Source organism: Tranquillimonas rosea (assembly GCF_900111315.1).
GTDB lineage: Bacteria > Pseudomonadota > Alphaproteobacteria > Rhodobacterales > Rhodobacteraceae > Tranquillimonas > Tranquillimonas rosea.
In genome coordinates this window covers 1-53,820 of the sequence record NZ_FOGU01000014.1, presented here as the reverse complement: position 1 = coordinate 53,820, position 53,820 = coordinate 1, and the positions used below count along the sequence as shown (strand labels likewise).

The following is a 53,820-nucleotide window of genomic DNA, read 5'->3' as shown; positions in this document are numbered from 1 at the left end:
GGGTTCGACATCATCTTCTTCTGGGTCGCCCGGATGATGATGATGCAGCTGGCGGTCGTCGACGAGAAGCCGTTCCACACCGTCTATGTCCACGCTCTTGTCCGCGACGAGAAGGGCAAGAAGATGTCCAAGTCGCTGGGCAACGTGCTGGACCCGATCGAGCAGATCGACGAGTACGGCGCCGATGCCGTGCGCTTCACGCTGACGGCGATGGCGGCGATGGGCCGCGACCTGAAGCTGTCGACCAGCCGGATCGCGGGGTATCGGAACTTCGGCACGAAGCTGTGGAACGCCTTCCGGTTCGCCGAGATGAACGATGCATTTGTGCAGACGGATGGTGCACGCGCTGTGCACGTTCCGTGTACGCCCGGTGCCACCGTGAACAAGTGGATCATGGGCGAGACCGCGAAGGTCCGCGAAGAGGTCGACGCGGCGCTGAACGCATACCGGTTCAACGACGCGGCGAACGCGCTCTACGGTTTCGTCTGGGGCAAGGTCTGCGACTGGTATCTCGAACTGTCGAAGCCGCTTCTGAACAGCGACGACCCCGAGGTCGTTCAGGAAACCCGGACGACGCTCGCCTGGGTTCTGGACCAGTGCCTGATCCTGCTGCACCCGATCATGCCCTTCATCACCGAAGAGCTCTGGGGCGTTGCCGGCGACCGCGGCCTGCTGTGCCATGCCGACTGGCCCACCTACCAGGTCTCTGATCTCGTTGACGAAAATGCCGATGCCGAGATGTCGTGGGTGATTTCACTGATCGAGGCCGTCCGCTCGGTCCGCGGCGAGATGAACGTCCCCAATGGCCTCGAGGTCGAGCTGCTTCAGCTCGAGCTCGACGAGGCCGGCCGCACGGCGCTCGACCGGAACGCGTCGCTGATCAAGCGCCTCGCCCGGATCGAGACCATCACCGAGGCCGACACGGCACCCAAGGGCGCCGCGGCGATCCCGGTGAAGGGGGGCACGTTCGCCTTGCCGCTGGTCGGCATCATCGACGTCGGCGCCGAGAAGGCGCGGCTCGAGAAGTCGCTCCAGAAGCTCACCAAGGAGATCGGCGGCCTCAAGGGACGTCTCGACAACCCGAAATTCCTCGAAAGCGCCCCCGACGACGTGGTCGAGGAGACACGGGAACTGGCAGATGCGAAGGCGGCCGAAGAGGCCAAGCTGCGCGCCGCCCTGGATCGTCTCGCCGAGGTCGCATGACCGATCCGCGCCTCACCCGCCTCGCCGCGTCGCTGCCCGCCACCGTTCCTTTCGTCGGCCCCGAAACGATGGAGCGGGAGGCGGGCGAGGCGTTCCGCGCCCGCCTCGGCGCCAACGAATCCGTCTTCGGCCCGTCGCCGAAGGCGGTGGCCGCGATGGAAAAGGCGGCGGCGGAGTCCTGGAAATACGGCGACAGCTTGAGCCACGACCTGCGCCACGCCATCGCCGCGTATCACGATGTCGACCCTGCGCATGTGCTGGTGGGCGAGGGGATCGACGGCATCCTCGGCAACCTCGTCCGACTGACCGTGGCCGAGGGAGGCGCCGTTGTGACCTCGGCCGGCGCCTATCCGACCTTCAACTACCATGTCACCGGCTTTGGCGGGACCTTGCACAAGGTGCCGTTCCGGGGGGATCATGAGGATCCGGACGCGCTGGTCGACAAGGCCGTCGAAACCGGGGCGAAGCTGGTCTACATCTCGAACCCCGACAATCCGATGGGAAGTTGGCACGACGGCGCGACGGTCGCGGCGATGCTGGACCGTCTTCCCGACACATGCCTGCTGGTGCTGGACGAGGCCTATGCCGATTTCGCACCTGAAGAGGCGATTCCCGACATCGCTCCGACCGATACCCGCGTGATCCGGACCCGCACCTTTTCCAAGGCCTATGGCCTTGCCGGCGCGCGGGTGGGATATGCGATCGGCCCGGTAGACCTGATCGCGGCCTTTGACCGTGTGCGCAATCACTTCGGCATGACCCGCGTCAGCCAGGACGGCGCCGTCGCTGCGTTGGCCGACCGCGACTGGCTTGAAAAGGTGTGCCGCGACGTCGAGCGCTCAAAGGCGCGCATGAGCGAGATCGCGGCCGGGAACGGGCTGCGGGCGCTGCCGTCGGCCACCAACTTCGTCGCCATCGACTGCGGCCGCGACGGGGGCTTCGCCCGCGAGGTCATGCTTGCGCTGATCGCGCGCGGCGTGTTCGTGCGCATGCCCGGCGTCAGCCCGCTGGACAGGTGCATACGCATCACCTGCGGGACGGATGGCGATATGGACGTGCTGGCAGAGACGCTGCCGCTGGCGCTCGAGGATGCCGCCCGAAACGTGAGGTGACACCGGCCTCCCGGGTGCTACCATCGCGCGTATGAGTGACCGGTCACAACCTCCGGGACGTGTGCCCGATTTCACCGGGGCGTTCCTGGTGTCCTTCGGCGTGCTGCTGTTCGTCCTGCTCTTCGCGATCTGGGCGGTTTGGGGATTGCTCGCCGCCCTCGGCGTCGGTTGGGCGGGGGAGCGGCTGATCGGCCGCTCGCGCTAGCGGCCTGCGCAGACCTCGGCCGCGGCCTCCAGCGCGCCTCTCCCGTGCGGAATCTCGAGCGCCTTGAGGCCGGCATCTATGGCCCCCAGCGCGCCGAGGATCATGTGCGCGTTCACGTGGCCCATGTGGCCCAGCCGGAAGAACCCGTGCCAATCGGGAGAGGCGGGGTCGGCCATGCCCAGCCCGATCCCCAGCGTCAGCCCCGTCTCGGACGACAGCCAGTCCCGCAGCCGCGTGCCGTGCGGCGCGCCGATCCTGAGCGCCGTCACCGCATGGCTGCGCATCGCCGGGTCTGCCACGTTCATCTCTAGGGGGCCGTCCGCGCCCCAGCGCTCGAACGCGGCCCAGACCGCGCGGGCGATCTGGGCGTGCCGGTCCCAGACATGCTCCAGCCCTTCCTCCGCGATCATGTCGAGCGCCGCACGCAGGCCGTAGACATGGTGCGTCGCGGCGGTGCCGCCGAAGAACTGATAGAAGTGCTCGGGCCAGGCGCGGGGGCGCCAGTCCCAGTAGCGCGTCACCAGATCGGCCGTCTCCCGCGCGGCATCGGCGCGTTCGTTGAAGAAGACGAAGCTCAGCCCCGGCGGCGTCATCAGGCCCTTCTGGCAGGCGGTGACCATGACGTCGGCGCCCCATGCGTCCATCTCGAACCGGTCGCAGGCAAGGCACGCGATGCAATCGACCATCAGCAGCGCGGGATGATCCGCCCCATCAAGAGCATCGCGCAGTGGTTTGATTTCGTTACGGATACTGGTCGACGTATCCGTCTGAACGGTCAGCACGGCCTTGATTTCGTGCTTAGTGTCGGCGGCCAGCCGGTCGGCCACGCGGGCGGCGTCAACCGGCGCGCGCTTGCCGAAGGAGATCACCTCGACATCGAGATGCATGGCCTGCGCGATCTCGGCCCAGCCGTGGCCGAACCGCCCGGTCGCGAGGATCAGCACCTTGTCCCCGCGAGAGGCGACGTTCGACAGCGCGGCCTCCCACGCGCCGTGGCCGTTGGCGATGTAGATCGCGCACTGGCCATCGGTCCGGGCGATGGATTTCAGATCGGCGCAGATGCCCGGCATCATGTCCGGCAGCTCGCCCGCATAGATGTTGGGCGCCGGCCGCTGCATCGCCTGAAGCACCCGGTCCGGAATGACCGAAGGTCCGGGAATTGCGAGATAATGGCGACCCTGAGCAAGAGACATCCGGTACGGCTCCGAAACTGTGTGGCGGCCATTGGTATGTCCGCCCCGGTGGGCGGTCAATCGCCGCGCGCTGCGCTTGTGGCAGGCGTGTGAGCAGGGTATGGCCCCGCCCATGAGCACGCCCTTGCGCCAGCGCTGGAAGGATTACCGTCACCGCTTCACGCGGCAGCTTGCCGGCGACATCAGCCAGCCCGAGGCGCGACGCCGGGCGCAGCGGCATTTCGACATTGCCGATCACGCCCTGCTGCGCCGCGTCTGGACGAACCTGTTCCGCCTCGCGCCGGGCGTGTACCGGTCGAACCAGCCCGATCCGCGGCGCATCGCACGCCACGCGGCACAGGGTCTGCGGTCGATCATCACGCTGCGGGGCGAGACGCGCTATTCCTACCTGCTGTTCGAGCAAGAGGCCTGCGCGGCGCACGGCATCACGCTGCACATCCTCAAGACCCACGCCAGCAAGCCCGACACGCCCGAGACCTACCTGGAGCTCCTGTCGCTGTTCGATACCGTCGAGCGGCCGTTCCTGATCCACTGCAAGTCCGGCGCGGACCGTACCGGCGTGGCGTCGGCGCTGTACCTCATCGATCAGGAGGGCGTGGCGCCCGAGGTGGCCAAGCGGCAGCTTGCGCTGCGCTATGCCCACCGCAAGGGCAGCAAGGCGGGCGTGCTGGGCCTGTTCCTGGATACCTACGCCGCCGCGCGGGCACGCTCGGGCATCGGGCTGCGCGACTGGCTGGCGACCGAGTACGACCCCGAGGCGGTGCGGGCCCGGTTCAAGGCGGAGCGCGGAAGGTGACAGGGATGTTCCGGCAAATCCTCGGCGAGGACGTGCGCGTCATGGTGGCGTGGCTGTGGCGCGACTACCTGCGTTTCCATCGCGTGACGCTGTTCCTGGCGCTGATCCTGATGGCGATCGAAGGCTCGATGCTGGGCCTGCTCAGCTGGATGGTCAAACCGATGTTCGACGAGGTGCTCGTCTCGGGCCAGCGCGGCGACGTCTTCTGGGTCGCCGCTGCCGTCGCGGGGGTCTTTGCCGTCCGCGCGGTGTCGAGCTTCGGTCACCGCATCCTGATGGCCACGGCAGGTCAGAAGATCTCCGCGCGGCTTCAGTCGAACCTCGCGAAGCATCTTCTGACGCTGGACTGGACGTTCTTCCAGGATCACTCGCCCGGCACGCTGATCGAGCGTGTGCGTGGCGACAGCCAGGTGGTCTCGCAGGTCTGGAACTCGGTCTTCGGGGCGTTCGGGCGGGACCTGATCTCGCTCCTGTCGCTGATGGCGGTGGCGGTTTCCGTCGATTGGGTCTGGGCCCTGATCGCGGTGGCCGGGGCGCCGCTTCTGATGGGGCCGATCACGCTGTTGCAGCGCGCCGTGCGCCACACCAGCCGCCGGGCCCGCGAGACTGCCGCACGGCTGTCGAACCGGCTCGACGAGATGTTCCACGGGGTCAACACGATCAAGCTGAACGGCACCGAGGCACGCGATGCCGAGCGGTTCTCGGGTGAGATCGACAATTTCGTCTCGGCCCAGTTGCGTAGCGTGGCGGGGCAGGCGGGCATCCCCGCGCTGACCGACATCGTCGCGGCAATCGGGTTCTTCGGCGTGCTCAGCTATGGCGGCCTGCAGATCATCGACGGGGAAAAGACCGTCGGCCAGTTCATGTCCTTCTTCACCGCGATGGCGCTGGTGTTCGAGCCGTTGCGGCGGCTCGGCAACGTCACCGGCGTCTGGAACGCGGCGCTGGCGAGCTTCGAGCGGCTTTATGCCCTGTTCGGCCTGCGACCCACGATCCTGACCCCCGGCGACCCGGTCGCCGGGCCCGCGGACGCCACCGCGGCGGACGTGGTGATGGAGGATGTGCATTTCGCCTATGGCGACACCCCCGTCCTCAGCGGTCTGACCCTGACGGCGAAGGCGGGCGAGACGACGGCCCTGGTCGGGCCGTCCGGCGCGGGGAAATCCACCATATTCAATGTCCTGACGCGTCTAGTTGAACCGCAGAGCGGGCAGGTCTCGATCGGTGGAACGCCCATCGACCAGATGGACCTGACCGAGCTGAGGGGGCTGTTTTCGGTGGTCAGCCAGGACGCCCAGATGTTCGACGAAACGCTGCGGGACAACATCGTGATGGGTCGCGGCACGGTGCCGGACGCCGAGCTGGAGCCGGTTCTGACCGCGGCGCATGTCGACGACTTCCTGCCCAAGCTGTCCCACGGGCTCGACACGCTGGCGGGGCCGCGCGGCTCGTCGCTGTCGGGCGGGCAGCGGCAGCGGGTGGCCATCGCGCGGGCGCTGCTGCGCGACACGCCGATCCTGCTGCTGGACGAGGCGACGTCCGCGCTCGACGCGCAATCCGAGGCCATCATCCAGGCGGCGCTGCAATCGCTGAGCCGGGGGCGCACCACGCTGGTGATCGCGCACCGGCTTGCCACGGTACGCGACGCCGACCGGATCGTGGTGATGGACAAGGGGCGCGTCGTCGATGAGGGCAGCCACGACGAGCTGCTGGCGCGCGGCGGCCTTTACGCCGACCTCTACCGCCTTCAGTTCGACGAGGGCTGAGCGTCCAGCCGCAGCGGCACCGGCAGCACCTCCATCCTGTGGCGCAACTGGCGCCTGAGGGCGGCCCAAGCCTGCTGTGCGCCGCCCGCGTCGTCCAGCTGATTCCGCCGCACCAGAAGCCCGTGACGCGGGTCAGGGCGCCCCAGGGCGGCGCGCAGGTTCAGGGCGGCGGCCAGGGCGCCGCCGGCCAGGCGGAACCGCGCGGCCCGGTCCGGGTGGGTCGCCATGTGCGCGCCCACGGCATCGGGCCAGCGCGGATCGGGCCGGGCGTCCGAGCGCAGCAGGAGGATCCACTCCGCCTTTGCGGCGGCGGCCCCGGCGGCGAATTGCTGCGGCAGGTGCGGTGCGCAGTCGTGCCATTCCGCCCCCAGCGCGTCTGCCACGCGCGGGGTCGCGTCGGTCGAGCCGCCGTCGCAGACGATCAGCTCGCGCACCAGCCCGGCCGACAGCCCCGGCAACAGCGCGTCCGCGGTTGCGGGCAAGTGCTCGGCGGCGTTCAACGTCGGAAGGACAATCGAGATCTGGGCAGTCATTTCGTTCCTTTCGTTCGACGCCTATATATCGGCGCAAACGACAAGGGGCGAGCGATGACCACCGAGAGACGCATGCTGGCCGTGGGCGGCCAGGACCGGTCCGAGTTCCTGCAGGGGCTGATCACGAACGATGTGCTGCATCTGAAGGACGGCCTGGTTTACGCCGCGTTGCTGACCGCGCAGGGCAAGTACCTGGCCGATTTCTTCCTGTTGGACCGCGGGGACGACATCCTGCTGGATGCCCCGGCCGCGGTCTGGGACGCGCTGGTGAAGAAGCTGAAGATGTACAAGCTGCGCAGCAAGGTGACGCTCGACGAGGTCGACGTGTCCCTGGCCCGTGGCCTCGGAGAGGCACCCGAGGGCGCGCTGCGCGATCCGCGGCATCCCGCGATGGGGTGGCGAGCCTACGGCACCGACCTGACCGACGAGGATGTCGACTGGGACGCGCTGCGGGTCGCCAACTGCATCCCCGAGGCGGGGGTTGAGCTGGTGCCGGACGAGAGCTTCATTCTGGAATGTGGCTTCACGCGGCTGAACGGCGTGGATTTCCGCAAGGGCTGCTATGTCGGGCAGGAGGTCACGGCCCGCATGCACCACAAGACCGAGCTGAAGAAGGGCCTCGCCACGGTGTCTGTGGAAGGAGAGGCGCCGGTCGGCACGCCGATCACGTCCGAGGGCAAGCCCGCCGGCACGCTCTATACACAAGCGGGTGGGCAGGGGATCGCGTATCTCAGGCTGAACCGCGCGCAGGGCGCGATGGAGGCCGGAGAGGCCCGGCTGATGCTGGCGGCCTGAGCCGCCAGCGCCCGTGGGGCGCCGTCAGGCGCGCTCGGCGTATTCCATCGTCTCGGTGTTTATGACGATGTCCTCTTCGGGGCCGACGAAGGGCGGCACCATGACCTTGACGCCGTTGTCGAGCACCGCGGGCTTGAAGCTGTTCGCCGCCGTCTGCCCCTTCACGACCGGTTCGGTCTCGGCGACCTTGCAGGTAACCTTCTGGGGCAGGCGGGCGTTCAGCGCCTCGGATTCGTAGTACTCGATCTCAATGGTCATCCCGTCCTGCAGGAAGGGACGGCGCTCTCCGAGAATATCGGCCGGCAGTTCGATCTGCTCGAACGTGTCCTGGTCCATGAAGACGAGCATCCCGTCGTTTTCATACAGGAATTGCTGGTCGCGCTGTTCGAGGCGAACGCGCTCGATCTTGTCGGCCGAGCGGAAGCGTTCGTTGAGTTTCGAGCCGTTGCGCAGGTTGCGCATTTCGACCTGGGCGAAGGCACCGCCCTTGCCGGGCTTAACGTGATCGGCCTTCACCGCAACCCAAAGGCCGCCGTTATGCTCGAGCACGTTGCCGGGGCGGATCTCGTTTCCGTTGATTTTGGGCATGAGGCAGAACCGTGACGAAAGGTTGATGCAGTTACGACGGACCCTATATCTGGCGTTCGGGAGGCTGACAAGACGACCCTCTCCGCTCGCGTCCGGTCGTCCCGACATGCACTAGGTGCATGGCAGCCATTCCGAAACAGAGAACCAGAATCACCCGGCGATAGTCCAGAAGGGGCGGACGCCGAAAATGCAAGAGCAATAACGAAGGACGAAACATGGCCGATCTCGTCGATGGTACCGCGTTCAACCACGAGCAAGGCAATCGTGCGCGCAAGCTCTTTGCTGCTGTCGTGCTCGCTGCTCTGGACGATGCCATCTCCGATGACAAGAAGTACGGCAACGGGCCGGACCAGATCGCGCGTTGGGCGCGGTCGCGCGACGGTCGCGAAGTCCTGTCCTGTGCCGGCATCGATCCGAACGAACGCGTCGTCGCCGGTCTGATGGAGTTCGTGTCGAAGGGTGTCCGCACGTCGGTCGCGCTGTCGCGCGAGGAATCCGAGCGCCGCAACGCCGCCCAGGCCGAAGCCGCCTGACGTCGCCAGACCCGTGACACTGACGCGCCCCGCTCACCGGGGCGCGTTTTTTGTTGTCGCTCACATCGCCCGGTCGATGCGGGTCGAGAGATGGATCATGCTCTCGAACGCGCCGACATCCTCGATTTCCTCGATCCGGTCGAGGACCTCGTCGAGATCCTGCGTGGTGGCGGCGGCGACCTGAACGATCAGGTCCCAGCGGCCTGTCGTCGTATGCGCGATCTCGACTTCGGGCATGGCCCGTAGCCGTTGGAGGATGGCGGCCGTCGCCTTGGCCGCGATCTCCAGCAGCACGGTCGCGCGAATGCGGCGGACCGATACGTCGTCGCCCAGCTTGACCGTGTAGCCGCCGATTACGCCGGTGCGCTCCATCCGTTCGATCCGTGCCTGAACGGTGGACCGGGCGACCTTGAACCGCCGCGCCAGCCGCGAGGTCGAGGTGGAGGAGTCCGCCGCCAGAGCCGCGAGGATGCGTTGATCCAGTTCGTCCATTTCCGCCCCTTGTCCGGCCTGCGGCGTTGCGCATTTGCCGGCATTGTCAGTCTGCCGGCAAAGACTGTCAAACTGCCGGGGCGATCGGACGATTTGCCCCTTTTCAACGGTAAAAGTCGCGCGCATATCCGGCGCACACAATGGCCGGGCAAAGCGCACCGGCCGCGAGGAGGCAGACCGCGCAAGCGTCTCCCGACCCGTCGAACCGGGGCAAGAGGTGGCTGCGTCTCATGGCACCAAGGATGACGCCGATGGGACTTTCCAAAACGATCTGGGCATCGCCCGCCGAATACCTGGTCCGGCACCAGCCCGAGACCCCCGTGCTTTTCTTCGCGCCGGCGATCCTGCAGGCGACGGCCCGCCGTTTTCTCAAGGGGTTCCCGGGCCTCGTGACCTACGCGGTGAAGTCGAACCCGGACGAGGCGGTCATCCAGAACCTGTCGGCCGCCGGCGTGCGCGGCTTCGACGTGGCCTCGGTGTACGAGATCGAGCTGGTGGGTCGCGCGGCCCCGGGCGCCGCGATGCACTACAACAACCCGGTCCGCGCGCGGTCCGAGATCGCCCGCGCCGTCGAGCTGGGCGTGCGCTCGTTCTCGGTCGACAGCCGGTCCGAACTGCACAAGCTGGCCGCGCTCGTTCCCGCGGGCGCCGAGGTCTCAGTGCGCTTCAAGCTGCCGGTGACGGGCGGCGCCTATGATTTCGGTGCCAAGTTCGGCGCCACCGCGGACCTTGCCACGGGCCTTCTGGCCGAGGCGGCGGAGCTGGGCTTCACCCCGTCGCTGACCTTCCACCCCGGCACCCAGTGCACCGACCCGATGGCGTGGGCGGCCTATATCCGCAAGGCAGCCGAGATCACTTCGCAGGCCGGTGTGCGCCTGTCGCGCCTGAATGTCGGCGGCGGCTTCCCCGCGCATCGCCTGCACGAGCATGCCCCCGCGCTCGAGACGATCTTCGACATGATCGGTCAGGTCACGGCAGAGGTGTTCGGGGACGACGCGCCGGCGCTTGTCTGCGAGCCGGGCCGGGGCCTGGTGGCCGAAAGCTTTTCGCTCGCGACCCAGGTGCGCGCGGTGCGTGACGACACCCATGTCTTTCTGAACGACGGGGTCTATGGCGGGCTGGCCGAGCTGCCGCTGATCGGGATCATCGACCGCACCGAAGTGCGCGGGCCCGAGGGCGCGCTGCGCGCCGGGGCGCCGGTGCCGCGGATCGTCTTCGGTCCCACCTGCGACTCTGTCGACCGGCTGCCCGGCGAGCTGGCGTTGCCGGGTGACATCGCCGAGGGCGACTTCGTCATCTTCCACGGGCTCGGCGCCTATTCGACGGCGACGGTCACCCGGTTCAACGGGTTCGGGCTGCTGGAGATCGCGACCGCGATGGCGCTCACCGACTGAGCGTGGCGGCGGGGCTGGACTCGGCCCCGCCGGTCGTTACTGTCCGGGCAAAAGGCCTATCGGACAGGAGCGTATGCCATGGAAAAGTTCGGCAAATCCCAACCCGCAACCCGCGTCGAGGATCTGCGCTTTCTGACCGGGGCGGGGAGCTATGTCGACGATATCGCACCCGCCGACGCGCTGCACGGATTCTTCTTCAGGAGTCCGGTGGCGCATGGCGATATCAGCGAGCTTGACGTTTCGGACGCCGAAGAGGCGCCAGGCGTCCGCATGGTGCTGACGGCCGAGCGGGCCGAGGCGTTGGGCGTCTCGCTGGCCATGGATTTCTCGACCGTCACCAATATCGACGGCACGCCCGCCGCCGCGCCGGAACGCCCGTTCCTGGCCAAGGGGCGAGTCCGCTTCGTGGGCGAGCCGGTGGCGCTGGTCGTCGCCGATACGCTCGACCAGGCGCGCGACGCGGCCGAGTTGATCATGTTCGACGCCTCAGAACGTGCCGCGCATGTGAGCCTGTCGGAAGGCGGCGAGGCGCTGCACGACGAGGCGCCGGGCAACTTGGCCTTCGATTTCGGACTGGGCGAACGCGAGGCGACCGACCGTGCCTTTGCCGAAGCGGCGCATGTCGTCTCGATGGAGATCGAGGACAACCGGATCATGGTCAACTCGATGGAGCCGCGCGGCGCCTATGCCGAATGGGCCGACGGGCGGATGCACCTGTGCTTTGGCGGGCAGGGTGTCTGGGGCATGAAGGGGCATCTGGCAAAGTCCTTCGGGCTGGACGAGGCGCAGGTCCGCGTGACCACGCCGGATGTCGGCGGCGGTTTCGGCATGAAGGGGTTTTCCTATCCCGAGTACTTCGCGATCTGCGCGGTCGCGAAAGAGTTGGGCCGGCCGGTGCGCTGGATGTCAGAGCGCGGCGAGGCGATGCTGAGCGACAATGGCGGCCGTGATCTGGTGTCGCACGCAGAGCTGGCCTTTGACGAGAACTTCAAGATCATCGGATATCGCATTGAGAATACGTGCAATCTTGGCGGGTATTGCTCGACGTTCGGGCAGATGATCCAGACCAACCTGTTCGCCCGCGTGTTGATGGGCACCTACGACGTACAGACGACGTGGCTGCGCACGCGGGGCATCTTCACCAACACCGCGCCGGTCGACGCCTATCGCGGAGCCGGACGGCCCGAGGCAATCTACGCGCTCGAGCGCATCATGGACACCGCGGCGCGTCAGCTTGGCGTCGATCCGTTCGAGCTGCGCCGGCGCAACTTCATCCCCGCCGACGCCTTCCCCTATACCTCGGCCACGGGCGAGAATTACGACGTCGGCGATTTCCGGATGGTCATGACGCGTGCGGAAGAGGCGGCGGATCGCGCCGGCTTCGAGGCGCGCCGCGCGCAGAGCGAAAAGGCTGGAAAGCTGCGGGGCCTCGGCGTCGCCTATTACATCGAATCCATCCTCGGCTCGCCGGAAGAGGACGCGACGGTCGAGTTCAACGAGGATGGCAGCGTCTCTCTCTACGTCGGCACGCAGTCCAACGGGCAGGGGCACGAGACCGTCTATGCCCGCTTCCTCGCCGACCAGAGCGGCATCCCGTTCGAGAAGATCACCGTCGTCCAGGGCGACAGCGACCGGATCGCGCGGGGCGGCGGAACTGGCGGTTCCCGCTCGGTCACCGTGCAGACCCACGTGACGCTGGCCGCCGTCGCGGCGGTGCAGACCGGCTTTGCCGATTTCCTGGCGGACGAGATGGGCGTCGATCGTGACGCGATCAGCTTCGACGACGAACGCTTTCGGATCGAGGGGCGGAACGAGACGCCGACGATGCTGGAGGTGGCCGAGATGGCCCGCGCCGCGGGGCGCGACGATCTTCTGAAGATCACCGAGACGGCGACGCTGCCGGGGCGCTCCTATCCCAACGGCTGCCACATCGCCGAGATCGAGATCGATCCAGACACCGGCGTCACCGAGGTCGACCGCTATACGGTCGTCGACGATTTCGGAAACCTTATCAATCCGCTGCTGGCCGAAGGTCAGGTTCACGGCGGCGTGGCGCAGGGCATTGGTCAGGCGATTTCCGAGCGTGTCGTCTACGACGAGGACGGGCAGCTCTTGACCGCGAGCTTCATGGATTACGCCATGCCGCGGGCCTTCGATATCCCGATGATCGGCTTCTCGACCGCTCCGGTGCCGTCCACCGCCAACCCGATGGGCATGAAGGGCTGCGGCGAAGCCGGGACCGTCGGCGCGCTGGCGGCGGTGGCGAATGGCGTGCTCGATGCGCTCTGGTCGCGGGGCGTGCGCCGCGTCGACATGCCGTTCACGCCGTACCGCGTCTGGTCGATGTTGCAGGAGGTCACGGAGCCGGCCGTTGCGGCTGAGTGAACGCCTCTGGGCGTGGCTCGACCGGGTTCGCCAGGTCGAGCAATCGCCCAAGCGCCCGCGGCGCGGGCGCGTCGATCACGTCATCATCCTTGATGGCACCATGTCCAGCCTCGTGCCCGGAGAAGAGACGAACGCCGGTCTTCTCTACCGGCTCCTGCAGGAGCGGCTGCCGGACCCGCAGCTGTCGCTGCGGTACGAGGCGGGCATCCAGTGGCAGAACTGGCGCGCGACGATGGACGTGGTCGAGGGGCGCGGCATCAACCGGCAGATCGTCCGGGCCTATGGTGCGCTCGCCTCGCGCTATCGTCCGGGCGACCGCATCTATCTCTTCGGCTTTTCCCGCGGGGCCTATGCTGCGCGATCCCTGGCCGGCGTGATCGACCAGATGGGCCTGGTGCGACATGATCGCGCCACCGAGCGCACGGTGCGGCAGGCCTACCATTACTACCGCTACGGAGAGCCGAGCCACGCGTCGCGGGCTTTCAGCCGGCTCAACTGCCACGAGGCGGTCGAGATCGAGATGATCGGCGTCTGGGATACCGTCAAGGCGCTGGGGCTGCGGGTGCCGTTCCTGTGGCAGCTGTCCGAGGCGCAGCACGGTTTTCACAACCACGATATCGGCCAGACGACGCGAAACGGGTTTCACGCCCTGGCGCTGGACGAAATGCGCGAAGCCTATGCCCCGGTCCTGTGGAACAGCCCCGAGGACTTCGAGGGGCGGATCGTGCAGATGTGGTTCCGCGGCAGCCACGGCGATGTGGGCGGGCAACTGGGCGGCAAGACAGCGGCGCGACCGCTGTCGAACATCCCACTGGTCTGGATGCTGGAGTGCGCAGAGGAGTGCGGCCTGGACCTGCCGCAGGGCTGGCGGGCGCGCTTTCCCACCGACGTGACTGCGCCCTCCATCGGCACCTACCGCGGGTGGAGCAAGCTCTTCCTCGCGCGCAGCCGCCGGGTGGTGGGAGAGGACCCGTCGGAGAGGGTCCACGCCACGGCGCGCGATGACGACGATGGCGCCATCGCCGCGCCGGGACAGGCGGAAAGCGGCGCCTCGTCCTGAGCGCCGGTCAGGCCACGTCGCGCAGCAGCGTGGCAGGGGCGATGCCGAGCGCGTGGATCACGTCCCGCGTCATCTGCGCCGAGTTCAGCGTATAGAAGTGCAGATCCTCGATCCCCTCGGCCAGAAGGTCCGAGCACATCTCGGTTGCCAGCGCGGTGGCGAGGTCGGTCTCGCGGTCGTCCCGACCGGCCTTGTCGAAGGCGTGGTCGAGCCAGGGCGGGATGTAGGCGCCGCATTTCGACGCGAACTTGCGAACGCCGGTCCAGTTCTCGATCGGCAGGATGCCGGGGATTACCGGGGCGGTGATGCCGGCCCGGACGCACTTGTCGCGGAACCGCAGGAACGTCTCGCTCTCGAAGAAGAACTGGGTGATGGCGGAATGGGCGCCTGCGTCCAGCTTGCGCTTGAGCCACTCGACATCGGCATCGCGATGCGCGGCGTCTGGATGGGGATCGGGGTAGGCGCCGACCCGCAGCTTGAAATCGCCCGTGGCCGCGAGCGCCTCGATCAGCTCGACCGAGCTGGCGAAACCGTCGGGATGCGGGGTGAACCTGCCTTCGCCCTTGGGCGGGTCGCCGCGCAGCGCCACGATCTCGGACACGTCGGCATCGGCGTAACTCTTGGCGATCTCCAGCGTCTCGGATTTCGACGCGTTCACGCAGGTCAGGTGGGCGGCGACGTTCAGCCCGGTGGTCTGTCCCAGCGTCGTCACGGCCTCGTGCGTGAGGTCGCGCGTGGTCCCACCCGCGCCGTAGGTGACCGAGACGAAGGTCGGCTCGAGCGGGGCGAGCATCTTCACCGTGTCCCACAGCCGGAACGACGCTTTCAGCGACTGCGGCGGAAAGAACTCGAATGATATGCGAGGGTCAGGCATCGGGCACACTCCATCGGCGTTTGACGGATTGTGGCTCGAAAGGGCATGTGAGACAAATTCATAATTCTCATCATCTACATGAGGTTCATGCGGGTATGCACATCGAGTTCCGTCATCTTCGCACGATCAAGGCGATCCACGACGCGGGCGGCGTCGGGCGTGCGGCGCAGATCCTCAACATCACGCAATCGGCGCTCAGTCATCAGGTGAAGGGGCTTGAGGAACAGGCCGGGGTCGAACTGTTCGTGCGCCGCTCTAAGCCGCTGCGGCTGTCGGCGGCGGGGCACAAGCTGCTGCGGCTGGCCGAGAAGGTGCTGCCGGAAGTCGAGGCGCTGGAGGCCGAGTTCACCGATCTGCGCAGCGGGCGCTCGGGACGGCTGCACATCGCCATCGAGTGTCACGCCTGTTTCGAGTGGCTGTTCCCCGTGCTCGAGAAGTTCCGCCATGCCTGGCCCGATGTCGACGTGGACATCCGCCCCGGTCTGGCCTTCGGGGCGTTGCCGGCCCTGCAACGCGAAGAGGTCGATCTTGTCGTCTCGTCCGATCCCGAGTCGCTCGATGGCGTCGATTTCACGCCGCTCTTCGACTACGAGCCCGTGTTCGTGGCGGCCTCGGACCATCCCCTCGCCGAAAAGCCCTTTGTCGAGGCCGAGGATTTCCGCCCCGAGACTCTCATCACCTACCCGGTGGAGCGGTCCCGGCTCGACGTGTTCAGCCAGTTGCTGACGCCCGCCAAGGTCGAGCCGCGCGGCGTCCGGCAGGTCGAGCTGACGGCGGTGATCCTGCTGCTCGTGGCGTCGCGGCGCGGGGTGGCGGTGCTGCCCGACTGGGTGGTGCGCGACGTGCGCTATCACTCCGACTACGTGACACGCCCGATCACCGAGCGAGGGCTGACGCGGCGGCTCTATGCGGCGACGCGTAGCGACCAGACGACACAGCCCTTCATGGCGCATCTCCTGCGGCTGGCGCGCAGCGAGCCGGTCAAGCTGCAACGCGCGGGCGGTCCGGCTTGACGGCCCCTTGGCAACGGCGGCTCATGCGCCTATACGCGCGGCCTCATCAAGCGGAGCGGCGACATGCAGGGCAGTGCGAACCTCAACATCATGATCAAGGCGGCCCGTGCCGCGGGCCGGAGCCTGGTCAAGGATTTCCGCGAGGTCGAGAACCTGCAGGTCAGCGCCAAGGGTGCGGGCGACTTCGTCAGCCGTGCCGACATCGCGGCCGAGCGGATCGTGCACGAGATCCTGTCCGAGGCGCGCCCGAACTATGGCTGGGTCGGCGAGGAGAGCACCTCGCACGAGGGCAAGGATCCCACCCGCCGCTGGATCGTCGACCCTCTCGACGGAACGACCAACTACCTGCACGGCCTGCCGCACTGGGCCGTCTCCATCGCGCTGGAGCACAAGGGCGAGATCGTCTCGGCCGTGGTGTTCGATCCGGCCAAGGACGAGCTTTTCATGGCCGAGAAGGGCATGGGCGCGTTCATGAACGAAAGCCGCCTTCGGGTCTCGAACCGCCACCGGCTGATCGAATGTCTGTTCGCCACCGGGCTGCCCTTCGGCGGCAAGTCCGAACTCCCGGCGGTGCTGCGCGACCTGGGACGTCTGCTTCCCGCGACCGCCGGCGTCCGCCGCTCGGGCGCGGCGTCGCTGGATCTCGCCTATGTCGCGGGCGGGCGCTACGACGGCTACTGGGAGCGGGGCACCAAGCCTTGGGACATCGCCGCGGGCATCCTGATCCTGCGCGAGGCGGGCGGCTTCTTCGACACGATCACGCCTGAGGGCGACGTCCTGGCCTCGGGCGAGATCATCGCGGCGAACGGCGACGTGTTCGAATCGTTCGCCAAGCTGATCCGGCAGGCCTGACTCAGTCCTCCAGCGGACGTTTGCGCCCCTCGACCCACGGCACCTCGCCCAGGTCGCGCGGGTTCACGCCCTCGATGCAGCCAGCGTTGATGCCGTACTCGTCCGGGTTCGAGCGCCGCCGGTGGTGCGTGTAGATGCCGCAGACCGTGCAGAAATGGTGCTCTGCCACCTGGGTGTTCCACTGGTAGGTGCCCAGAGTGTCGGCGCCGCGTACCAGTTCGACCCCTTCGGCCGGGGCCGAGATCATGATCGCGCCGCGCCGGGCGCAATAGGAGCAGTCGCAGCGCCGGGCGGTGTTCAGCCCGTCGCTGAGCCGCACCGACAGCTCGATTGCGCCGCAATGGCATGTGACGCGGACCGTGTTCATTGCCGGTGTCTCCCTGCACGTGGAACGGTGGTGCGGCGCAGGCGGTACTGCGCCTCGGGGTGGGGCGGGTGGCCGTGGGTGCGGTGCCAGTAGTCGGTGCCGCCCTTGCGCCGCCAATGCGGTATCGTCGCCAGCAGCCCCACGAGGAAGCCACCCGCATGGGCCCAGTAGGCGACTCCGCCGCCATCCATAGGTGTCGCCGCGCCCGAGATCAGCTGCAACCCGAACCACAGGCCCAGCACGAGCCACGCGGGCACCGGGACGATCCGGAAGAAGATGAGCAGGATCACCAGGATGTCGACGCGAGCGCGCGGAAAGAGAAGGAGATAGCCTCCCATGACCGCCGCGATGGCGCCCGACGCGCCGACCATCGGCACCTGCGCCGACGGGTCGGGCAGGACCTGGGCGATCCCGGCGCCGATCCCGCCCAGCAGGTAGAAGCCGAGGAAGGTCCAGTGACCCAGCTCGTCCTCGAGGTTGTCGCCGAAGATCCACAGGAACAGCATGTTTCCGGCGAGATGCGCGATGCCGCCGTGAAGGAACTGCGAGGTCACGAAGGTTGCCGGATTCGACACCGCGGGCACCAGCGCCCAGTCGGCGAAGAAGGCGTTCAGCTCGGCCGGATCGGAATACAGGGGAAGCGTGGCCAGAAAGACCGCGACATTCGCCAGGATCAGCGCGTAGGTGACGAATGGAACCCGCTGTGACGGGTTGTGGTCGCGGATCGGAAACATGAGGGCCGAAGTGGCGTGCTTCGGCCCTCAGGTCAAGCGCGGTGCTCAGGCCTTGGAGGCCTGGGCGAGCAGGGCGGCGTTGCCGCCCGACGCGGTCGTGTCGACGCAGACGTGACGCTCCAGCAGGACGTCTGGATGCGTCAGTTCCTCGGTCGTCAGCCGCAGGATCGGTCCCTCGCGGGCGGCGAGTTCCCGCGACAGTCGGCGGGCGGTATCCTCGTCGCCCCACCAGACGACGCCGCCGAGGCCGCGCAGCTTGGTGAGCGCGTCCGCCTCGGGCACGCCGCCTGCGGCCACGCCGACGCCGCCCAGGGCGCCCACGGCGCGGATCTGCTCTTCCTGCGCGGCCCTGCCGGGGCCACAGCACAGGATCGGCTCACGCGCGAAGTGCGACAGGCGGTTCGATTCACCGGTCGGTCCCGGGAGTTCGAGTGTGTCGATCTCGGCGGTCGGCGCCTTGGTCTGATCGAGAGCCTTCTGCAGCGCCTTCAGGGGCATCGTCTCGGTCTCGACGTCGGTTGGAAGGTCCGGCAGGCCCGGTTCGGTGAAGCGGGCCACGTAGTCCGGCCCGCCGGCCTTGGGACCGGTGCCCGACAGTCCCTCGCCACCGAAGGGCTGACTGCCGACGATCGCGCCGATCTGGTTGCGGTTGACGTAGAGGTTGCCGACCTTCACCCGGTCGATGACGTGCTGCACGCGGTTGTCGATGCGGCTGTGCAGCCCGAATGTCAGGCCATAGCCCTTGGCGTTGACCGAGTCGATCACGGCGTCGATCTTCTCGGCCTTGTAGGTGGCCATGTGCAGGACGGGGCCGAAGACCTCTTCGCCCAGGTCCTCGATCCCCTTGATCGAGATGACGCAGGGCGCCTGGAAATGTCCGTCGTCCGGGGCGCCCACTTCCTTCATCAGGCGCTTCTCCTTGCGCGCCTTCTCGACATAGGCCGAGATCTCGCCATGGGCCTCGCCGTCGATCAGAGGGCCGACATCGGTCGACAGGTGCCACGGATCGCCCACGCGCAGCTCGTCCATCGCGCCGAAGAGCATCTCCTTGAACTCTTCGGCCACGTCCTCCTGCACGTAGAGACAGCGCAGCGCCGAGCAGCGCTGGCCCGCGGATTGGAAGGCCGACTGCACGATGTCGCGCACGGCCTGTTCCAGCAGGGCGGTGCTGTCGACGATCATCGCGTTCAGGCCGCCCGTCTCGGCGATGAGCGGGGCGCCGGGGGCGAGGTTGTCGGACATCGTCCGACGGATGGCGCGCGCGGTGTGGGTCGAGCCGGTGAATGCGACGCCCGCCACCCGCAGGTCCGAGGTGAGCGCCGCCCCGACGGTGGCCCCGTCACCGGGCAGGAACTGCAGCGCGTGGCGGGGCACGCCGCCCTCGTGCATCAGGCGTACCGCGATGGCGGCGATCAGCGGCGACTGCTCGGCCGGCTTGGCGAGCACGCCGTTGCCCCCCGCCAGGGCCCCGGCGATCTGTCCCGTGAAGATGGCCAGCGGGAAGTTCCACGGCGAGACGCAGGTAAAGACCCCGCGTGGCGGTGTCCTCAGTTCTTCGGCGCGGGAGGCATAGTAGCGCAGGAAGTCGACCGCCTCGCGCACTTCGCCCACGGCGTCGTTCATCGACTTGCCCGCCTCGCGGGCCAGCGCCGCGAAGAACTCGCCGTAATTCTCCTCATAGAGGTCCGCGATCCGGCGCAGCACCTTGGCCCGCTCGGATGCCGGGGCCTCCCACGGGGCGGCGGCCGACAGCGCGGCCTCGACCTGGGTTTCGTCGGCGTCGGTCACGGTGCCGACAACCTCGTCCTTGCGTGCGGGATTGTGCTGCTTGCGGTCGGTCCCGCCCGGCGTCTCCGTGGCGAGAACCGGCGCGGCCCTGAAGTCGGACGCCATGTAGGGGCGGCGCTGCTCTTCGATCTCGCGCAGAGTGTGGCGCTCGGTCAGGTCCCACCCGCGCGAGTTCTTGCGGTCGGGCAGGAAGATGTCCGTGCCCGGCGGCACCGGGGCGGCGCGGTCGGTTTCCTTGAACGGGTCGGCGGCCACGACCTCGGGCGGGACGTCGTCGTCGACGATCTGGTTCACGAAGGACGAGTTCGCGCCGTTTTCCAGAAGGCGCCGCACGAGATAGGCCAGAAGGTCCCTGTGCGCGCCGACGGGGGCATAGATGCGGCACGCGGTGCCGTGGTCGGCCATGACCATGTCATGCAGCGTCTCGCCCATGCCGTGCAGGCGCTGGAACTCGAACGCCTTCTTGTCGTCCGCCATGTCGAGCACTGCGGCGACCGTGTGCGCGTTGTGCGTCGCGAACTGCGGGTAGATGCGGTCGGTCATGCCCAACAGCTTGCGGGCATTCGCGATGAAGCTGACATCCGAGGCGGGCTTGGCGGTAAAGACGGGGAAGGCCGAGGTGCCGGCCACCTGCGCGGCCTTGATCTCGGTGTCCCAGTAGGCGCCCTTCACGAGGCGCACCATCAGCTTGCGGTCCAGCCGCGTCGCGGTGTCGTGGACCCAGTCGATCACGGCGCCGGCGCGGGGGCCATAGGCCTGCACCACGACGCCGAAGCCGTGCCATCCCTCGAGCCGCGGATCGGCGAGCGCCGCCTCGATCACGCGGAGCGACATGGTCAGCCGGTCGGCTTCCTCGGCGTCGATGTTGAATCCGATGTTCAGTTTCGCGGCCTGCGCGGCAAGGGCCTGCACCCGCGGCACGAGCTCTTCCATCACGCGGTCGGCCTGAGAGACCTCGTAGCGCGGATGCAGGGCCGACAGCTTGACCGAAATGCCCGGATTGGTCGCCACGTCGCCCTTCGTCGCGGCGTTGGCGATGGCGTCGATCGCATCGGCGTAAGACTTCTGATAGCGGTCGGCGTCGCGCATGGTCCGCGCGGCCTCGCCCAGCATGTCGTAGGAATAGGTGTAGCCCCTGGCTTCCTGCTTTTCCGCGCGCTCCATCGCGGACTTGATGTTCTCGCCCAGGACGAACTGCCGGCCCATCTCGCGCATCGCCTGGCGGACCGCCTGTCGGATCACCGGTTCGCCCATGCGGCGCACCGCGCCCCGCAGCTGGCCGACGAGGCCGGGGCGCCGTTCCTCCAGAACCTTGCCGGTCAGCATCAGCGCCCAGGTCGACGCGTTGACCAGCGGCGACGAGGAATGGCCCATGTGCTTGCCCCAGTCGGACGGGGCGATCTTGTCCTCGATCAGGTCGTCGATCGTCTCGGCGTCGGGCACGCGCAACAGCGCCTCGGCAAGGCACATCAGCGCGATGCCCTCTTCGGTCGAAAGACCATACTCCGACAGGAACGTCTCCATCAGGCCCGGCTTGGCCGAACCGCGGATCCGGCGCACCAGTTCGGCGCCCGCTTCGCTGATGCGGGCGCGGTCCTCCTCTGACAGGTTCGCGGTCCGCACCATCTCGGCCAATACCGCACCGGCATCGGGATACTTCTCGACCGAGAGTTCTGGCAGGGGGGTGTATTCGCTGTCACGCGGCATGGCGGCCTCCTGTTTGATCCCCTAGGATACGGTAAAATTCCGAGTCCGTTCGCCCGACGACCTAGCCTTCCGCAGGCGGTTGTCCTGAAAAATTGGAGACCGCCGATGCAGTTCGATATCGACACCCTGGACGGGTTCGATCGTGCGATCCTTCGCGTGCTTTCCGCCGACGGTCGAATCAGCATGACGGAGCTGGCGCGGCAGATCGGGCTGTCGAAATCGCCGACCCAGGCGCGGGTCAAGCGGCTGGAGGCCGCGGGCGTGATCACGGGCTACCGCGCGCTGGTCGATCCGGTGCGTCTGCGGCGCGAGCATGTGGCCTTTGTCGAGGTCAAGCTGTCGGACACACGCGAACCCGCGCTCGCCGCCTTCAACGCTGCGGTGATCGAGATCCCCGAGGTCGAGCAGTGCCACATGATCGCGGGCGATTTCGACTATCTGCTGAAAGTGCGCACCTCGAGCATGACCGAATACCGGACGGTGCTGGGGGAGCGGCTGTCGGCGCTGCCGCACGTGGCGAACACCTCGACCTACGTGGGGATGCAGGCGGTCAAGGACGTGGCGCTCTGACCGGACCGATGGCTTGCCGGCGCCGCGCGGGTCGTTATGGTCGGCGCGGGCCTGTGCCCGTGGCCTGTCAGTGCGGACGTGGTGGAATTGGTATACACAGGGAACTTAAAATTCTCGGCTTCATGCATACGGGTTCGAGTCCCGTCGTCCGCACCACCGACCTGATCCCGCCCGCCATGCCGGCCAAGCTCCGCCATACGCCGATCGGGGTGCTAGGGCGGTCCCGCGGACCATGCTAGGCTCCTGATGCGGGACGGGAGGATGATGTGTCGGCACAGCCTGTTCACCTTCTTCTGGGGACGACCAAGGGGGCCTTCGTCGTCTCGTCCGAGGACGCGCGAAGAGATTGGCGCGTCCGGGGGCCGTTCTGTGACGGTTGGACGATCAACCACGCCATCGGCGACCCGGACAGCGGTATGGTCTGGGCCGGTGGCGGCGGCGAATGGACCGGCGCCGGCATCTGGCGGTCCGGTGACGGCGGGCACAACTGGGAACTGGTGCGCCTGACGACCGGCACGATGGACGCGTGGGCTGCAGACGATCCCGACTTCGCACAAATGATCGGCTGGTCCGAGACCGAGAGCCCGCCGATGGCGGACGCGTTCCAGCAAATCTGGTCGCTCGGTCTGGCCAATGGCCGCCTGCTGGCGGGAACCAAGCCGGCGCGGCTGCTCGAAAGCGCCGATGCCGGGGAGACGTGGCACGAGCGGGAGGCGCTGCGCAATCATCCCTCAGCGGATACATGGTCGCCCGGCGGAGCGGGGCTGGTGCTGCACACCATCGTCGCGGATTCGTCGGACAGCCAGGCGCTCTGGGTCGGGATTTCGGCCGCGGGGGTGTTCGCGACCGAGGATGGCGGCGCCAGCTGGGAGCGGCGAAACCGGCTGTCGAACACCTCGTCCTGCGGTGGCCACGACCATCCCGCGGGGCCTCGGGACGGCGAGACGGGGCATTGCGTGCACAACCTCGTCCGGGCGCCCGGAGCGGCGGCGCGGCTCTACCAGCAGAACCACCACGGTGTCTGGCGCTCGTCCGATGGCGGCCGAAGCTGGGACGACGTGACCGATGGGCTGCCATCGACCTTCGGCTTTCCGATCCGCGTGCACCCCCGAGATCCCGGCACGATCTGGACGCTGCCCCTGAACGGCGACATGCAGGGCCGGTTTCCGCCGGACGCGGCGGCGGCGGTCTGGCGGTCGCGCGATGCCGGCGAGACGTGGGCCGCGTGCCGGACCGGATTGCCGCAGGAGGCCTGTTTCTTCACCGTGCTGCGGCAGGGCATGGCCGTGGACACGCGCGACCCGGCCGGCGTCTATTTCGGCACGAACTCGGGATCGGTCTTCGCCAGCGCGGACGAGGGCGACACCTGGTCCGAGATCGCCCGCCACCTGCCCACGATCCTGTCGGTTGAGGTGTTCGAGCCGGCGTGAGCCCCGCGCAAGGTCCTGCCCAGCCGCCTGACGCTTGCGGAACCGCCGTAGCCGCTTCGGAGTTGCGTGCGCGTGAGGGCGGGCAAACCGCTCCGGGACAGGCGGGATCGAGCACACGATGAACACATCGACACGAGCGGCACATGTCGCGGCCCTGATGGACCACTGCGCCGTTCTTCTGGAACGGGCGCGGGATGTCCTGGACGAACTCGGCCTCCATCGCGGCAGGCAAGAGGCGGACGAGGCCGTCGACCTTGTCGCGCGGCTCAGCGAGGTTTCCGGCAGCCTGAACTTCATGGATATCGACTGGCGCGATATCGAGATCATGAAGGGAGACCTCGCGTCGATCCGGGACGCGCTGACGCGGGTCGAACAGCAGGTCCGTCTGTCCATGGACGTGGCGCGCGGCGCGATGCCGGACCGTCTTTCGGCGCAAGGCTCGGTCGGCGCCTAGGCGGGGCCGCTCGGTCGCGCGAGACTTAATCCATTTAATGTTTTTCGCCGCGTCGTTTGCGGGGCAGGAACAGTCCCTTTTTGTCGGCGTTCGCCCGGCGATGCGACAAAAGGAGACATGTCAATTGAGTGAGACCGATCTCGGCAGCTGTACCGCCGCCCAGCTGTCCGACCTCTTCGCCCGCCGCGAGGCGTCCCCTCTCGAGGCGACGCGCGCCGCGCTCGACCGGATCGACCGCTACAACGACGCCGTCAACGCCTATGTCCACGTCGATCGCGAAGGCGCCGAAGCCGCCGCGACCGAGTCGGCCCGGCGCTGGGGGCAGGGCGCTCAACTGAGCCCGATCGACGGCGTGCCCGTCTCGATGAAGGACCTGACCGAGGTCAAGGGCATGCCCGCCCGCGACGGGTCGCTGCTGACATCGGACAAGCCGTGCGACCGCGACGCGCCGCCGACGGAGCGCATGCGCGAGGCCGGGGCGGTCATCCTGGGCAAGACCAACACGCCGGAATTCGGTTGGAAGGGCGTCACCGACAACCGCGTGTTCGGCGCGACGATGAACCCCTGGGACACCAGCCTGACGCCCGGCGGCTCGTCCGGCGGGGCCGCCGCCGCCGCGGCGCTGAACATGGGCGCGCTGCACCAGGGCGGCGATTCCGGCGGCTCGATCCGGATTCCCGCGTCGTTCACCGGCGTGTACGGCTTCAAGCCGACCTTCGGCTGGACGCCGCAATGGCCGCCGGCAAAGACGCCGACGCTGTCGCATATCGGACCGATGACCCGGACCGTGGACGACGCGGCGATGATGCTGAACGTGATCGGCCGCTACAGCTATCGCGACCCCTACGCGACGCGCGGCCAGCCCGAGGACTGGGCGCGCGACCTCGACGACGGGCTGAAGGGCCTGCGCATCGCATTCTCGCCCGATCTCGGCTATGCGACCGTCGATCCGCAGGTTGCCGCGCGGGTGCGCGAGGCGGCCGAAAAGCTCGAGGAGCTGGGCGCCGAGGTGGTTGAGATCGACCCCGGCTTCGAGTCGCCGATCAAGATCTTCCAGATGATCTGGTTCACGGCCTCGCTCGACCTCTACAAGTCCTGCACGGGCGACGAATGCGCCAAGCTGGATCCCGGCATCGTGGCCAACGCCAAGGCGGCCGAGGACTGGACCGCGCTGGATCACTTCCGCGCGCTGTCCGAACGGGCGCGCTTCACCCAGGCGCTCGAGCGGTTCAACCAGGATTACCACCTGCTGATGACACCGTCGGTGGCGATCCCGCCCTTCGAGGTGAACCAGGAGGTGCCGCCGGGCAGCGACATGTCCGACTGGACCGAGTGGTCGCCGTTCTCGTACCCGTTCAACCTCAGCCAGCAGCCGGCCGCGTCGGTTCCGTGCGGCTTTACCGCCGACGGGTTGCCCGTGGGCTTCCAGCTGGCCGGGGGCAAGTTCGACGACGTGCGCGTGCTGCGCGCCTCCAAGGCGTATCTCGACGCCAACCCCGCACGCTTTCCGACCGTGCCGAACCCGGCCGAACTGGCCGCCTGAGACCCTAAACATAACGACGAACGAAGGAGCGACACATGATCGTCCGCGACCAGAAAGACGCCGAGAACAGCGCCGTAGACGAGGAGAAGTTCATCTCCAAGCGCTATACCCTGCGCGCCGACGGGATGGGGCACTCGGTCCACGAGACCTACATCAAGCCCGGCCAGAGCCTGCACATGTGGTACAAGAACCATAAGGAAACGGTCATCTGCACCGACGGTGAGGGCCAGATCGAGGACCTGACCGAGGGCGGCACCTACGAGCTCAAGCCCGGCACGCTCTATGCGCTCGACAAGCATCAGAAGCATATCCTGAGCAGCGAGAAGGGCATGACCGTGCTCTGCGTCTTCAGTCCGTCGCTCGTCGGTCCCGAGGACCACGACGAAGAGGGCAGCTATCCGCTGTACGAGGACGACGGCACCATCGTGAAGCACTGAGTGCCCTTCCGGGCGCGGGCTGGGTCCGCGCCCGGAACGTTACAGGCCGAGCGCAACGTCCACGGCGAGCCCCGCCAGCAAAGCGCCCTGTGCGATGAGCGCGACGCGCCGCCACCCCGCCATCTCCACGGCTTCGGGCAGCAGGTCGACCAGGGCCATTGCCACCATCGCCCCCGCTGCGAAGCCCAGGCCGAACGGCAGCGCCTGAGTGAAGGCCTCGACCCCGGCATAGGCCGGCAGCGCAAAGACGGGCTGCGGCAGGCTCGAGACGACCGCCCATCCGGCGGCGGCCCAGACCGACACGCCGGACGGAACGAGGACCAGCGCGATGGCCAGGCCTTCGGGGACATTCTGCAGGGCGATCGCCGTCGTGACGAACAGACCGAGCGAGTCGCCCCCGCCATAGGACACGCCGACGCCGATCCCCTCGGCAAAGGAGTGCGCCGTCATCACCCCCATGATCAGCACGGCCCGGCGTGCATCGGCACCGCTGAGCTCGCCGACCGACAGCGACTCGTGCTGCGACAGCACCCGCTGCGCCAGCACCACCGCCGCGGCCCCGACCAGCGCGCCGCCGGCTGTCAGCCACGCTCCAGCCGAGGTGCCTTCCATCAGCAGCACGGCGCTCGCCGCCAGCATGAGGCCCGCCGCGAGGGCGTTCGCGCTGCCGAGGCTTCGCCGCGCCACGCCGGAGACGAACAGGAAGGGCAGGGCGCCGAGGCCGGTCGCGATGGCGGTCATCAGGGCCAGGAGGAAGACGGCGGTGAGACTCATGAACGATTCCTTAAATTTAGAATAATTCTAAATAAGGAGGCGCATCCGTCAATCAATACCCGCACTCTCAGGGCGTGTCCGCGTCGTCACACGCGTTGACGCCGGGCGCACGTTACACGATTTCAGGGCCATGAGTTTTGCGCAGCGTCTTGCACTCGTGGTCGCCGCGGCGCTCGCCGTATCTGTCGGATGGCGCCTGTCACCGGCGTTGATCGACCTGTTCGACGGCACCGAGATGCCGCGCGTCGTGACCGCACGCGGCGAACTGGCGGCGGAAGAGCGGTCGACCATCGAGCTGTTCCAGGCGACCCGCGACGGGGTGGTCGCAATCTCCACCGCCGCGCGGGTGGTCGATCCGTGGACTCGGCGCAGCTATGACCAGCCGGCGGGTAGCGGGTCAGGGTTTCTCTGGGACGGGCAGGGGCACGTCGTCACGAACAACCATGTGATCCAGGGCGCCTCGCGGGCGACGGTGGCCTTGGCCGACGGCCGGCGCTTCGAGGCGCGGCTCGTCGGTCGCGATCCTAGCCACGACCTCGCCGTGCTCAAGATCGACGCCGCGCGCCTGCCCGAGCCGGTCGCCATCGGCACCAGCCGCGACCTGCAGGTGGGGCAGAAGGTGCTGGCGATCGGCAATCCCTTCGGTCTGGACTGGACGCTGACCACCGGCATCGTCTCGGCGCTGGACCGCGAACTGACCGAGGACAACGGCCGGACGATCCGCGGACTCGTCCAGACCGACGCGGCGATCAATCCGGGCAATTCGGGCGGGCCGCTGCTGGACTCGGCGGGACGGCTGATCGGGGTGAACACGGCGATCTTCTCGCCCTCGGGCGGCTCGGCGGGGATCGGGTTCGCGGTGCCGGTGGGCACCGTGAACCGTGTGGTGCCGCAACTGATCGAGACCGGCCGCTACACGCCGCCGGGCTTAGGCGTCCGGTTCGACGCGCGGGTCAACGCGCTGGCCAATCGGCAGGGCATCGACGGCGCGCTTGTGATGAGCGTCGAGCCGGGCAGCCCCGCGGACAGGGCGGGGCTGGATCCGGCGCGGATGACCCGCGACGGCCGGCTGGTGCCGGGCGACGTGATCCGGGGGATCGACGGCGCGCAGGTCCGGACGCTGGACGATCTCGAGGCGCAGCTCGACCGGCTGTCACCCGGCCAGGAGGTCGAACTCGACCTGCGCCGGAACGGCGAGAGCCGCTCTGTCAGCCTGTCGGTGACGGGCGGGAGCTAGTCCCGCACGCCGGAAAACCGCGCCTGCCAGTCGTCGCGCTCGTCGTCGGTGATCTTGCGGAACAGCACGTCCGGCACGTCGAAGGCATGGCCGGCCGGCAGCACGTCGAGCGCGGCGGCGATATCGTCGGGCCAGCTGTCGTCCGCGCAATGCATCGCCGCGAGCATCTGGTCGGCAGCATCGGGGATGAAGGGGTGCGACAGCACCGCGTAGACCCGGATCAGGTTCAGCGACAGGCGCACGATCGCCGCCGCCCGGTCGGGGTCTTCCTTGTAGGCGGCCCAGGGCGCGGTGGATTGCAGGTATTCGTTGCCGGCCACCCACGTCGCCCGCAGCTCCATCGCCGCCTTGCGGATGTCGATGTTGTCCATGTGCGTCTCGTAGGCCCGCACGCGGCGCGTCAGTTCTTCGATCAGGTCGGTCTCGGCCTGGCCGTAGCTGCCGCCCGACGGGATCTCGGTGCCGAACTTCGAGCGGCAGAACTTGGTCACGCGGCTGACGAAATTGCCCAGCACGTCGGCGAGGTCCTTGTTCACGCTCTGCTGGAAGTTCTCCCAGGTGAACTCGGCATCGCCGCTCTCGGGCGCATGGGACAGGAGCCACCAGCGCCAGTAATCCGCCGGCAGGATCGACAGGGCCTGGTCCATGAAGACCCCGCGCCCCTGCGAGGTCGAGAACTGGCCGCCGTCGTAGTTCAGGTAGTTGAACGACTTGATGTAGTCGACGAGCTTCCACGGCTCGCCCGACCCCATGATCGTCGCGGGGAAGGAGAGGGTGTGGAACGGCACGTTGTCCTTGCCCATGAACTGCACGTAGCGGACATCCTCGGCGCCCTTGTCGGTGCGCCACCACCGTTGCCAGGCGGCGTCGTCCAGGCCCTTTTCCTCGGCCCATTCGCGGGCGGATGCGATGTATTCGATCGGTGCGTCGAACCAGACGTAGAAGACCTTGCCCTCCATGCCCGGCCAGGGCGCGTCGCCGCGCTTGACCGGGACGCCCCAGTCGAGGTCGCGGGTGATGCCCCGGTCGCGCAGGCCGTCGCCGTCGTTAAGCCACTTCTTCGCGATCGACGTGGTCAGCACGGGCCAGTCCGCCTTTTCGTCGATCCAGGCGTTCAGCTCGTCGCGCATCGCCGATTGGCGGAGATAGAGGTGCTTGGTCTCGCGCACCTCCAGTTCGGTCGAGCCCGAGATCGCGCTCTTGGGGTCGATCAGGTCGGTCGGGTCGAGCTGCTTGGTGCAGTTCTCGCACTGGTCGCCGCGGGCCTTGTCGTAGCCGCAATTGGGGCAGGTGCCCTCGATGTAGCGGTCGGGCAGGAAGCGACCGTCGTCCTGGGAATAGACCTGCCGCTCGGTCACTTCCTCGATCAGGCCCGCGTCGTAGAGCCGTCCGGCGAAGTGCTGCGTCAACTCGCGGTTCTGCGGGCTGGACGAGCGGCCGAACTTGTCGAAGCTCAGTCGGAAGCCGTCGGATAGTCCCTTCTGGACCTTGTGCATCTCGGCGCAGTACTCGGCCACGGGCTGCTGGGCCTTGGCGGCGGCAAGCTCGGCCGGGGTGCCGTGTTCGTCCGTGGCGCAGAGGAACATCACCTCGTGGCCCCGCTGGCGCAGGTAGCGGGCATAGAGATCGGCGGGAAGCTGGCTGCCCACCAGGTTCCCCAGGTGCTTGATGCCGTTGATGTAGGGGATCGCCGAAGTGATCAGGTAGCGGGACATTGGGCGGCCTTCCTCGTTTGTCGGTGCCCCTTTAGCGAAATCCTCGGGCAGGGGCCAGCGGCCACGCGCGCCCTCACGCCGCCGTCTCGGCCACCAGCCCGCCCTTGCCCGGAGAGACGGCCCAGCTGGCCGGCGGGGCCGTCCGGGCGCGCAGCCGCTCCAGCCGCCACGACAGCGCGGTCTGTCCGTGGTGCCGTGGGGACAGCGCCCATCGGCTTTCCACCCCCTGGGCGGCGCCTTCGGGGGTCAGGAGGATCCCCAGGGGCGGGGCGCCCGACGCGGCGGCCCCGGTTTCGGCGGCAAGGTGCAGGCGGCGCACGGCCGTCAGGCTCGGCGGATCCGGCAGGTCGGCGACCGTCGCCGTCACGATGCCCGAGCGCAGGACCTCTTCCATGCACCACAGCAAGTCCTCGGCCCGTTTCGGCGCGACGAACACCACCCGCCCCGGATCGACGAAGGGCATAAACCCTTCGGGATGAGGGCCGCCGAGGGTCCACGAGGGGGCGATCCACATCACCGATCCCTCGGTGCGCCCCGCCGCGATCATCGCCAGGGTGCGCCGGGATAGGCCGCAGAATTCGTGCACGCGGGCGGGGGCGAGGGTGAGGTCCCCCACGAACCGCAGGCCGTGCGGCTCGGGGGCGCGGTGGCTGGCGCGGGTCAGCATGTGGGGCGCGGGTGCAGAGGCCATGATCCAAGGCTAATATGTTCTTCATTTGTTCTCAAGGCCGGTCTTGCCGTTCCCGTCGAGGCTGCTAACCCTGCGCGCAACTTGAGGAGACAAGACAATGAAAATGCTGCCGCTGGGCCGCACCGGCCTGACCGTGTCCGAAATCTGCCTGGGCACGATGACATGGGGCAACCAGAACACCGAGGCGGACGGCCACGCGCAGATGGACCGCGCTGTCGAGGCGGGCGTGAACTTCATCGACACGGCCGAGATGTATCCCACCCAGCCCGCCCGCGCCGAGACGCTGGGCCGGACGGAAGAGATCATCGGCACTTGGCTGAAGACGCGCGGCCGCCGCGACGACATCGTCCTGGCGACGAAGATCCTCGGACCCAGCCAGATGGCGCGTGACGGCAAGGGCATCACGCCCGACACGGTGCGCGAAGCCGTCGACGCGTCGCTCCGCCGGATGCAGACCGACGTGATCGACCTCTACCAGTTGCACTGGCCGAACCGCGGCTCGTACCACTTCCGCCAGATCTGGAGCTACGATCCCTCTGGGCAGGACACCGAGGCGACGCTGGCCCACATGGCCGAAGTCATGGAGACGCTCAAGGCGCTGGTGGCCGAGGGCAAGATCCGCCATTTCGGCCTGTCGAACGATACCGTCTGGGGCACGATGCAGTGGAACGCCGCCGCCGAGCGCATCGGCGGGCCGCGCGTGGATACCATTCAGAACGAGTACAGCCTGCTCTGCCGTACCTTCGACGGCGACTTCGCCGAGATGTGCGTCCATGACGATGTGACGCTGCTCGCCTATTCGCCGCTGGCCGCGGGGCTGCTGACGGGCAAGTATCAGGACGGAACCGTGCCCGACGGCTCGCGCATGTCGCTTACCCCGGATCTGGGTGGGCGAAAGACGGAACGGGTGTTCCCGGCGATCGCGGCCTATCTGGACGTGGCCAGGGCGCACGACATGGATCCGACGCAGATGGCGCTGGCCTTTACCCGCAGCCGGCCGTTCCCGACGATCCCGATCATCGGCGCCACCACGATGGAGCAGCTCGAGACCTGCCTCGGGGCGGCCGATATCACGCTGAGTGACGACGTGCTGGAGGACATCGCCGCGGTGCACAAGGCGCACCCGATGCCCTATTGAGGCGGGCGGGGATGCTGGGGCTATGTCGTGTCCTCGCAGGGGCCCTCGCGGTCACGGTCCTGCTGGCGGCCTGCCAGCGGGACGAGGCCGAGCCGGCAGCCCCTGTGACGGGCAGCTACGCGCCCGACGCCGCCGCCCGTGCCGAGGCGCAGTGCCGTGAGGATGGCGGTAGCTGGGGGAAGGCCGGTGCCGCGGGCGGCCAAGTCTGCACCCGCCCGACAGCCGACGCCAACCAGCCCTGCCGCTCGGGCAGCGAATGCGACGGCCTGTGCCTGGCCCGCTCGCGCACCTGCGCGCCGGTCAAGCCGTTCTTCGGCTGCCACGACATCCTGACCGACCGCGGTGTCGAGGCGACGCTCTGCATCGACTAGGGCCGGGCGCCGCCCAGCCGCAGGAAGAGACTCTGTTCGTCGTCGTTGCGGAAGAACGGCACGCTCTCCGGCGGGTCCAGCGCTGGAAGGCGCGCGGCCACCTCGGCCAGCACCACGGCGGTGATGAACGGCAGGTCGAGCTCGCGGGCTTCGGCGATCGGCACCCAGGCGAGATGGGCCAGCTCGTCGCTGGCAGCGCTGAAATCGTCCGGGTCGGTGGCCAGATGCGCCGCATCTGCAAGAAAGAAGCGCGCGTCGAAACGGCGGGGCCGTCCCGGCGGCGTGATGGCACGGAAAACGAAGCGCAGCGGCTGGGGCGAGGGCAGGTGGCCGGTCCCGGCGAAGCCCGCCCAACCGTCCGGCGGTGTGCGGCGCCACTGTCGTGGGCTGCCGAGGACCTGCCCGGTCTCTTCCCATAGCTCGCGGATCGCGGTGGCGGCCAGGGTCGCAGGGGCGGGCGCCTCGGGTCCGGCCTTGAGCCGCGCCGCGCAGAGCCCGTTCAGCGGCCGCGCCATCGGCACATGCGCATCGCCGGGGTCGACCGCCCCGCCGGGAAAGACGAACTTCGAGGGCATGAACACGGCACCGTTGCCGCGCTGGCCCATCAGGACACTCGGGCGTCCCGCAGGGTCGCGGACGAGGATCACCGTTGCCGCGTCGCGTACCGATTCCGTCATGTGTCTCCGATCCCGCGTGGGCGCGGGATCAGAACCCGTGCATGCGCCGCGCCCATTGGAAGCCGATCATCGCCCCCTTCAGTCGCGGCAGAAGATAGAGGGACAACGCCACGCATCCCACCGAAAACAGCGAGGCGAGCACCATCGGCGAGGGACGGAACGTCGTGAAGTACCACAGCATCACCGGCGCCATCAGATGCCCCACGATGAGGATCGTCAGATAGGCCGGACCGTCGTCAGCGCGGTGGTGGTGCAGTTCCTCGCCGCAGACGGCGCAATGGTCCCGGACGGCCAGGTAGCCCTTCAGCATCGGACCCGCGCCGCAGTTCGGGCAGCGCCGCCGCCAGCCGCGCAGGACCGCCGGACGCAGCTCGCGGTCCTCGGTTTCGCGCATCTCGTGGTGTGAGTCGTACATTGCCATGTGGCCCTTCCGCCCTCTCTCTCCCTCTAGGTACGCCTCTGACGCCCGGATCGGAAGGCGACGGGGTGTCCTTGCGGCGGGATGTCGCGAAAAAATTCGGACACGCGCGACGGAATAGGCGGGCTGTCCCGTTCGAAAGGCATGGTCGGAGGCGCGATGCACCGGCCGCAGGCAAGAACGGAGAGACTCATGACCCCCGCTGCACGACTGGGCGCGCTGGCGCTGACGATCGCCCTCGGCGCCGGTGCCGTCGCAACCGGGCCGGCGGCCGCCGGCCCCGGACCGGCGGGCTACGGCGCTGACTTCTCGACCTTGGACGTGAATGGTGACGGCGTCCTGAGCGCGGCCGACCTCGAGCAGCGCCGCGCGACGATGATCGATGAGGCCGATTCCGACGGCAACGGCGCGCTGGACGCCGACGAACTGGTCGCCGCCTTCGAGGCGCGGCGGGCCGAGCGCGACGCACGGCGGGCCGAGGCGATGGTCGAGCGCATGGACACCGACGGCGACGGCGCCGTCTCGGCCGACGAGATGGCCGCGAGCGCGGACGAACGGCGCGGCCCGCGGGCGATGGCGATGCTCGAACGGCTCGACGTGAACGGCGATGGCGAGGTCAGCGAGGCCGAGTTCGACGCCGCGCCGCGTCATGCCGGGCGGCACCACGGCGAGCGGGAGGGGCATCGCGCCGGTTCGCGCCACGGGCACGACGACTGAGGCCGGGTGCAGGCTGGCCAGTGGCCGGCCCGCGCGCCGATTGCCGGGACAGCGGCGCCCGGCTATGGCGAGGCGGAATGGACATGCCTTTCGACACCCTCGGCGATGTCAGCGACGAGGCACTGCTGGTGGCCTTCGCCAATGGCGACGGCGTCGCGGCGCGCGCCCTGACGCTGCGGCTCACGCCGCGGATAGTGTCCTTCGCGACGCGGATGCTGGGCGGCGACCGGGCCGAGGCCGAGGACGTGACGCAGGAGGCGATGCTGCGCCTGTGGCACATCGCGCCTGAGTGGCGGCAGGGCGAGGCGAAGGTGACGACGTGGCTTTATCGCGTGACCTCGAACCTCTGCGTCGACCGGCTGCGCAAGGCGGGCCGCAGCGACCCGCTGGACCAGGTGGCCGAGCCGCCCGATCCGGCGCCGGGCGCGGTGGCGGGCCTGCAAGAGGCCGATCGGGCCGCCGCCCTCGATGCCGCGCTGGCGAGGCTGCCGGAGCGGCAGCGGCAGGCGGTGGTGCTGCGGCATCTCGACGGTCTGGGCAATCCCGAGATTGCCCGGATCATGGACATCGGTGTCGCGGCAGTCGAAAGTCTGACCGCCCGCGGCAAACGGGCGCTGGCGGCGGACCTGGCCGGCCGGCGAGAGGAGTTGGGCTATGGCAACTGACAAAGACGACGCCCTGATCGACGCGGCCTTCGCCACGGTGCGCGCCTCCGATCCGCCGCCGTCGGACGACCTCGTCGCGCGCATCCTCGCGGATGCCGACGCCACGCAGGCCGCACAGCACAGTGCGTCCCGGCAGCGGTCGCTGGGAGGGGGCTGGCGCGGCCTTCTGGGCGTGATCGGCGGCTGGCGCGGGGCCTCAGGACTGGTGGCGGCATCTCTCGTCGGGCTGGCGATCGGCGCGGCGCTGCCCGCGTCGCTGTCGGCGGTGGTGCCCGGCGCCGTGGCGGCGAGCTATGACCTGACCGATCTTGGCCCCTCCTACGAGATCGTGGCGGAGGCAACGGAATGAGCGATCACGATACCCCCCGCGGCCCGAACATGTCGCGCCGGGCCCGGCTGCTGCTGGCGGTGTCGCTGGCGGCGAACCTGCTGGTCCTGGGGATCGTCGCCGGATCGATCGTCTTCGATGGACCGGGGCGTCACGGCGGGCGGCACCATTGGGGCGACATGGATCCCGCGCTCCGTCTGCTGGGGCCGACGCCCTTCGTGATGGCCCTGGAAAAGCCGCAGAAGGAGGCGCTGGCCGAAGCGGCGCGGGGCCGCCGTGCGGCGTTCGAGGACAATCGCGCGCTGCTGGGCGACCGCTTCGAGGCGACGCTGGACCTGCTGCGCGCCGAGAGGTTCGACTCGTCGGCCTTCGTCGACGCGATCGCAGCCCAGGGCGAGGTGTTCCGGACGCAGCAGCGCATGACGGCCGAACTGATCTCCGATCGGGTCTCGGCGATGTCGCCAGAGGCCCGCCGGGACTATGCCGACCGGTTGGACCGATCGCTGGACCGGGTGCGACGGCGGGATTGAGCGTCGCCGATCCAGCCCTCGGGCCCGATCTCCAGCCGGTCGCGACCGCGCGCCTTGGCGGCATAGAGCGCGGCGTCGGCGCGTTGCACCACGCCGTCCGGCCCGTCGCCGCCCGGACCGCCGAGTGCGATGCCGATGCTCGCCGTGACGTGCCGCAGCGTGCCGTTGGGCAGAACGAACGGTTCCGAGCGGATGGTCTCGCACAGGGACTCGGCCACCCGGCGCGCCCGCGCCGCGTCGGTGTCGGGCAGGGCGGCCAGGAATTCTTCTCCGCCGATCCGGGCCAGCAGATCGCAGTCGTGCAAGGGACGTGTCAGCCGCTTGGCCAGCCCCCGCAGCACGGCATCGCCCGCGGCGTGGCCGTAGCTGTCATTGATGTCCTTGAAGTGGTCGATGTCCAGCGTCAGCACCGCGAACGGCACGCCCGACTGCGCGGATCTGGCGCCGATCTGGGCGAGGCGGCGGTCGGCGTAGCGGCGGTTGTGCAGGCCCGTCAGCGGGTCGCGCAGTGCCAACTGAAGGCTCCGGGCAAGCTGATCGCGCGCTGCGTCCGCCTCGCGCTTGCGGTCGATCTGCTTGCGCAGGCGCAGCACCGTCTCTGGCGGCGACAGCGGCAGCGTGGCCACGTCGTCGGCCCCGAGGTCGAGCGCGCGGGTCGCCAGGTCGGGCGGGTCCGCGGCATGCAGGACCACGATGCCGGAATGACGGGTCTGCAGTCGGCTGCGAAGCTCTGAGACCAGTTGCAGCCCGTCGGTGCCGGTCCCCTGTCCCGCGGCGACGAGAAAGGCATCCGGCGGCTGCGCCCCTGTCGTGATCGTGAGGGCGTCCGCCGGTGCGAGGACACGTAGCACGCCGTCGAAACAGGGCGACATCGCGGTCCGCCATGCCAGCCCTTGCGCCTTGTCCGCGGGGATCAGCCCCAGCACGGCCGGCGGCGCGAAGGCCGCCGCGGGTTCGGCAAAGCCCAGGTCGCCCTCCTGCAAACGCTGCATCAGGTCGTCGTGGTCCTGCCGGCGGCGCAGCAATGTGCGCACCCGCGTGCGCAGGTCACGCTCGCTCAGGTCACGCGGCAGCACGTCGTCGGCGCCGGCGCGCAGTCCCCGCAGCCGCATGTCCGGGCGCTCGCAGGCCGTCGTCAGCAGCAGGGCGGGCCGGTGCGGGGCCGCGCTGCCGATCAGCCGGGAGGGCAGGTCCGGTACGATCGAGAACGACAGGTCCGCGTCGGCGATCACGAGATCGGGGGCCAGCCGCGCGGCCATGCCCGGCGCGGCCTCGACATCGCTGCAATACGAGATGCCGTATCCGGCGGCGTCCAGTTTGACCTTCAGCCCGATCCGATTGGTCGACGTCGCGTCGACGATCAGGATATGACCCGGCATGGCATCTCGCATTTGCGTCGATTTGTTCTTGATGCCATCACTCTGCGCGCTCAGGCGTTAACAATTCCTTTTCGGGGCAAGGGGCAGCACATGCGGCAGGACGAGGCGGAAGTGATCGGCGTTCAGGCCCTCGGGTGGATCGCCGCCAAGGACGACCTGCTGGACGTCTTCATGGGGTCGAGCGGGGTCGGGCTCGACATGATGCGCGAGAATGCGCAGGACCCCGAGTTCCTTGCCTCGGTGCTGGATTTCCTGTGCCTCGACGATGCCTGGGTGACCGAGTTCTGCGAAAGCCACGATCTGCCCACGGACCGTCCGATGCGGGCCCGGCAGGCGCTGCCCGGCGGGCAGCAGGTGCACTGGACCTGAGTGACCGGGACCCGCCCCGTCAGATCCGCTCCAGCGCGGTCGCCTCGCCCCGTGTCAGGCGCGACAGGAGGCGATGCAGCGTGTCCAGTTCGTCGGCGCTCAGCTTGGCGGCCATCGCGGCGTTGTTCGCCTCGGCCATCGGAACTCCGCGCACCAACGCCTCGCGTCCCTGATCGGTCAGCGACACCTCGGTCGTGCGCCGGTCCCCGACCCCCGGCTTTCGCGCGATCAGGCCCGCGGCCTCGAGCTGCCGCAGTGCCCGCGAGGTCGCGGTGCGGTCGATGCCGACGAACTGCGCAAGGTCGGACGGGTGTCGCAGCCCCTCGCTTCCGACGCCGAGCAGCAGGCACCACGTCGTGCGCGACAATCCCAGCTGCCGCAGCCCGTCGTCCAGGCGGCGCTCCTGCAGCCGGGCGGCCAGAGAGAGGCGATATCCCAGTGAATCGTGTAGGCTGTAGCTTGGCGGGTCCTGCATGGCGCTCACGGTCGGGCGTTTGCTCTGTCCTGTCAACGCGCGGCGGTGCAGCGAGGGCCGCATGATTGAGGCGATACTCTTCGACAAGGACGGGACATTGTTCGATTTTCAGGCCACGTGGGGGACCTGGGCGGGCGATCTCCTGTTCGAGTTGTCGGACGGAGAGCCGCACCGCCAGGAGGCCATGGCGCAGGCGATCGGCTATGATCTGGAACGCCTGCGGTTCTACCCCGACAGCCCCGCCGTGACCGGCACGCCCGAGACGATCGCCGCCTGCCTGCATCCCTTCTCGGAACTCGGCCTGCCGGCGCTGGTCGCATGGATGAACGACCGCGCCGCGGTGGCGCCGCAGGTGCCCGCTGCGGCCCTGGCGCCGCTGATGGCGGGGCTTGCGGGCCGCGGGCTGCGGCTCGGCGTGGTGACCAACGACGCGGTCGCTCCGACTCGGGCGCATCTTGCCACGGCGGGGATCGAGGCGGCGTTCGAGCTCGTGATCGGCAGTGACAGCGGATACGGTGCGAAACCCGCGCCCGGCCAGATTGCAGCGTTCTGTACCCGGACCGGGATCGCGCCCGGCCGCGTCGTGATGGTGGGCGACGCGGTCCATGACATGAAGGCGGCGCAGGCGGCGGGCGCCTGTCCGGTGGCGGTCCTGACCGGCACCACCCCCGAGTCCGCACTTGCCCCTCTGGCCCGCGTTGTCCTGCCGAGCGTCGCTTCCGTGCCGGATTGGCTGGACCGGATCGCCGACACGCCCTGACTGGCGCCGCCGCGCCGGCGTGCTTAGGTCTGGCGCGTGACACCGCAGGAGCATGGCATGATCAGCGCGACCGGGCCTTCGACGGCGACGAAGATTGCGGCGGTGGCCGGGGGCGCCCTGGCCGGGCTGGCGGCCTGGGCGCTGGGCGATCCCCTGGCGTCGATGGGCGTATCGCCACGCCTGCATCTCGCACTCGCGCTGCCCGTGGCGGTGTTCTTCGCGGCCGCGCTTCCGGCGCTGGGGCCGTTGTCGGCGCCGCGGGCCGCTGTGCTGGGCGCCGGGTTGGCCGTGCCGCTGACCGTGCTGACGCTGCTGGCCTCCTTCCGCTTCGACGATGCCATCGCCTTCGTCGAGAGCGCGCATGCGCTGATGGCGGTGCTGGTCGTGGTGGTGATCGCGGTGCCGATCCTGATCGCGGCCCTCAGACCGGGGCAGCACTGGCGGCGCTATGACGACCTGTTCGGAAACGCCTGGGACATCGTCCTGCGCTGTGCGCTGGCGGTGGCCTTCGCGGGGCTGGGCTGGCTGGTGCTGTTCCTGGGTGACACGCTGCTGGATCTCGTGGGCATCGACGTGATCGCGCGGCTCTTCGACGACGATCCGCAGCGGTTCACGCTGACCGGCCTGCTGATCGGACTGGCGCTCGCCGCGCTGGCCGAGACGGGGCTCGGCAAGGGGCAGGCGCAGGTGTTGCGCCTTTTGCGGCTGCTGGTGCCTGTGGTGATGGCGGTGACGGCCGTGTTCCTCGTGGCGTTCCCGCTGCAGGGCTTGAGTTCCGAGGCCTTCGGCGTGCTGTCCGAGGCGGGCACGCTGATGGCGATGGCCTTTGCCGCCGCGCTCCTGGTGACGGCGACCGCGGGGGCGGACGATGACGGTGCGGCCCGGTCCGCGACGCTGCGGTGGTGCGCTGCTGTGCTTGCGCTGCTGTTGCCGGCGCTTTCGGGGCTGGCCCTTGTGGCGGTCGGCCTGCGCGTGGGGCAGTACGGCTGGACGCCGGACAGACTTGCCGCGGCCAGCATCGCGGTCGTGCTGGCGGGGCACGGGGTCGTCTACGCGGTCGCTGTGCTGCGTGGGGCCGGGTGGATGGCGCGGCTGCGGCAGGGCAACGTGGCGATGGCGGGCGTGACCGTGCTGGTGGCTCTGGCCTGGCTGACGCCGGTTCTCGATCCGCAGCGGATTTCGGCGTCGAGCCAGGAACGCCGCTTCGCCCGCGGCGCCGTGTCGGTCGAAGCGCTCGATCTCGCGGCGATGGCGCGGGACTGGGGCCGGTCCGGTGACGCCGCGGCCGAGCGTCTGGCCACGGGCGACACGCCCGAGGCGGCCGCGCTGCGCGAACGGCTCGACGCAATCGGCAGCGGCCGGCGCGACGCGCCGCGTCTGGGCACGCCGCGGGGCCGGGTCGACCTGGCCGAGACCCTGCCCACGGTGGGCGGCGCGCCGGTCACCTCCGAGATGCTCGGCGCTCTGAACGAGTGGCTGCTCGGCCAGATCGCGGACGGGTGCGCTCGCGCCACCGGCGAGGGGCGTCCCGGATGTCTGGTGATCCGCGCCGAACTGCTGGAGGCGGGCGCGGGCGACGAGGCCGTGATCGCCTATCACGACGACACCGACACGCCGCGGTTGATCGTGCTGGCCGAGCGCGACGGCCAGTGGACGTCGAACGCCGCGATGGAGATCGACGGCGCCGCGCCTGACATCGACACGCTGGCGGCAGACCCGCCGGGCGGTGCGGCCGCGCCTCTCAGGATGCTGCCGCTCGGGCAGGGCGGGCTCGTCGTTCTGCCCTGAGCCGCTAGACGTTTCTTAACGCCCCTCCCGTAGGGTTCCCGGCGGTGGGAAAAAGGGGGCGGGCACGTGCATGGCCTGATCAATGCGTCTTTGCAGCGGTTTCTGTGCGATACGTACGGTCGCGCGAAGTGGGATGAGATCGTTCGCGCCGCGGGGCTCGGCATCTCGGATTTCGAGGCGCTACTGTCGTATGACGACGCGCTTACGACGGCGGTGCTGCGCGCGGCGGCCTTCGCCCTGGACAAGGTCGAGGACATGCTGCTCGAGGACATGGGCACGTATCTCGTATCGCATCCCGAGCGGATCGCGTTGCGGCGGCTCCTGCGCTTTGGCGGCGAGAGCTTTCTCGATTTCCTGGGCTCGCTCGACGACCTTCCCGACCGCGCGCGCCTGGCGTTGCCGGACCTGGAGCTGCCGCGCCTGACGCTGCACCGGGAGAGGTCGACGCGGTACCGGCTGGAGATCACAGGCGGCTTCCCCGAGTTCGGCCCGATCGCCCTGGGCGTGCTGCGGGCCATGGCCGACGATTACGGGGCGCTGGCCTATCTCGATTACGCGCGGCAGGATGCGGGGCGTGCCGTCATCCGTATCGATGTGCACGAGGTCTGTTTTGCCGAGGGACGGCGGTTTGAGCTGGCCGCGCGGCTAGCATGACGGTTCCCATAGATTACAGGGCGCTCGACCGGCTGATGCCGATGGCGGCGGTGCTGTCGGGCGAGGGGCGTATCCTGCATGCGGGACCGACGCTGACCAAGCTGTGCGGTTCGCGCTCCCCGCGAGGGACAGCCTGGCACGACGTGTTCGCGCTGCATCAGCCGGATGGCGACGAGCTTGCGCCGGCGACACGGCTTCACCTGTCGTTGCGACGCGACGGCACGCGCCTGCGCGGGGTCTTGATGCCGATGGCGCCGGGCGGGCCCTCGGTGCTGAACCTGGCCTTCGGCATCTCCGAGGTCGCGGGGATCGGGGCGCGCGGGCTCAGCCGCGCGGATTTCGCCCCGACGGACATGACGCTCGACCTGTTGTACCTGGACGAGGCCAAGTCGCTCGCCATGGCCGAGACGCGGCGGCTCATCGGCCGCCTGCAGAGCGCACGCGTCGCCGCCGAAGAGCAGGCATTTACCGACACGCTCACCGGGCTCAAGAACCGTCGCGCGCTAACGCACGTGGTCTCGCGCCTGATCGCGCAGCGGCGGCCCTTCGCGCTGACGATCGGGGACTTGGACCATTTCAAGGAGGTGAACGACTCGCTCGGTCACGCGGCCGGCGACCATGTCCTGCAGCAGGTCGCGACGGCGCTGGTCTCGGAGGTGCGGATGGTGGACACCGTGGCACGGATCGGCGGCGACGAGTTCGTTCTTGTGTTCGACAACCTCGACGACCCCGGTGGGCTGCACCGGATCGCGGCGCGGATCATCGAGCGGATTCAGCGGCCGATCCATTTCGAGGGAAGGACGTGCCGGGTGTCAGGCAGTTTTGGAACGACCATGTCGTCGTTCTACGAAGCGCCGGACCTGGAGACCATGATGCGGGATGCCGACGCGGCGCTCTATTCGGCCAAGGTCGGCGGGCGCGGCCGGCACGGGATCGTCCCGGCCGGCCGGCGCGAGGCGGGCTGAGGTCTCAGCCCTCGATACGGGCCGCCATGATCGCGATGGCCTGCTGATAGACGGTCGCGGCGTTCCATTCCTGGATCACTGCGAAGTTCGGCTCGCCCGGCTGGAAGCCCTGGCCGGGCTGCCAGCCCTTCTGGCGAAGGAAGTTCGCCGTCGAGGCAAGCGCGTCGGTCTGGTTGGTCAGGTCGACGCGGCCGTTGCCGTCGCCATCCACGCCATAGGCCAGCACGTTGGCCGGCAGGAACTGGGTGTGGCCCACTTCACCGTGGCGCGCCCCGACGGTTCCGGGCGACAGCGCGCCGCGGTCGACCAGCTGAAGCGCGGCCATCGCGTGGCGGCTGAAGAACTCGGACCGGCGGCAATCGTAGGCGAGTGTCGAGATGGCCGACAGGACGTTGGAATCGCCCATGAAATTGCCGAAGCCCGTCTCCATCCCGTGAATCGCGATCAGGACGCCGGCGGGGACTCCGTAGGCGTTTTCGAGCGACTGGTAGAAGCCGGCGCTCTGCGCCAGGCGCTGCCGGCCCTGCGACACGATGGTCGGCGCGCCGCGCACTTCCATGAAGCGGTCGAGCGAGTAGTTGAAGCTTTTCTGATTGCGGTCCGCATTGATGGTGCGCTGCGCGTAGCTGGTATTGGCCAGCGCCTGCAGGCCACGTTGTCCGACGCCGTTGGCGGCGGCTTCCTGCGCGAACTGCTGTTTCCACTGGTCGAAGCCGGCGGACGTGTTGCCGCAGGTGGCCGCCTGGGCGGCCCCAGCCAGGCCCGTTGCGGCGGCGAGGGCCAGCAGGGTCGTCTTGAAGGCGTGCATCTTGGGTCGTGCTCCCGTGACTGTCAGATTACCCGATAGTCTAGGGCACGTGAGCCGCGCGCGCAGCATTTTTCCCGGAAAGCGGGGGGACCCCGCCGACAAATCAGTCGGCGAGGTCGCGGAAGACGCGCGCGGGAATGTCGGCGCGGGTCAGGCCCATTCGGGCAAGCTCTTCGTCGGATGCCGCATCCAGCGCGGCGATCTCGGTGCGGCGCGCGTGCTTCTCGAGGTAGGGATTGAATCCCTGTCCGATTCCGAGAAGGAAGGCGTCGATGTCGGCCTCGAGGCGAGGCGAGATGGCGTGGTTGAGCCCGGTCATGTCAGATCCTCCGGGGTTGCTTGAGGGTTCAGGCGCGGTCCGCGGCTTGCTGGGCGATGTCGCCGATCTGCGAACGGTGAAAGCCCATGTCGGCCAGATCGCGGTCGGTGCAGGACGACAGTTCGTTGTGCACCTGGCGGTAGACGGCGTTGCGGCGGGCACGCTCGCGCATCTGGTCGCGCAGGGTGGCGACGGTTTCGGCGAAGCGCGCGCGGAGGCCGCGGTCGTTGGTGGCGGTGATGAAAGCCATGTCGATGATCCTTGTGTTGCGTTGCTGACCCAAAGCTAAGCGAATGCTGCGCTCGCACAACGCACCTTTCTGCAAGTGCGATATGCACTGACGCGGAGGCGGGATTTTCACTTTTGCTGAGGATTTGAGCGCTAACAGTCTTTTTGGAGTCTGCCTTGCGCGACCTGCAATGCTGCGTTGCAGAATGGCGTTCGCGCGGACCTTGAAAGCTGCGTCGCGCGCCGAAGGGGCCGGTCGGATTTGCCTTTGGCAATTCTTGACAAATATAATCGGAAATGAAAGTGCCGCCGTACTCGGGCGCGCTGCGCCATTTCTGGAGGTCTTGGCATGGAGCCCATCGTGGAACAGATCACCGGCGCCACGGGCGATCGACTTGGACAGGCGCTGGATTTCGTCGTGCTCGGCGGACCGGCGATCTGGGCGATCGCGGCTTTGTCCGTCATCACGCTCGCGCTCATCCTGTGGAAAATCTGGCGCCTCGCGCTGCTGGGCGCCTGGAGCGGCGGACGCCGGGTGCAGCGGGCCGTGCGGCTCTGGACCGACGGCCGCCCGGACGAGGCGCTGGCCCTGCTCGAACGCCGCAGGACCTGCCGCGCCGTACTGACCCGTGCCGCGATGCATGCCCGCCGCGATCACAGCCTGTCGACCTCGGCCGCCGAAGCCGAGACCGAGCGTGTCGCCCGGCACCTGATCACCAAGGCCCGCGCGGGCCTGCGACCGCTGGAGCTGATGGCGACGATCGCGCCGCTTCTCGGTCTGCTGGGTACGGTGCTCGGCATGATCGCGGCGTTTCAGGCCCTGCAGGAGGCCGGCAGCCGCGCCGACCCCGCCACGCTCGCCGGTGGCATCTGGGAGGCGCTGCTGACCACCGCGGCCGGTATGGCGGTGGCGATTCCGGCGTCGATGGCGCTGACGTGGTTCGAGTCCATCGTCGACCGGCTGCGTCACGAAATGGAGGACGCCGCGACCCGCATCTTCCTGCGTCCGGTGCCCGAACAGCATGTCGACCGGCGGATGGCGGCGGAGTAGGCGCCGATGTTCGTTTTCGCCACCCAAAGGCCCAGGCGCCGGCCCAGCCTGACGCCGATGATCGACGTGGTGTTCCTGCTGCTGGTCTTCTTCATGCTGGCCTCGCGGTTCGGCACCGACATGCACCTGCCGCTCAACGTGGCCGGAACCGGCGGCGGTGAGGCCTACCAGGGGCCGCCGCGACTGGTCGACATCCGCCCCGATGGATTGTCCCTGAACGGCGAGACGGTGGCGCTCGAGGATCTGCCCGCACGGCTGGAGTCCCTGACCGACGACCAGGGCGACACGATCGTCCTGCGCACCCGTGACGACGCCGCATTGCAGGAGGTCGTCCGCGTGATGGAGGCCCTGGGCACCGCTGGCTTCACCGGTCTGACATTGGTGGAGTAGACCATGCGTTTCTCCGATCCGCCCCGCAGACAGCCGCCCGAGAGCATCGTTCCGATGATCAACGTGGTGTTCCTTCTGCTGATCTTCTTCCTGATGACAGCGCAGATCGCCCCGCCCGAGCCGTTCGAGGTGGAGCCGCCCGAGGCCGAGAGCCAGGCGGAAAGCGAGGGCGAGTTGATCGTGTATCTCTCGGGCGAGGGTGAGGTGGCGTTCCGCGATGCGAACGGCGCCGACGCGGCACTTTCGGCACTGGAGCGTGCGCGTGAGAGCCTTTGCACCGAGATCGACTGTGAAGCGGGCGAGGGGCCGCCGGTCGTGCTGCGCGCCGACGCGGCGGCGTCGGGTCAGCGGCTTGCCGAGCTGATGCCTCGGCTCGGCGCGCTCGGCTTTGCTCGCGTCGACCTGGTGACGGCGGCGCCATGAGACGGGTTATCGAAGGCGTCGTGTTCGTGGGGATCGCCGTCGGCGCGCATCTCGCCGTGGCCGCGGTCCGCCCGCCCGAGGACTCCGCGGCGTCGCAGGGCGCGGGCGGCGAGTCGTCGGTGTCGGTCAAGGCGGCGAGCCAGCAGGTCTCGCGTATGGTCGAGGACTGGGAGCGCCCGCCCGAGACCCAGGCCGAGCCAGAGATGGAGACCCCGCAGGCGCCCGACATGACCCCGCCGGATGCGCCCGAGGCGCCCTCGGCCGAGTCGATGCCGACGCCCGAGGCGCCCGCGACGGCCGGTCTCGCCCTGCCGGACCAGCCCGAGCCCGAGGCCGAGATGGACACCGCGCCCCCCGAACCCCCGGAGCCGCCGGAAGAGCCCGAGCCGGAGGCGACGGACGAGGAAGAGACGGCGGACCTTCCGCCGGGCGTGCGCCCGGTGCAGCGTCCCGACCGGCCGGAACCCGAGCCCGAGCCGGAACCGGAGCCACAGCCGCAGCGCCAGCAGGAAGAGCCCCGGCAGGGCCAGCAGAACGCCGACCGGCAGCAGCAGCGCGCCGCGGGGCAGGGCGGCGGCGCCCAGTCCGGCGCGGGTCAGCAATCCGCCGGGCAGTCGTTGTCGGCCGGCCAGCGGCAGAATTTGACGGCCCAATGGGGCGGTCAGATCGTCCGCCGGATCGAGCGCAACAAGCGCTACCCCCGCGCCGCACGGGGCGCGTCGGGTACGGCGACCGTCCGGCTGAGCGTCAACCCCAACGGTCAGCTCGTCGGCCTGTCGCTGACACGGTCCACCGGCAACCGGGCCTTGGATCAGGCGGCGCTTCAGGCGGTGCGGTCGGGCCGGTTCCCGGCAGCGCCGCGCGGGCTGACGCAATCGAGCTACAGCTTCACGCTTTCCATGAGCTTCGACGGATGATGCGAGGATGCCGATGACAGACCTTACCGCCCACGGCCACCTGCCCACCGCTCCGGCCCCTGCGCTGCTGGACGAGATCGCGGCATCGATCCTGGAACAGGACCTTCCGCTGGCCGATCACCGCCCGGCGCGAGTGGAAAGCGACACCGGCATCGGCGTGATCCGGTTCGACGCCGCCGACGACGGCCTACACGTGGACATCCACTCCGACAGCGCGGCGAACCTGTACATGCTGCGGGAATCCGTTCTGGGGCGGCTCGATGCGCTGCGCTCGGGGCTGGGCGCGCAGCTGGAATGGGCGGGCGAACTGCCACGCGGCGCGACACCGCCGAACTTCCGCGAGGCGCGGGTGGTGGGTCGCAGCCGGGTGGGCGCGCGGTTCCTCCGGCTGCGGCTGGCGGCGCCGGATCTGCAGGATTTCGCCCGCTCCGGCATCCATATCCGCCTGCTGCTGCCGCCGGAGGGCCGCGATCCGGTCTGGCCGATGATCGGGGCCGAGGGGCGCACGGTCTGGCCCTCGGGCGCCGACGCGCTGCACACGCCGGCCTACACGATCCGCGCCATCGACCCCGAAGCGGGATGGATGGATGTCGACGTCTACCTGCACGGCAACGGGCCCACCTGCGCCTGGGCCGAGGCCGCCACGCATGGCGCACGGGTCGGGCTGGCCGGGCCGGGAGGCGGCTGGCTGCCCGAAGCCGCGCACCTCGTCCTCGCCGGGGACGAGACGGCGCTGCCCGCGATCGCCCGCATCCTCGAGACCGCTCCGCCGTTCGTCACCGGGCTGGCCGCGATCGAGGTCGAGGATGACGATGACGTGCTGACGCTGACCGCGCCGGTGGGCATGAGAGTGCGCTGGCTGCGGCGGAGCGCCGGCGATCCTGGCCTGGAAGAGGTTCTGCGCTCGGCCGATCTGGGCGTGGCGGGCGAACGGCATGTCTGGGTCGCCGCGGAAAAGCGCCGAGTGCAGGCCATGCGCCGCTTCGTCCGGACCGAGGCCGGCGTCGATCGCAGCGAATGCTACGTGGCCGCGTATTGGACCGCGCAAAAACCCGACTAGAAAAGTCGGAAACGAATGTTGACTCTATTACTCGGGATAAGTAGCGGAAGTCGAAGGGCCCCGAACGGGGGCTCTCACGATACAATCTAAGGGAACGGGACATGTATCTTCGGCGCACCGCGTTATCCTTCTGCGCACTCACGGCCGCGCTGCCGGCCTTCGCACAGGACGTCGAGCTCGGCACCATCCTTGTCGAGAACGAAGGCGGACAGGAGTTCTTCGGCGAGGCGGTCCGGCTGGATACGGGCGGACTGATGAAATCCGGCGACAGCATCGCCGAGACCCCGCGGTCGGTCAGCGTGATCGGCGCGCAGGAGATCGCCGAACGCGGCGGGCAGACCGTCGAGCAGGTCCTGAGCTATACCGCCGGCGTGACGACCAGCGAATACGGCATGGACGCGCGGTCGGACTGGTACCTTGTGCGCGGCTTCCGGCCGCGGACGTTCCATGACGGGCTGCCGTCGCGCTATGGCTACTATAACGACACGACCCCCGCGCCCTTCCTTCTGGACAGCGTCGAGGTGCTGCGCGGGCCGGCCTCGGGCCTCTACGGCAATTCCGAGGTGGGCGGTGTCGTCAACACCCGCTCCAAGACGGCCGCGACGCCGTCCGAGAACATCGCGCAGCTGTCCTTCGGATCGCGCGACCGCAAGCAGGTCGCGCTGGATTACAGCGGCGATCTCAACGCCGACGGCACGCTGCGCTACCGCTTCGTCGGCGTGCTGCGCGACAGCGCGACCCAGGTGGACTATTCCCAGGACGACACGCTGGCACTGGCGCCGTCGATCACCTGGCAGCCGTCCGAGGACACATCGCTGACGCTGCTGGCGAACTACCAGAAGGACGACCAGAGCCCGCTGATCCAGTTCGCGCCGCTGGACGGGACCCTGATCCCGCTGGCCGACGGCCGCGAGCTGAGCGACGAGCTGTTCATCGGCGAGCCCGGCTTCGATCGGTTCGAGACCGAGCAGCGCGCGCTGACCGCTCAGTTCGAGCACCGATTCAACAGCGTCTGGTCGATGGACGCGACGGCGCGCTACCAGTCCTCGGACGCGGATTACCGCCACGCCTGGTGGAGCTACAACAACTACGAGAACGATCCGCCGCGCTACAACGAGGACGGCACCGCCGACCGAACCTTCTACATCGCCGACAAGTCGCTCGAGACCTTCGCCGTCGATGCCCACGCGACCGCGGAATACCGGCTGGCGGGGTGGGACATGCGCACGCTGATGGGCGTGACCTACAGCGACGCCCAATATGACAGCGACAGCGTCACCTCGGCGCCGCAGCGGCCCATCGACCCGTTCGACCCGGTCTATACCGGTGCCCCGGACCTGACTCCGACCCCGGATGCGGGCACCGAGGTGCAGGAAACCGGCGTCTACGTGCAGAACCGGGCGACCTGGAACGACCGCCTGCACCTCGATGCCGGGGTCCGCTGGGGCCGGATCGAATCCGACACCGAGGCGACGGCCGGCAGCGCCCGCGTGCTCGACGAGGACGAGGCGTGGACCACGAACGTCGCGCTGCTCTACGCGTTCGACAACGGCGTCTCGCCCTATGTCAGCTATGCCGAGAGTTTCCGCCAGGAGGTCGCCGGGACCGATGCCAGCGGCACGCCCTTCGACCCGACGCGGGGCGAACAGTACGAGATCGGCGTCAAGTACCAGCCGCCGGGCACCGACATGCTGTTCTCGGCCGCGGCCTTCGACCTGACCAAGTCGAACCTGACCCAGTCGGACCCGGCCAATCCGGGCTTCCAGGTTCAGACGGGCGAGGCGACGTCCCGCGGGCTGGAATTCTCGGCGCAGACCGAATGGCGCGACTTCGGCTTCGATGCGAGCGCGACGTTCCTCGAGACCGAAAACGCCGACGGCTACACGATCGCCACGGTGGCCGAGACGACGGGCTCGCTCTGGGTCGATTATTCGCCCAGCCAGGGAGCCCTGCGGGGATGGTCGTTCGGCGCGGGCGCGCGCTACACCGGCGAGAAGTGGGATGGCGCGGACAGCCAGAAAACGCCGTCCTACACGCTCTACGACGCGCGCGTGGCCTACGAGACCGACCGCTACAACGTTGCTCTGAACGTCCGGAACCTGACCGATGAGCGGCATGTGACCTACTGCGCGTCGGGGGGCTGCTATTTCGGCCAGGGCCGGTCGGTCGCGCTGACGGCAACGACCAGGTTCTAGGGACGCTTCGGGGCACGATGTACGAACTGACCGACATCAGCCGCAGTCACGACGGGCGCGAGGTGCTTGGCATCCCGCGCCTGTCGCTCGGGTCCGAGGGCGTCACCGCGATCCTCGGGCACAACGGGTCGGGCAAGTCCACGCTCCTGTCGCTGATCGCGCGGCAGGACCGGCCCGATGCCGGGCGGATCACCCTGGACGGCGCGGCGCTGGACGCGGTGGGGCAGAAGGCGCTTGCGCGCCGCGTGGCCTACCTGCCGCAGCGGCTACCCCCCGTCGCGGGCCTGACGGTGCGCGAACTGGTCAGGCTGGGCCGGTTTCCGTGGCGCGGGGCGCTCGGCCGGTGGCGGGCCGAGGATCACGCGGCGGTGGACCATGCGCTGACCGAGACCGGCAGCACCGACCGGGCCGACCGGCTGGCCGACGAGACGTCGGGCGGCGAGCGGCAGCGGGCCTGGATCGCCATGCTGCTGGCGCAGGACGCGCCGATCCTGCTGCTGGACGAACCCACAGCCGCGCTCGATCTGGCCCACGCCTACGAGGTTATGGGGCTTCTGTCGCGGTTGGCCCGCGACCGGGGTCGCCGCGTCATCGTCATCCTCCACGACATCAACCTGGCCGCCCGGTTCGCGGACCGCATCGTTGCGCTGAGCGCGGGACGCGTCGCGTATGACGGCGCCCCGGACGGCCTGCTCGACCCGCAGGTGCTGGGCCGGCTCTACGATGTCGACATGGAGCTTCTGCCACGGGCGGGCAAGCCGCCCTTCGCCGTCGTCGCCTGAGCAAAGAGTAATCCAATGGTCCTTCGCCTGTTCTGCGTCCTGATGTGCCTCGCGGGTTCCGCGCAGGCGTTCGAGCTGCCGCACGATCGCGGCACGGTCAGCCTCGACGCGCCGCCGGAGCGCATCGTCGCGCTGGGATGGGGCTTGGCGGAGCTGCTGGTCGAGCTGGACGTCGCGCCCGCCGGCGTCGCCGACCCCGAGGGCTATGCGACGTGGGTGGTGGAGCCGGAACTGGCCGCCGACACGGTGAATGTCGGCCTGCGGAACGAGCCGAACCTGGAACGGATCGCCGAACTCGACCCCGACCTGATCCTCGCCGCCGACCAGCAGACGGGGCTTGTCCCGCAGCTCGACCGCATCGCGCCCACCGCCTATTTCAAGATGTTCTCGGCCGACCACGACAACGCCGCGAAGAGCCGGGAGGTCTACCTTGCGCTCGCGGGGGCGTTCGGTGTGTCCGGGATGGCGGAGCAACGGCTCGACGCTCTCGATGCCCGGATTTCCAAGGCTGGGGACCGGGTGCGCGCCGCGTTCGACGGCCCGGTGCCGCCGGTCCTGCCGATCCGCCTTCTGACGCCGACGAGCGTGCGGCTCCACGGCGAGAACGCGATGGCCGTGGCGGCCCTGCGCGGCATGGGGCTGACCGCCGCCGATCCGGGCGCGCCGACGCAATGGGGCTTTCGGCAGGCCAGGGTCGAGGACCTCGCCGCTTTCGAGGATGCGGCGGTCGTCCATTTCGATCCCTTCCCGCAGAAGGACGCGCTGTTCGGCAGCGACATCTGGCAGTTCATGCCCTTCGTCCGTGCCGGGCGCTTCGCCGTGGCCGATCCCGCCTGGACCTTCGGCGGCGCCTTTTCCCTTGGCCGGCTGGCGGACACCATGGCGGCGGCGCTGACCAGGATCGCGGAGGCGGAATGAGACGCCGCGCCTTTCTCGCAGCCGGGCTCGCCCTGCTGTCGGCCCCCGCCGCTGCGGAGATCGAGGTCTCCGACCGTCGCGGCGCGCAGAGCTTCGATGCCGTGCCCGAGCGCGTGGTGGTCATGGACTGGGCCCTGGCCGAACAGGTGCTCGACCTCGGCATCACGCCGGTCGGGGCGCCCGAGCTGGACCTCTACCGTGACTGGGTCGGCCAGCCCGCCATGCCCGACGACGTGACCGACATCGGCCTGCGGACCGAGCCGAACCTCGAACGCCTCGCCGCCCTGTCGCCGGATGTGATCGTCGCATCGGGCGTCGAGCCCGACCAGATCGCCGTGCTCGAGCGGATCGCCCCTGTCCTCGCCTTCGACGCCTTCAGCGCCGACCATGACAACGTTGCCGCCGCGCGGGACATCTTCCTGACGCTCGCCCGCCTCTTCGGGCGCGAGGACAGGGCCGAAGAGAAGCTCGCCGCGATGGAGGACGAACTGGACCGGATCGCAGCGGATCTGGAAGAGAGGTACGGCGACCGGCTGACCCAGGTCACCGCCGTCCGCCTGAACGACGACTCGACCGTCTGGATCTACGGCGACAACTCGATCCCGACGTATGTCCTGGGCCGCCTCGGCTTTGACCCCGAAGTGCCGGTCGCGGCCTCGAAATGGGGCGTCGCGCAGCGGCCGCTCGAAGACCTGGCCAAAGTCGAGGAGGGGGCGCTGCTGGCGATCCGGCCACACATGGGCGGGGCCGCCGCGTTCGATAGCCCGCTCTGGCAGGCGTTGCCCGCCGTCCGCGCCGGCCGTTTCGCCGAGGCCGAGCCGGTCTGGAGCTACGGCGGCATCCTGTCGGTGCTGCGCCACGCTCGCGCCTTCCGCGACGCGCTGACGATGCTCGATCCGTCTTGAGGGCCGCCGGACCGGGGATCGGCGCGGCGTGGCTCGGCCTCGCGCTGGCGCTGGCAGTGCTGCACGTCTGGTCGGGAAGCGATCTCGGCCTGGCTCGGATGGCCGCGCTCGTCGGCGGAGCGGGACCGGAGAGCTTTGCCGACGTGCAGTTCCGCGAGGCGATGCTGCCGCGCGCGGCGATGGCCGGCCTCGCCGGCTTCGCGCTCGGGCTCGCCGGGTCGCTGTTCCAGCAGGTCACGCAGAACCGCCTGGCCTCGCCCCTGACCCTGGGGGCGTCCTCGGGCGCGTGGCTCGCCACGATCATCGGCACGCTCCTCGCGCCCGGCCTCGCGGCGACGCACGGCGCGTGGTTCAGCTTCGCCGGCGCGATCGGGGCCTTTGGACTGGTCCTGTCGATCTCGGGGCTGCGCGGCCTGACGGGCCTGCACGCGGTGCTGGCCGGGATGGCGGTGAACCTGTTCCTCGGCGCGGTCGCGGGGGCGCTTCTGCTGTTGCAGAGCCCCTATTTCGGACATCTCTTCGTCTGGGGCGCCGGCGACCTGGGACAGAGCGGCTGGCAATGGCCGCTCTGGTTCGTGCCGCGGCTCGCCGTGGCGGTGCTGGTGGCGGTGGGGCTCGGCCGGGTGCTGGCGCTCCTCAGGACCGGAGCGGCGGGGGCCGAGGCGCGGGGCCTGCACCTGGCGCCGGCGCTTGGGGCCGCGGCGCTGACGGCGCTGTTCCTGACGGCGATCAGCGTCACCGCCGTGGGGATGATCGGCTTCATCGGCCTGCTGGCACCGAACCTCGCGCGGATGTCCGGCGCGCGCCGCCCGCTGACCGAGCTCGCCGCCAGCGCGGGGCTCGGGGCGCTGCTGCTTTTGGGCACCGACACGATCGCGATCGCCGTCAGCAGCGTCAGCCGCGACCTCGTCCCGAGCGGTGCGGCGGCGGCGCTGATCGGCGCGCCGGCGCTGATCTGGCTGGCCCGCGGGCGTCTCTCGGCGCAGGACCACGCCCAGTTCCGCCTGCCGCCAGGACCCGCGCGGGTTCCGACCGGTGCGGTGGCGGCAATCGTGTTCGCGCTGGTGGCGGTGCCGGTGCTGGCCCTTGTCGCGGGGCAGACCGACGCGGGCTGGAGGGTGGCGGTGCCCGGCGATCTGGTCTTGTCGCTGCGCTGGCCCCGCGTGCTGGCGGCGGCGGCGGCCGGGGCGGGGATGGCGCTGTCGGGTGTGCTGCTGCAACGGCTGATCCGCAATCCGCTGGCCTCGCCGGACATCCTGGGCATGTCCTCGGGCGCGACCTTCGCGCTGGTGGCGACGGCGCTCCTGGCCGGCGCGTCGATCTTCGAGATCGGCGCCGGGATCGCCGTGCTCGGCAGCCTCGCGGTGCTCGTGTTGCTGCTTTGGTTCGGGCGCCGCCACGGCCACGCGCCCGCCGCCGTCGCGCTGATCGGCATTACACTCGGTGCGCTGCTGGATGCGCTGGTGAAGTTCGCGCTCGCCTCGGGCAGCGAGGACACCTTCGCCATCCTCGGCTGGATGGGCGGCTCGACCTACCGCGTGTCGCCCACCGGCGCGTTGACGCTCGCCGCCGCGGTGGCGCTGTGCGGCGCGCTGATCCTGGCCTTTCACCGCTGGCTGACGCTGATCGCCGCGGGCGACGACGTCGCCGCCGCGCGGGGCCTCGCCCCCCGCCTCGCGCGCCCTGCCGTGATGAGCCTCGCGGCCATCCTCGCGGCGATCGTGACGGCGTTCCTCGGTCCGGTCACCTTCGTCGGGCTCCTCGCGCCGCACGTGGCGGTGATGCTGGGCGCACGCCGCGCGATGGCGCAGACGGCGCTCGCCGCGGTGATCGGCGCGCTCCTGATGGTGCTGTCGGACTGGCTCGGGCGGATGATGCTCTATCCGATGCAGCTGCCGGCGGGCACCGTCGCCTCGCTGCTGGGCGGTGGCTATTTCATGGCGCTCCTCGTCTTCCGCCGTCGTTCGGGATGATCGCGTGCGGTCAGACGAGGATTGTTTCTGGTTTTTCGATTGCGGTTTTGAGGGTTGCGAGGAATTTTGCGGCGTCTGCGCCGTTGATGACGCGGTGGTCGTAGGAGAGGTCGATGGGGAGCATGGGGACGGGGCGGGGTGTTCCGTCGTTCCATGCGGTTTCGGTCTGGGTGCGTGTGAGGCCGAGGATGGCGACTTCGGGCGGATTGACGATTGGGGTGAAGGCGGAGCCGCCGATGCCGCCGAGGTTCGAGATGGTCATCGAGGCGCCGCCCATCTCGTCGGGGCGGAGCTTGCGGTCGCGGGCCTTTGCGGCGAGGGCGTCGATCTCGGCGGCGATGCGCCAGAGGCCCTTGCGGTCGGCGTCGCGGATCAC

58 protein-coding genes and 1 tRNA gene (1 of these 59 only partly in view) are annotated in these 53,820 nt (G+C 69.1%); 40 read left to right on the top strand and 19 right to left on the bottom strand.

Going from position 1 to position 53,820, the window contains the following annotated elements:
- The 3 genes from BMZ25_RS18165 to BMZ25_RS20970 form a co-directional block, all read left to right on the top strand.
- Positions 1-1,203, top strand: partial view of a valine--tRNA ligase gene (locus BMZ25_RS18165; RefSeq protein WP_092696074.1) — the end only. Its footprint begins 1,938 nt before the window's first position; only the last 1,203 of its 3,141 coding nucleotides appear in the window; the start codon falls outside the window, past its left edge; its stop codon occupies positions 1,201-1,203.
- Complete coding sequence (locus BMZ25_RS18160; protein WP_092696073.1) at positions 1,200-2,315, top strand: pyridoxal phosphate-dependent aminotransferase; 1,116 nt, start codon at positions 1,200-1,202, stop codon at positions 2,313-2,315. The genes BMZ25_RS18165 and BMZ25_RS18160 overlap by 4 nt, the downstream gene beginning before the upstream one ends.
- A gap of 61 nt (positions 2,316-2,376) precedes the next feature.
- Positions 2,377-2,520, top strand: a complete 144-nt coding sequence (locus BMZ25_RS20970) for a hypothetical protein (RefSeq protein WP_177190523.1) — start codon at positions 2,377-2,379, stop codon at positions 2,518-2,520.
- Here the strand turns inward: BMZ25_RS20970 and BMZ25_RS18155 are convergent.
- Entirely contained in the window at positions 2,517-3,713 is a 1,197-nt protein-coding gene (locus tag BMZ25_RS18155; protein WP_092696072.1) for a pyridoxal-phosphate-dependent aminotransferase family protein, read from the bottom strand. The genes BMZ25_RS20970 and BMZ25_RS18155 overlap by 4 nt on opposite strands.
- A gap of 112 nt (positions 3,714-3,825) precedes the next feature.
- Between BMZ25_RS18155 and BMZ25_RS18150 the strand changes: the two genes are divergently transcribed.
- Together BMZ25_RS18150 and BMZ25_RS18145 are read left to right on the top strand one after the other, a co-directional pair.
- Positions 3,826-4,509 carry a phosphatase domain-containing protein gene (locus BMZ25_RS18150; protein ID WP_092696071.1) on the top strand — a complete coding sequence of 228 codons (684 nt, stop codon included), beginning with the start codon at positions 3,826-3,828 and terminating at the stop codon, positions 4,507-4,509.
- A 5-nt stretch (positions 4,510-4,514) separates the two neighbouring features.
- Complete coding sequence (locus tag BMZ25_RS18145; RefSeq protein ID WP_235859934.1) at positions 4,515-6,275, top strand: ABC transporter ATP-binding protein; 1,761 nt, start codon at positions 4,515-4,517, stop codon at positions 6,273-6,275.
- Here BMZ25_RS18145 and BMZ25_RS18140 read toward each other — a convergent pair.
- Positions 6,257-6,808 (bottom strand): glycosyltransferase, encoded by a 552-nt coding sequence (locus BMZ25_RS18140; protein ID WP_092696070.1) that lies wholly within the window; start codon positions 6,806-6,808, stop codon positions 6,257-6,259. The two genes, BMZ25_RS18145 and BMZ25_RS18140, sit on opposite strands and share 19 nt — an antisense overlap.
- Before the next feature lie 54 nt (positions 6,809-6,862).
- Here BMZ25_RS18140 and ygfZ point away from each other — a divergent pair, with 54 nt between their 5' ends.
- Entirely contained in the window at positions 6,863-7,603 is a 741-nt protein-coding gene (gene ygfZ, locus BMZ25_RS18135; protein WP_092696069.1) for a CAF17-like 4Fe-4S cluster assembly/insertion protein YgfZ, read from the top strand.
- A gap of 24 nt (positions 7,604-7,627) precedes the next feature.
- On the opposite strand, the gene efp is transcribed toward ygfZ, so the two are convergent.
- On the bottom strand, positions 7,628-8,191 hold the full coding sequence (gene efp / locus BMZ25_RS18130) for an elongation factor P (protein WP_092696068.1): 564 nt from the start codon (positions 8,189-8,191) through the stop codon (positions 7,628-7,630).
- A gap of 215 nt (positions 8,192-8,406) precedes the next feature.
- Here efp and BMZ25_RS18125 point away from each other — a divergent pair, with 215 nt between their 5' ends.
- Positions 8,407-8,724 carry a DUF6280 family protein gene (locus BMZ25_RS18125; protein ID WP_092696067.1) on the top strand — a complete coding sequence of 106 codons (318 nt, stop codon included), beginning with the start codon at positions 8,407-8,409 and terminating at the stop codon, positions 8,722-8,724.
- A gap of 60 nt (positions 8,725-8,784) precedes the next feature.
- Here BMZ25_RS18125 and BMZ25_RS18120 read toward each other — a convergent pair whose 3' ends face one another.
- Positions 8,785-9,216 (bottom strand): Lrp/AsnC family transcriptional regulator, encoded by a 432-nt coding sequence (locus BMZ25_RS18120; protein WP_092696066.1) that lies wholly within the window; start codon positions 9,214-9,216, stop codon positions 8,785-8,787.
- 251 nt (positions 9,217-9,467) lie between these two features.
- On the opposite strand from BMZ25_RS18120, the gene BMZ25_RS18115 reads away from it, so the two are divergent.
- From BMZ25_RS18115 to BMZ25_RS18105, 3 genes are all read left to right on the top strand, one after another.
- A complete protein-coding gene (locus BMZ25_RS18115) occupies positions 9,468-10,610 on the top strand; it encodes a type III PLP-dependent enzyme (RefSeq protein ID WP_092696065.1) in 1,143 nt (380 codons plus the stop codon).
- Positions 10,611-10,688: 78 nt separating this feature from the next.
- Positions 10,689-12,995, top strand: coding sequence for a xanthine dehydrogenase family protein molybdopterin-binding subunit (locus tag BMZ25_RS18110; RefSeq protein ID WP_092696064.1), 2,307 nt, complete (start codon positions 10,689-10,691; stop codon positions 12,993-12,995).
- A complete protein-coding gene (locus tag BMZ25_RS18105; protein ID WP_235859933.1) occupies positions 12,982-14,055 on the top strand; it encodes a DUF2235 domain-containing protein in 1,074 nt (357 codons plus the stop codon). The genes BMZ25_RS18110 and BMZ25_RS18105 overlap by 14 nt, the downstream gene beginning before the upstream one ends.
- A gap of 7 nt (positions 14,056-14,062) precedes the next feature.
- On the opposite strand, the gene metF is transcribed toward BMZ25_RS18105, so the two are convergent.
- A complete protein-coding gene (gene metF / locus BMZ25_RS18100; protein WP_092696062.1) occupies positions 14,063-14,929 on the bottom strand; it encodes a methylenetetrahydrofolate reductase [NAD(P)H] in 867 nt (288 codons plus the stop codon).
- 95 nt (positions 14,930-15,024) lie between these two features.
- Here metF and BMZ25_RS18095 point away from each other — a divergent pair, with 95 nt between their 5' ends.
- A complete protein-coding gene (locus tag BMZ25_RS18095) occupies positions 15,025-15,942 on the top strand; it encodes a LysR family transcriptional regulator (RefSeq protein ID WP_092696061.1) in 918 nt (305 codons plus the stop codon).
- A gap of 63 nt (positions 15,943-16,005) precedes the next feature.
- Complete coding sequence (locus tag BMZ25_RS18090; RefSeq protein WP_092696060.1) at positions 16,006-16,794, top strand: inositol monophosphatase family protein; 789 nt, start codon at positions 16,006-16,008, stop codon at positions 16,792-16,794.
- A gap of 1 nt (position 16,795) precedes the next feature.
- Here the strand turns inward: BMZ25_RS18090 and BMZ25_RS18085 are convergent, their stop codons facing one another.
- Genes BMZ25_RS18085 through putA form a run of 3 tightly spaced genes read right to left on the bottom strand, consistent with a single transcriptional unit; the run spans position 16,796 to position 21,390 of the window.
- Positions 16,796-17,161: a GFA family protein gene (locus tag BMZ25_RS18085; protein ID WP_092696059.1), complete on the bottom strand. Its 366-nt coding sequence runs from the start codon at positions 17,159-17,161 to the stop codon at positions 16,796-16,798.
- Positions 17,158-17,895 (bottom strand): rhomboid family intramembrane serine protease, encoded by a 738-nt coding sequence (locus BMZ25_RS18080; RefSeq protein ID WP_092696058.1) that lies wholly within the window; start codon positions 17,893-17,895, stop codon positions 17,158-17,160. The genes BMZ25_RS18085 and BMZ25_RS18080 overlap by 4 nt, the downstream gene beginning before the upstream one ends.
- 45 nt (positions 17,896-17,940) lie before the next feature.
- Positions 17,941-21,390 carry a bifunctional proline dehydrogenase/L-glutamate gamma-semialdehyde dehydrogenase PutA gene (gene putA, locus BMZ25_RS18075; protein WP_092696057.1) on the bottom strand — a complete coding sequence of 1,150 codons (3,450 nt, stop codon included), beginning with the start codon at positions 21,388-21,390 and terminating at the stop codon, positions 17,941-17,943.
- 105 nt (positions 21,391-21,495) lie between these two features.
- Between putA and BMZ25_RS18070 the strand changes: the two genes are divergently transcribed.
- The 6 genes from BMZ25_RS18070 (at position 21,496) to BMZ25_RS18045 (ending at position 25,824) form a co-directional block, all read left to right on the top strand.
- Positions 21,496-21,960, top strand: a complete 465-nt coding sequence (locus BMZ25_RS18070) for an Lrp/AsnC family transcriptional regulator (protein WP_092696056.1) — start codon at positions 21,496-21,498, stop codon at positions 21,958-21,960.
- Between the two features lie 72 nt (positions 21,961-22,032).
- A tRNA-Leu gene (locus tag BMZ25_RS18065) sits at positions 22,033-22,116 on the top strand.
- Between the two features lie 110 nt (positions 22,117-22,226).
- Positions 22,227-23,390 (top strand): WD40/YVTN/BNR-like repeat-containing protein, encoded by a 1,164-nt coding sequence (locus BMZ25_RS18060; RefSeq protein WP_092696055.1) that lies wholly within the window; start codon positions 22,227-22,229, stop codon positions 23,388-23,390.
- A gap of 118 nt (positions 23,391-23,508) precedes the next feature.
- A complete protein-coding gene (locus tag BMZ25_RS18055; RefSeq protein ID WP_143071558.1) occupies positions 23,509-23,844 on the top strand; it encodes a hypothetical protein in 336 nt (111 codons plus the stop codon).
- 124 nt (positions 23,845-23,968) lie between these two features.
- The gene (locus BMZ25_RS18050) at positions 23,969-25,387 is read left to right on the top strand and encodes an amidase (RefSeq protein WP_092696053.1); all 1,419 of its coding nucleotides are present in this window, start codon (positions 23,969-23,971) and stop codon (positions 25,385-25,387) included.
- Positions 25,388-25,422: 35 nt separating this feature from the next.
- Complete coding sequence (locus tag BMZ25_RS18045) at positions 25,423-25,824, top strand: ectoine synthase (RefSeq protein WP_092696052.1); 402 nt, start codon at positions 25,423-25,425, stop codon at positions 25,822-25,824.
- A gap of 39 nt (positions 25,825-25,863) precedes the next feature.
- Here BMZ25_RS18045 and BMZ25_RS18040 read toward each other — a convergent pair whose 3' ends face one another.
- Complete coding sequence (locus BMZ25_RS18040; RefSeq protein ID WP_092696051.1) at positions 25,864-26,598, bottom strand: ZIP family metal transporter; 735 nt, start codon at positions 26,596-26,598, stop codon at positions 25,864-25,866.
- 130 nt (positions 26,599-26,728) lie between these two features.
- On the opposite strand from BMZ25_RS18040, the gene BMZ25_RS18035 reads away from it, so the two are divergent.
- A complete protein-coding gene (locus tag BMZ25_RS18035; RefSeq protein WP_092696050.1) occupies positions 26,729-27,835 on the top strand; it encodes a S1C family serine protease in 1,107 nt (368 codons plus the stop codon).
- Here BMZ25_RS18035 and metG read toward each other — a convergent pair.
- Together metG and BMZ25_RS18025 are read right to left on the bottom strand one after the other, a co-directional pair.
- The gene (gene metG / locus BMZ25_RS18030; RefSeq protein WP_092696049.1) at positions 27,832-29,550 is read right to left on the bottom strand and encodes a methionine--tRNA ligase; all 1,719 of its coding nucleotides are present in this window, start codon (positions 29,548-29,550) and stop codon (positions 27,832-27,834) included. The two genes, BMZ25_RS18035 and metG, sit on opposite strands and share 4 nt — an antisense overlap.
- Positions 29,551-29,623: 73 nt before the next feature.
- Positions 29,624-30,241, bottom strand: a complete 618-nt coding sequence (locus tag BMZ25_RS18025) for an ImuA family protein (protein ID WP_235859932.1) — start codon at positions 30,239-30,241, stop codon at positions 29,624-29,626.
- A 97-nt stretch (positions 30,242-30,338) separates the two neighbouring features.
- Between BMZ25_RS18025 and BMZ25_RS18020 the strand changes: the two genes are divergently transcribed.
- The gene (locus tag BMZ25_RS18020) at positions 30,339-31,379 is read left to right on the top strand and encodes an aldo/keto reductase (protein WP_092696048.1); all 1,041 of its coding nucleotides are present in this window, start codon (positions 30,339-30,341) and stop codon (positions 31,377-31,379) included.
- Positions 31,380-31,390: 11 nt separating this feature from the next.
- A complete protein-coding gene (locus BMZ25_RS18015) occupies positions 31,391-31,750 on the top strand; it encodes a hypothetical protein (RefSeq protein WP_092696047.1) in 360 nt (119 codons plus the stop codon).
- Here BMZ25_RS18015 and BMZ25_RS18010 read toward each other — a convergent pair.
- Positions 31,747-32,427 (bottom strand): NUDIX hydrolase, encoded by a 681-nt coding sequence (locus BMZ25_RS18010; protein ID WP_092696046.1) that lies wholly within the window; start codon positions 32,425-32,427, stop codon positions 31,747-31,749. The genes BMZ25_RS18015 and BMZ25_RS18010 overlap by 4 nt on opposite strands.
- A gap of 28 nt (positions 32,428-32,455) precedes the next feature.
- Complete coding sequence (locus BMZ25_RS18005; protein ID WP_092696045.1) at positions 32,456-32,842, bottom strand: DUF983 domain-containing protein; 387 nt, start codon at positions 32,840-32,842, stop codon at positions 32,456-32,458.
- A 195-nt stretch (positions 32,843-33,037) separates the two neighbouring features.
- On the opposite strand from BMZ25_RS18005, the gene BMZ25_RS18000 reads away from it, so the two are divergent.
- The 4 genes from BMZ25_RS18000 (at position 33,038) to BMZ25_RS17985 (ending at position 35,085) form a co-directional block, all read left to right on the top strand.
- Positions 33,038-33,562 (top strand): EF-hand domain-containing protein, encoded by a 525-nt coding sequence (locus BMZ25_RS18000; RefSeq protein WP_092696044.1) that lies wholly within the window; start codon positions 33,038-33,040, stop codon positions 33,560-33,562.
- Between the two features lie 77 nt (positions 33,563-33,639).
- Positions 33,640-34,227 (top strand): RNA polymerase sigma factor, encoded by a 588-nt coding sequence (locus BMZ25_RS17995; protein ID WP_092696043.1) that lies wholly within the window; start codon positions 33,640-33,642, stop codon positions 34,225-34,227.
- A complete protein-coding gene (locus BMZ25_RS17990; RefSeq protein WP_092696042.1) occupies positions 34,217-34,576 on the top strand; it encodes a hypothetical protein in 360 nt (119 codons plus the stop codon). The genes BMZ25_RS17995 and BMZ25_RS17990 overlap by 11 nt, the downstream gene beginning before the upstream one ends.
- On the top strand, positions 34,573-35,085 hold the full coding sequence (locus BMZ25_RS17985) for a periplasmic heavy metal sensor (RefSeq protein WP_092696041.1): 513 nt from the start codon (positions 34,573-34,575) through the stop codon (positions 35,083-35,085). Before BMZ25_RS17990 ends, BMZ25_RS17985 begins: the two co-directional genes overlap by 4 nt.
- On the opposite strand, the gene BMZ25_RS17980 is transcribed toward BMZ25_RS17985, so the two are convergent.
- Positions 35,034-36,464, bottom strand: coding sequence for a diguanylate cyclase (locus BMZ25_RS17980; RefSeq protein ID WP_177190526.1), 1,431 nt, complete (start codon positions 36,462-36,464; stop codon positions 35,034-35,036). The two genes, BMZ25_RS17985 and BMZ25_RS17980, sit on opposite strands and share 52 nt — an antisense overlap.
- A 90-nt stretch (positions 36,465-36,554) precedes the next feature.
- Here BMZ25_RS17980 and BMZ25_RS17975 point away from each other — a divergent pair, with 90 nt between their 5' ends.
- Entirely contained in the window at positions 36,555-36,833 is a 279-nt protein-coding gene (locus BMZ25_RS17975; protein ID WP_092696039.1) for a DUF3572 domain-containing protein, read from the top strand.
- A gap of 19 nt (positions 36,834-36,852) precedes the next feature.
- Here BMZ25_RS17975 and BMZ25_RS17970 read toward each other — a convergent pair whose 3' ends face one another.
- Positions 36,853-37,308 (bottom strand): MarR family winged helix-turn-helix transcriptional regulator, encoded by a 456-nt coding sequence (locus BMZ25_RS17970; protein WP_092696038.1) that lies wholly within the window; start codon positions 37,306-37,308, stop codon positions 36,853-36,855.
- Positions 37,309-37,369: 61 nt separating this feature from the next.
- On the opposite strand from BMZ25_RS17970, the gene BMZ25_RS17965 reads away from it, so the two are divergent.
- The 4 genes from BMZ25_RS17965 (at position 37,370) to BMZ25_RS17950 (ending at position 41,475) form a co-directional block, all read left to right on the top strand.
- Positions 37,370-38,068, top strand: coding sequence for an HAD family hydrolase (locus BMZ25_RS17965; RefSeq protein WP_092696037.1), 699 nt, complete (start codon positions 37,370-37,372; stop codon positions 38,066-38,068).
- Between the two features lie 57 nt (positions 38,069-38,125).
- Entirely contained in the window at positions 38,126-39,856 is a 1,731-nt protein-coding gene (locus tag BMZ25_RS17960) for a DUF4153 domain-containing protein (RefSeq protein WP_092696036.1), read from the top strand.
- A gap of 66 nt (positions 39,857-39,922) precedes the next feature.
- Entirely contained in the window at positions 39,923-40,510 is a 588-nt protein-coding gene (locus BMZ25_RS17955) for a heme NO-binding domain-containing protein (protein ID WP_092696035.1), read from the top strand.
- Positions 40,507-41,475, top strand: coding sequence for a GGDEF domain-containing protein (locus BMZ25_RS17950; RefSeq protein WP_092696034.1), 969 nt, complete (start codon positions 40,507-40,509; stop codon positions 41,473-41,475). Before BMZ25_RS17955 ends, BMZ25_RS17950 begins: the two co-directional genes overlap by 4 nt.
- 4 nt (positions 41,476-41,479) lie before the next feature.
- Here the strand turns inward: BMZ25_RS17950 and BMZ25_RS17945 are convergent, their stop codons facing one another.
- The 3 genes from BMZ25_RS17945 to BMZ25_RS17935 form a co-directional block, all read right to left on the bottom strand.
- Positions 41,480-42,283 (bottom strand): lytic murein transglycosylase, encoded by an 804-nt coding sequence (locus tag BMZ25_RS17945; RefSeq protein WP_092696033.1) that lies wholly within the window; start codon positions 42,281-42,283, stop codon positions 41,480-41,482.
- A gap of 103 nt (positions 42,284-42,386) precedes the next feature.
- Positions 42,387-42,602 (bottom strand): hypothetical protein, encoded by a 216-nt coding sequence (locus tag BMZ25_RS17940; protein ID WP_092696032.1) that lies wholly within the window; start codon positions 42,600-42,602, stop codon positions 42,387-42,389.
- A 28-nt stretch (positions 42,603-42,630) separates the two neighbouring features.
- A complete protein-coding gene (locus BMZ25_RS17935) occupies positions 42,631-42,852 on the bottom strand; it encodes a YjiS-like domain-containing protein (protein ID WP_092696031.1) in 222 nt (73 codons plus the stop codon).
- Between the two features lie 327 nt (positions 42,853-43,179).
- Here BMZ25_RS17935 and BMZ25_RS17930 point away from each other — a divergent pair, with 327 nt between their 5' ends.
- The 10 genes from BMZ25_RS17930 (at position 43,180) to fhuB (ending at position 53,444) form a co-directional block, all read left to right on the top strand.
- On the top strand, positions 43,180-43,881 hold the full coding sequence (locus BMZ25_RS17930) for a MotA/TolQ/ExbB proton channel family protein (RefSeq protein WP_092696030.1): 702 nt from the start codon (positions 43,180-43,182) through the stop codon (positions 43,879-43,881).
- Positions 43,882-43,887: 6 nt separating this feature from the next.
- Positions 43,888-44,271: an ExbD/TolR family protein gene (locus tag BMZ25_RS17925; RefSeq protein ID WP_092696029.1), complete on the top strand. Its 384-nt coding sequence runs from the start codon at positions 43,888-43,890 to the stop codon at positions 44,269-44,271.
- Positions 44,272-44,274: 3 nt separating this feature from the next.
- On the top strand, positions 44,275-44,694 hold the full coding sequence (locus BMZ25_RS17920) for an ExbD/TolR family protein (protein WP_092696028.1): 420 nt from the start codon (positions 44,275-44,277) through the stop codon (positions 44,692-44,694).
- A complete protein-coding gene (locus BMZ25_RS17915; RefSeq protein ID WP_092696027.1) occupies positions 44,691-45,611 on the top strand; it encodes a TonB family protein in 921 nt (306 codons plus the stop codon). The genes BMZ25_RS17920 and BMZ25_RS17915 overlap by 4 nt, the downstream gene beginning before the upstream one ends.
- Before the next feature lie 13 nt (positions 45,612-45,624).
- Positions 45,625-46,671 carry a siderophore-interacting protein gene (locus BMZ25_RS17910; protein WP_177190525.1) on the top strand — a complete coding sequence of 349 codons (1,047 nt, stop codon included), beginning with the start codon at positions 45,625-45,627 and terminating at the stop codon, positions 46,669-46,671.
- 101 nt (positions 46,672-46,772) lie between these two features.
- On the top strand, positions 46,773-48,866 hold the full coding sequence (locus BMZ25_RS17905) for a TonB-dependent siderophore receptor (RefSeq protein ID WP_092696025.1): 2,094 nt from the start codon (positions 46,773-46,775) through the stop codon (positions 48,864-48,866).
- 17 nt (positions 48,867-48,883) lie between these two features.
- Positions 48,884-49,648, top strand: a complete 765-nt coding sequence (locus BMZ25_RS17900) for an ABC transporter ATP-binding protein (protein ID WP_092696024.1) — start codon at positions 48,884-48,886, stop codon at positions 49,646-49,648.
- A 15-nt stretch (positions 49,649-49,663) separates the two neighbouring features.
- The gene (locus tag BMZ25_RS17895; protein WP_092696023.1) at positions 49,664-50,566 is read left to right on the top strand and encodes an ABC transporter substrate-binding protein; all 903 of its coding nucleotides are present in this window, start codon (positions 49,664-49,666) and stop codon (positions 50,564-50,566) included.
- Positions 50,563-51,471, top strand: a complete 909-nt coding sequence (locus BMZ25_RS17890) for an iron-siderophore ABC transporter substrate-binding protein (RefSeq protein WP_092696022.1) — start codon at positions 50,563-50,565, stop codon at positions 51,469-51,471. Before BMZ25_RS17895 ends, BMZ25_RS17890 begins: the two co-directional genes overlap by 4 nt.
- Positions 51,468-53,444, top strand: coding sequence for a Fe(3+)-hydroxamate ABC transporter permease FhuB (gene fhuB, locus BMZ25_RS17885; protein WP_092696021.1), 1,977 nt, complete (start codon positions 51,468-51,470; stop codon positions 53,442-53,444). Before BMZ25_RS17890 ends, fhuB begins: the two co-directional genes overlap by 4 nt.
- Before the next feature lie 10 nt (positions 53,445-53,454).
- On the opposite strand, the gene BMZ25_RS17880 is transcribed toward fhuB, so the two are convergent.
- On the bottom strand, positions 53,455-53,820 hold a 366-nt coding region (locus BMZ25_RS17880), incomplete at its 5' end, for a 2-oxo acid dehydrogenase subunit E2 (RefSeq protein WP_177190524.1).

What these genes read in the sequence shown, in the direction of transcription:
- BMZ25_RS18160 (WP_092696073.1), top strand. Translation starts at nt 1,200, where the DNA reads ATGACCGATCCGCGCCTCACCCGCCTCGCCGCGTCGCTGCCCGCCACC.
- BMZ25_RS18155 (WP_092696072.1), bottom strand. Translation starts at nt 3,713, where the DNA reads ATGTCTCTTGCTCAGGGTCGCCATTATCTCGCAATTCCCGGACCTTCG.
- BMZ25_RS18150 (WP_092696071.1), top strand. Translation starts at nt 3,826, where the DNA reads ATGAGCACGCCCTTGCGCCAGCGCTGGAAGGATTACCGTCACCGCTTC.
- BMZ25_RS18145 (WP_235859934.1), top strand. Translation starts at nt 4,515, where the DNA reads ATGTTCCGGCAAATCCTCGGCGAGGACGTGCGCGTCATGGTGGCGTGG.
- BMZ25_RS18140 (WP_092696070.1), bottom strand. Translation starts at nt 6,808, where the DNA reads ATGACTGCCCAGATCTCGATTGTCCTTCCGACGTTGAACGCCGCCGAG.
- ygfZ (WP_092696069.1), top strand. Translation starts at nt 6,863, where the DNA reads ATGACCACCGAGAGACGCATGCTGGCCGTGGGCGGCCAGGACCGGTCC.
- efp (WP_092696068.1), bottom strand. Translation starts at nt 8,191, where the DNA reads ATGCCCAAAATCAACGGAAACGAGATCCGCCCCGGCAACGTGCTCGAG.
- BMZ25_RS18125 (WP_092696067.1), top strand. Translation starts at nt 8,407, where the DNA reads ATGGCCGATCTCGTCGATGGTACCGCGTTCAACCACGAGCAAGGCAAT.
- BMZ25_RS18120 (WP_092696066.1), bottom strand. Translation starts at nt 9,216, where the DNA reads ATGGACGAACTGGATCAACGCATCCTCGCGGCTCTGGCGGCGGACTCC.
- BMZ25_RS18115 (WP_092696065.1), top strand. Translation starts at nt 9,468, where the DNA reads ATGGGACTTTCCAAAACGATCTGGGCATCGCCCGCCGAATACCTGGTC.
- BMZ25_RS18110 (WP_092696064.1), top strand. Translation starts at nt 10,689, where the DNA reads ATGGAAAAGTTCGGCAAATCCCAACCCGCAACCCGCGTCGAGGATCTG.
- metF (WP_092696062.1), bottom strand. Translation starts at nt 14,929, where the DNA reads ATGCCTGACCCTCGCATATCATTCGAGTTCTTTCCGCCGCAGTCGCTG.
- BMZ25_RS18095 (WP_092696061.1), top strand. Translation starts at nt 15,025, where the DNA reads ATGCACATCGAGTTCCGTCATCTTCGCACGATCAAGGCGATCCACGAC.
- BMZ25_RS18090 (WP_092696060.1), top strand. Translation starts at nt 16,006, where the DNA reads ATGCAGGGCAGTGCGAACCTCAACATCATGATCAAGGCGGCCCGTGCC.
- BMZ25_RS18085 (WP_092696059.1), bottom strand. Translation starts at nt 17,161, where the DNA reads ATGAACACGGTCCGCGTCACATGCCATTGCGGCGCAATCGAGCTGTCG.
- BMZ25_RS18080 (WP_092696058.1), bottom strand. Translation starts at nt 17,895, where the DNA reads ATGTTTCCGATCCGCGACCACAACCCGTCACAGCGGGTTCCATTCGTC.
- putA (WP_092696057.1), bottom strand. Translation starts at nt 21,390, where the DNA reads ATGCCGCGTGACAGCGAATACACCCCCCTGCCAGAACTCTCGGTCGAG.
- BMZ25_RS18070 (WP_092696056.1), top strand. Translation starts at nt 21,496, where the DNA reads ATGCAGTTCGATATCGACACCCTGGACGGGTTCGATCGTGCGATCCTT.
- BMZ25_RS18055 (WP_143071558.1), top strand. Translation starts at nt 23,509, where the DNA reads ATGAACACATCGACACGAGCGGCACATGTCGCGGCCCTGATGGACCAC.
- BMZ25_RS18045 (WP_092696052.1), top strand. Translation starts at nt 25,423, where the DNA reads ATGATCGTCCGCGACCAGAAAGACGCCGAGAACAGCGCCGTAGACGAG.
- BMZ25_RS18040 (WP_092696051.1), bottom strand. Translation starts at nt 26,598, where the DNA reads ATGAGTCTCACCGCCGTCTTCCTCCTGGCCCTGATGACCGCCATCGCG.
- BMZ25_RS18035 (WP_092696050.1), top strand. Translation starts at nt 26,729, where the DNA reads ATGAGTTTTGCGCAGCGTCTTGCACTCGTGGTCGCCGCGGCGCTCGCC.
- metG (WP_092696049.1), bottom strand. Translation starts at nt 29,550, where the DNA reads ATGTCCCGCTACCTGATCACTTCGGCGATCCCCTACATCAACGGCATC.
- BMZ25_RS18025 (WP_235859932.1), bottom strand. Translation starts at nt 30,241, where the DNA reads ATGGCCTCTGCACCCGCGCCCCACATGCTGACCCGCGCCAGCCACCGC.
- BMZ25_RS18020 (WP_092696048.1), top strand. Translation starts at nt 30,339, where the DNA reads ATGAAAATGCTGCCGCTGGGCCGCACCGGCCTGACCGTGTCCGAAATC.
- BMZ25_RS18015 (WP_092696047.1), top strand. Translation starts at nt 31,391, where the DNA reads ATGCTGGGGCTATGTCGTGTCCTCGCAGGGGCCCTCGCGGTCACGGTC.
- BMZ25_RS18010 (WP_092696046.1), bottom strand. Translation starts at nt 32,427, where the DNA reads ATGACGGAATCGGTACGCGACGCGGCAACGGTGATCCTCGTCCGCGAC.
- BMZ25_RS18005 (WP_092696045.1), bottom strand. Translation starts at nt 32,842, where the DNA reads ATGTACGACTCACACCACGAGATGCGCGAAACCGAGGACCGCGAGCTG.
- BMZ25_RS18000 (WP_092696044.1), top strand. Translation starts at nt 33,038, where the DNA reads ATGACCCCCGCTGCACGACTGGGCGCGCTGGCGCTGACGATCGCCCTC.
- BMZ25_RS17995 (WP_092696043.1), top strand. Translation starts at nt 33,640, where the DNA reads ATGGACATGCCTTTCGACACCCTCGGCGATGTCAGCGACGAGGCACTG.
- BMZ25_RS17990 (WP_092696042.1), top strand. Translation starts at nt 34,217, where the DNA reads ATGGCAACTGACAAAGACGACGCCCTGATCGACGCGGCCTTCGCCACG.
- BMZ25_RS17985 (WP_092696041.1), top strand. Translation starts at nt 34,573, where the DNA reads ATGAGCGATCACGATACCCCCCGCGGCCCGAACATGTCGCGCCGGGCC.
- BMZ25_RS17980 (WP_177190526.1), bottom strand. Translation starts at nt 36,464, where the DNA reads ATGCCGGGTCATATCCTGATCGTCGACGCGACGTCGACCAATCGGATC.
- BMZ25_RS17975 (WP_092696039.1), top strand. Translation starts at nt 36,555, where the DNA reads ATGCGGCAGGACGAGGCGGAAGTGATCGGCGTTCAGGCCCTCGGGTGG.
- BMZ25_RS17970 (WP_092696038.1), bottom strand. Translation starts at nt 37,308, where the DNA reads ATGCAGGACCCGCCAAGCTACAGCCTACACGATTCACTGGGATATCGC.
- BMZ25_RS17965 (WP_092696037.1), top strand. Translation starts at nt 37,370, where the DNA reads ATGATTGAGGCGATACTCTTCGACAAGGACGGGACATTGTTCGATTTT.
- BMZ25_RS17960 (WP_092696036.1), top strand. Translation starts at nt 38,126, where the DNA reads ATGATCAGCGCGACCGGGCCTTCGACGGCGACGAAGATTGCGGCGGTG.
- BMZ25_RS17950 (WP_092696034.1), top strand. Translation starts at nt 40,507, where the DNA reads ATGACGGTTCCCATAGATTACAGGGCGCTCGACCGGCTGATGCCGATG.
- BMZ25_RS17945 (WP_092696033.1), bottom strand. Translation starts at nt 42,283, where the DNA reads ATGCACGCCTTCAAGACGACCCTGCTGGCCCTCGCCGCCGCAACGGGC.
- BMZ25_RS17940 (WP_092696032.1), bottom strand. Translation starts at nt 42,602, where the DNA reads ATGACCGGGCTCAACCACGCCATCTCGCCTCGCCTCGAGGCCGACATC.
- BMZ25_RS17935 (WP_092696031.1), bottom strand. Translation starts at nt 42,852, where the DNA reads ATGGCTTTCATCACCGCCACCAACGACCGCGGCCTCCGCGCGCGCTTC.
- BMZ25_RS17930 (WP_092696030.1), top strand. Translation starts at nt 43,180, where the DNA reads ATGGAGCCCATCGTGGAACAGATCACCGGCGCCACGGGCGATCGACTT.
- BMZ25_RS17925 (WP_092696029.1), top strand. Translation starts at nt 43,888, where the DNA reads ATGTTCGTTTTCGCCACCCAAAGGCCCAGGCGCCGGCCCAGCCTGACG.
- BMZ25_RS17920 (WP_092696028.1), top strand. Translation starts at nt 44,275, where the DNA reads ATGCGTTTCTCCGATCCGCCCCGCAGACAGCCGCCCGAGAGCATCGTT.
- BMZ25_RS17915 (WP_092696027.1), top strand. Translation starts at nt 44,691, where the DNA reads ATGAGACGGGTTATCGAAGGCGTCGTGTTCGTGGGGATCGCCGTCGGC.
- BMZ25_RS17910 (WP_177190525.1), top strand. Translation starts at nt 45,625, where the DNA reads ATGACAGACCTTACCGCCCACGGCCACCTGCCCACCGCTCCGGCCCCT.
- BMZ25_RS17905 (WP_092696025.1), top strand. Translation starts at nt 46,773, where the DNA reads ATGTATCTTCGGCGCACCGCGTTATCCTTCTGCGCACTCACGGCCGCG.
- BMZ25_RS17900 (WP_092696024.1), top strand. Translation starts at nt 48,884, where the DNA reads ATGTACGAACTGACCGACATCAGCCGCAGTCACGACGGGCGCGAGGTG.
- BMZ25_RS17895 (WP_092696023.1), top strand. Translation starts at nt 49,664, where the DNA reads ATGGTCCTTCGCCTGTTCTGCGTCCTGATGTGCCTCGCGGGTTCCGCG.
- BMZ25_RS17890 (WP_092696022.1), top strand. Translation starts at nt 50,563, where the DNA reads ATGAGACGCCGCGCCTTTCTCGCAGCCGGGCTCGCCCTGCTGTCGGCC.